We start from the raw sequence: 44,851 nt of genomic DNA, 5'->3' as shown, positions 1-44,851 counted from the left end.
AAACTCCTAAAACTATTGTTTGTGCTGTAATGCGCAAATTAGCTCATATCATCTTTGGAGTTTTAAAAAGTAAACTGCCTTTTAATGAAAATTTATCTTGCGTTTAAAGACAGTATCTACGCCGGCTGGTAATCCACCCATTTTTAACTGGAGGTAAAAGTAGAGCTATGCATGCGATGGAATATGTTAGGATTTGAATTTTTGCGTCAGGGTGCAAGTTCCTAAGCGCTAGGCCAATCAGGGTATTTTGACAATTGGTCCATTATATCCATTTGCCGCGAACAAGTCCTGAGAGATGGTCACAAAAAATTTTGGTCACTTTTTGTGACCATCTCTCAGGAACAAGTCGCGGGACGTCGAAACTTGAATTGTCAACAGACCCTGGTTATTTTATTGTTTTTTAATATTTGCTAATTAATCCTTTTCCTCATTATTTTTTAATGAGTTCGATTATCGCGCTAATCCAATCGGGATCATCGTTCATGCACGGTATTAATGTAAATTTCTTGCCACCGAGCTTTAGCCACTGCTCTCTGGTCCTGATGCCCATTTCCTCCAGAGTTTCCAGGCAGTCGGTAACAAAAGAAGGGCAGACTACAGCAAGATTTTTGATGCCTTTTGCAATTAATTCAGATAAAAGCTCATCCGTGTAGGGTTTAATCCACGGAGTTTTGCCTAGTCTGGATTGGAATGATGTGGTGTATTGGTTTTCAGTTAAATTTAATGCACTGGCTAATAAACGACTGGTTTCATGGCATTGCGCTTTATAACATCCTTGGTTAATGCTTGACACAGTTGGGCAAGCTTCCTGACAAACAGTCTTACAGCCACTTTTTTGTACTTGCCGTTCAGGAATTCCATGATAACTGAAGAGAAGAAAGTCATCTTCATCCATATGATGACTTATTACTTTGGTTTGAGCATTAATGTAGGAGGGATGCTGGAAGAAATCTCTGATGATGGTTATAGAAGGGATGACTTCCTGTTTTGCGAGAAGCCGCATGACTTCCTCAATGGATGAACCAGTTGCCGCTGATGAATATTGTGGATACAAAGGCAGAATAGTAATAGATTCACATTCTTTTAATTGATTTAGAGCATTTAAAATTGAGGGTGAGCCATAACGCATACCCAGGACGACTTTGAAATCAGCCCCCAGTTTTAATTGCAGTTGATTGGCTATTTGTTGATTGTGAATCAGCAAGGGTGATCCCTGTTCTGTCCAGATTGACTGGTAAGCATGCGCTGATTTTTTTGCTCTGAACGGTAGAATTATGAGATAGACAAGTACATAACGTAACAATACAGGTAAATCAATAACCCGCTTGTCTGTTAGAAATTCACTTAAATAGGTTTTAACTGCAGAAACATCAGTACTGTCTGGCGTGCCTAAATTAATAAGTAATAAACCTTGCTTCATTGGTATATTCTGCCCGATTGATTCAATACGGGTGATAATACATGAATATGATGGTCGCAGCAGCACAATTATTAAAATGCTGCTGCGCTAAAGTTTTAAAGAGTACTCAAATCAAGCCATTTCTTCTTCAGCTGTCTCACTCAGTGCAATAACGTTTGAAGCATGGAGGCCTCTTTCGCCGTTTTCCACATCGTAGGTGACCGTCTGACCTGGAACCAGTGTTTTGTAACCAGTACCATGAATTGATGAGAAATGAACAAAAATATCCTCACCACCACCTTCCGGAATAATAAAACCCCAACCTTTGGCATTATTAAACCATTTGACTTCGCCTCTAGCCATAAATCCTCCTTTTGCTAAAGCTTATCAATCGTCGACTGACCTTTGGGCGTCAGTTGATCAATTGCATTCGTCCATAAATGACAATTGTTTACGGCCTATTTTACAATAGGTTATTTCAACATAACTTAAAATGGGATCATTACTCAATAGGTTTATTAAAATTTATCGATGACTTATTTAAATTATGAATCTTGCTTTGCTAGAATAGGCTATTAATACGTGATGTGAGCCTTTTTTGTTTCTTATCGATGAGCGAATTCAATCTACTGGTTTTGTTTTAGGCGACTGGCCATTATCTCGAGTCTTTTTAAAGAATGAGGCTCAATTTCCCTGGTTTATTTTGGTTCCCAGAGTTGAAAACATTCAGGAAATGTATCAGTTGAACAAACAGGAACGGCTGATTCTGATGGAAGAAATGAATCAGTTGTCTGTCTTGGTTGTTGATTATTTTAAACCAGACAAATTGAATATAGGCGCTCTTGGAAATGTAGTTTCTCAGTTGCATGTACATGTCGTTGCCCGCAATGAACACGATAGTTTATGGCCCCATGGGATTTGGCAATCATCAAACAGTCCTGTGCCCTATGATAACGAGACAGCAGATGCCCTGGTATTGGTATTCAAGGATCTTATCCTTGATGCAGGGAAGAGAATAGGCTAACTTTAAATGAAGGGTATCCAATGTTTTTTTTTAATTAACCAGCTCATTCTTAATAATTCCTTAATTTGTTTATGGTATTCTGGTCTAATTGATTTTTCGTGAGGAGTTATTATGGATTTTAATAGTACTTCTAAAATGTTGGCAAAAATGCATGGGCAAAGAAAATCCGCAGATACAGACACGTTAGTTGTAACGGATAGTATCGAGCCTGTTGATGCAAACACAAATCAATTTACTGCTGCTCCTCAATTAACACCTTCTTCTAAAATGGAAGAAGTTCTTACGAAAAGTCTCAGAGCAAATCTCTCAAAAGAATACTCTCCAATGGAATAAATTCCACTTTTTATAAATGCGTTTAAGTCTAAATTATTCAAATTAGTCTGGTGCGAAAGCTATTTTTTAGGTATATACTTTTTAATAAGAGAATAGTTCTTGAGGTTAGAGTATGGCTGGGGGTTTTTCTGCAACAAGTCACTGGCGTGATTCAGCACGAAGTGCTCGTTTTTTTATTGTGGATGCTCGGGCTGCGTTTCCTATATTTTTATTTTTAATGCATATTAGAGTGTGGACCGGGATTTTGGTCTTAATCTCAGCGGTATTCTTTGGTATCGTTGAACATTATGGTTTTACCATCCCTGTTTTTTTGCGATGGCTAAGAAGTATCATGGCGGGGTCTGTTAAATCATCGCAACCATGGTGGAGATAATGGAACGAGATATCAGTAAATGTATGGGTATAATTGCCGCAGCGTTGAATGCCAAATTTTATTTAAATGATCGTTTTGTCAGTTACGATGAGGTCTTTGCAGATACTGGTTTATTACCCGCAATCGCCAAGCGGGCTGATCAATTGTGTTCTTTATGTCTGGGGTATGGATTAGGAGCAACTTTTGATGAGGCTGAGGGGGCATTATTAGGTATACGTGTTGTATTTGATGAAGTCACCCCTAATGTGTTACGTTTGCTGTGTATGACGGATGTGGTGAATGAATTAATACATGGTGGGCCAAGCCGCGATTACACTCCTCTGGATGAATTAATGTATGATTAAATGCTCTTCGCAAATAATTGTAAAGAATTCGAAAGTTATTGAGGCAGTTACAATTTTCGATAATCTGGTTTGCTAGACTAACCTTATAAAGCTATATATGTAGGAGTTACCGAATGTCAAATGCAAGCGATGGAAATTCAAGATACAGGGACAACAGGTACAGTTTTCATATCAGTACATCGGGTGAAACGGCGGGAGTACCCCCTGAATTTGTCCATCAGAGTGTCTTAAGCCCGGTTAAAGACTTATTGCAGAAAACGGCTAGAGCACTTAGCTTAAGGCCTGATGACGCTGATTACCGAAATGTTGTTGAATTACTGAACAATTGCATCAGTGGAGTCCAGAACGGATTAGACAACAAAATTGTCAATCAATCTGCATCAGTGCATCATGAACACGATGAAAATGTAAATACATCACAAACATCTTTGGGGTTTTAAATAGATAGATTACTAGGATTCCTCTCATCGATTTTCGTAAATACTGTTATACTTTAATCATAAATTTATTAACTTAGGGCGTTTTGCCCTCTCACCAAAGTATTGATGTTATGAAAGATCGACTCTCAGATGAGCAAAATGAAGTAATATTGAAAGCCTTGAATGATGCCATTGAAAAAGGGCCTTGGGATAAATCCAATTTTTTAAAAGTTGTTGGTAAAAATTTAATTGAAATTCGTGATGGATTCATCAATCAATTGGGTGCCAGCAGCCGCGCCCAACTTAAAGCAGAGTCCCATCTGGCAAATCGTATAGCCCTCAGGAGCGGACAGCAGGAAATCTATATTTCTTTATATTCTTCCGATGGTACTTCGATACAATCTTGGGAGAAGATTATTGCAAATCTTCCTAAACAAATGATCTCTCGTCCTATTTACGCTGATGAAGCTGACGTTAAAGCACTGTTAAAAACGAAAGAAAACAAACAGAATGAAGCTTACGTCGCGATATACATTAATCAATCGGATATTTTGCCTCTTTCTTCTGATAAGGCTCCTGTTGATAAACTTGGTAAAATGTTATTAAGCCTGAAAGATAAAACACTTAATCTGGATAATATCAGTCGTTTTGTTCATAGTACCGGAGTCTATAAATTTGAACGTAACCGATTGATTAAAGTATCGTAGCCCGATTTGTTTTATTGATTATTTTCATCATTTTTATTATCTCCAGAGCCTGTTGACATTTCATCTGTTGGGGGCTTTACGCCTACTTCCCGCGGGATCTATAAGGGTCTCACTAAAATGAGCCTATTTTTAATGAAACCATTTCTAGATTCCGAGCATTAAGCGCGGAACGTAGGTTAAGGGCGCAATGGTCAAAATAAATTAACCAATTGAATAATAAGATAAAATTCAAGGTATAACGATTCTGGCACCAAGTATAATGAGTTTGCAATGCTAAGACTAATGCTCAATAGCCTTAGCGAAGCAATCAAAATAGAATCTTCGCTAACATGCTGTACTCGGTTGCTTCACTTCGTTCGCAACGACGACTTATTTATTCCAAATTAAAAATTCGTTCAAAGAACCTGGTGAAAATATCGCAAATTTATCTCAGAGCAGTATATACTTGAATTAATCAACCTAATTAAAAGTTTTAACAATGGCTCAGCAGCAACAACAATCAGGTTCAGACAATGCAATGGCACCAGTATGGATTATCATACTGTTGTTTATTACTGGTTTTCTTGTTTGGAAATTTGGGCATGCATACATCGTTAGTGCTGTTTTTGAAATCAATATCTGGCAGGCTAGACTGGTTAATTTGTTCATTAATAATCAAGCCTTAACAAATCAGATATACCTGATGCAAACTATTGACCCTGCTACGGTGCATTGGGAGCAATTGATGCAGATGACGGAGAACGTGGGTAATTTTATGCGTTATCCGGTTGTCCTTGTTTTGATAGTGTTAGCCGTAGTTCTTTATAAATCGAATATAACCTTAAAGTTTCGCAGAGCTCATGATATGAAAAGTTTGAGGGCTCAGGAGCAATTCAATTGGCCAGCAATTATGCCAGTGATTAAAGAAGATTTAGTCAGTCAGGATGTGAATACAGGACCTTGGGCAATGGCTTTGACCCCAATGGAATTTGCCCGTAAATATAAGTTATTAAGAAAAGATGATGCTATATTGGATAATCCTATCCCCGGGCAGGAAATGACTGCAGGGATCAGACGCGGGGACGCAAAGCGGGTTTTTACCCTGCAATTGGGCCCATATTGGGATGGTTTTGAGCGTTGCACTCCACAAGCTTATGCCTTGGCGGCTGTTTTTATTGCCCGAATGAATCGGGACAGGGATGCAGCCAATAACATTCTTAAAGTGTTGGACGCGACTTTTGTTTCCGGGAAACCTGATTTTTCGGTTGCTAAACCCGTGATTAAAAAATACCAAAATGCTGATAATGTTCAAGAAATTATATCAAAGCATGCATACATGCTGACTGTACTCGCTTCCTTGCTTGAAGGCGCTCGAGATGATGGAGTCGTTCCCAGTTCTGAATTTCTTTGGTTAAAACCCGTGGACAGGCGATTATGGTATATGCTTAATTGTGTAGGCAGACAAACGCCTTATGCTGAAGTTGGTGGTCCATTTGCTCATTGGCGTGCTGAAAAGGAAATGGGGCGCCGCTCATTAGTCCCTATGATTGATGAAGCGATTCGAGCTTTGGAAATTGCAATTAAAGAGATTAAATTAACACCTCGTCAAATGGGAGAGTTAGAGCCATGATGCGCGGTATTGATAGTAGACATGAGTTAGATCCAACCCTTCTCTTAAGGGATACTCGAACTTTAACTCAAAGATTAGGGGATTTCTTTGCCGATCCCACCAATATATCGATATTGCTTTTTGCGCTGGCTGCCGCGGCATATTACTTTTCTGAAGTGGCAACCTTATTGATGTTAATCGGCTCCTTATGCTTCCTTTACAGTTTTACCCGAAAACAAAAATTACCCTTCCGTTTGCCGCAAATTGCGCGTGTAAAGGATTATAACGACATGAAGCCGGGTATTAATAAACCCAATATTGCACGAGGAATTGCATTTTTCGGTAATGATAGAAAAACGGGTGAAGAGCTGTGGTTTGCCAATGATGACATGAGAACACATGCTTTAATTTTCGGTTCTACTGGTAGTGGTAAAACAGAATGTTTGGTCTCTCTTGCTTACAATGCATTGGTTCAAGGTAGTGGATTCATCTATGTGGATGGTAAAGGGGATAACTCTCTTTATGCAAAAGTCTTTTCTATGGTTCGAAGTATGGGGCGTGAAGATGACTTGCTGCTAATTAACTTTATGACTGGTGCGCGCGATATTGTTGGCCCTCAGGAAAAAAGACTTTCTAATACCTTAAACCCTTTTTGTCAGGGTTCCTCAAGTATGTTGACTCAGTTGGTGGTCAGTTTGATGGGCGGATCGGGTCAGTCCTCTGATGGGGATATGTGGAAAGGTCGTGCTATCGCATTCGTTGAAGCCTTAATGCGTTTATTGGTTTATATGCGTGATGATGGCGCTATTCTTCTTGATGCAAACTCCATACGAAACTACTTCGATCTGCAACGACTGGAATCAATAGTAATTGACAAGGTATTCCCTCGAGACGATCAGGAGAGCGTTAATATTGAGCAGGTTCCCAAACTGGTAACCGACCCGTTGCGAAACTATTTGAACACCCTGCCGGGTTATAATAAAGAAAAAAAAGGAAAGCAGGTATCTCAAGTATTGGAACAGCATGGTTTTATTACCATGCAGCTGGTACGAAGCTTTTCATCATTGGCTGATACTTATGGCCATATTATTCGAACCAATTTGGCCGAAGTTGATTTTAAAGACGTTGTATTGAATCGACGAATCTTGGTCGTGTTATTACCTGCCCTGGAAAAATCTCCAGATGAATTATCAAACCTCGGTAAAATTATTGTGTCTTCATTAAAAGCCATGATGGCCGCAGGACTTGGTGAAGAGGTGGAAGGGGATTACCGCGATGTTATTTTAAGAAAACCAACCAATGCACCCACACCCTATATGTGCATTCTGGATGAGTACGGTTATTATGCGGTGCAAGGATTCGCGGTGGTACCTGCTCAGGCGCGATCTCTAGGTTTCTCTGCTATATTTGCGGGGCAGGATTTACCCGCATTCCAAAAAGCATCAAAAGAAGAGGCGGCTTCAATTGGCGCGAACACCAACATTAAAATTTGTATGAAGCTGGAAGATCCTACTGAAACCTGGGATTTCTTCACCAAAACTGCAGGCGAAGCTTATGTTACCAAAGTAGACTCATTTCAAACAAAGGATACCAGTATCGCGAATAGTTATATGGATACAAAAAGTTCTTCATTTGAAAAACGATCTCGAGTGGATTTATTGGACTTAAAAGAACAAACAGAAGGTGAAGCACATATATTCTTTAAATCCAAAATTGTACGGGCGCGAATGTTCTATGCGAATCCAAAACCAGTGAAACAATTGAAAATCAATCAATTTTTGAAGGTTGAACCTCCACCTGATGATTATTTAATGAAGTTACAAAAGCAATTGTCTTCATTCCAGCAAATATTGGATAGTGGTGATTTAAGTATCAATAAAGAGGTCGAAAATGAAGAGATTACCTTAATCAGCAAGGTATTAAGGGAATCCAATATTGAAGAGCCTATTGAACGAGGAGTGGCGGCATTAATAGCATTCCACGGCCATAACGAGCCAGAGCCCGTTGAGGATATTATTGAGGAAGAGGTTGAAGGTGCATTGACCATATTTAGCCCTCTCAGGATTAACAGTAATGCTCCACCTATTTTAGTGAGTGATAAAGCGACGTTCTCTGAATCTTTGTTGCCTATTAATGAAACAAGAAATCAAATGATGATGATAGAGCGACTTACTGGAGCTAAAGATAAGTATGCTGGTACAGTTGCGAATGAACTGATCAAAGACTTTCAATTAGCAACAAGCTATCCACCTGAAGATCGAGATGTTATTGATCCTCAGGAACTTACTGACGTTGTTAGGAGTTTGTCTTCTCGCATTGCATTGGAACGTGAAAAAGCAATTAAAAAAAGTGAGGAAGAGTTTTCCTGATGAATCAGTTATTCAATGAATCTGTCCTGGTGTAAGGTCGAAATCTCTCAAAAACATCATTCCGCATATGATGGTTTTCTTTACTCCAGGTGCTTTTAGGCACAACTACCATCTGAAAGGTATTTCGCTCTATTTTCTTCCGTTTTGAACGTATTAATTTAACTCACCAAGAGTTTATTTTATTCACGATCAATTAAAAACAACAGTTCTCTTTTGCGCAGTATAAATAATTTCTTTAAAAAAATAGCAATTTTATTAAATTCATTGTAACGTAATGATTTGTATGTTTTTATTATCGGCTAGTAGTTTAAGATAGTTAGACATAGATAACACATGAAGTCTTTTTTCAAAATTGGGGATAACGGGTGAGATCAGTGCGTACTAACTACATCATTATAATGATCCGCGTCATTGGGTTGATGGTCTTGCTTTTGCTCAGTGCTTGTCATCGCTCCCATTATGTTCCAGATGAAGATGATCCAAAGCTGCCTTGTAAAGTTCAAGGAGCCTGTGACTCTACTATCATGAAGTATTTTACCAAATTGAACAAAAGCGGTATAAAGGTAGTCACTATAGGCCAGGATTATTTAATTAGTATTCCTGCAAGCGCATTGTTTGATGATCAAACTCCTCATATAAAATGGTCTTCCTATGGTTTATTAAATGAAATATCAACGTTTCTTAAACAATTTAGAAAAGTAGCAATTACAGTAACGAGCTACAGCAGTAAATACGTATCCGTTCAAAGAGAACGGGCATTAACTATGGCACGATCCCGAGTAGTAGCAGAATATTTATGGTCTCAAGGTATTGATAGCCGTTTTATCTTTACACAAGGGTTAGGTAGTGATAAACCTATAGCTAGTTTTAACCAGGGAGGCGATAAATCACCAAATGCCCGAGTAGAAATTACGTTTCGACGTGCTGTAGTCAATTGAGGAAGTTATGAGCCGGGAAAATTGGTTATTAATACAAAGAAATAAAAACTTTAATGTTAATATTTACCGAAGTGGTCTGGTTGCCTTAATTTTTTCACTTTTGATAAGTGGTGTTATTGGTGTATTGATATTTTACCTTTACCTGCATCAGCCAGAGAGAGATTATTACGCGACCAGTGGAGTTACTCCCCCGGTCAAGCTAAAGTCGATACCGACACCAAATGAATCGTCTGTACCTTTACTGGAGCCGGATCCACCAACAGATGATGTACCAAGGATTATACCGCAATAATTAGAGGTTATTATGGCTGAAGATGCCTTAGCAGTTGTAGCATTAAGAAATCAGTTTTATAAAGATAGCCAGCGTAAAGTAATATTAGCGCTTTTGATTGCTATTGTGGTTAATTTTATATTGGGTTCGATGTTGGTTTATATTTTAACTCATCCACCCGCTCCTCGATATTTTGCAACAACAATTAATGGGCGCATTACCCCACTGTTTCCTTTGAATGAACCAAATCAATCCGATTCTGCGGTATTGCAATGGGCAAACCAGGCGGCAATTGCTGCTTTTACCTACAACTTTGTTAACTACAGAGACGAGTTGCAGGCATCCTCCGGTTTCTTTACTGCGGATGGCTGGGATCAATTTCTTAATGCTCTTCAGTCTTCAAACAATCTTGATGCAGTAAAAGCTAAGAAGTTGATTGTTTCAGCTGTTGCTACCCGTGCACCTATTATCTTGCAAAAAGGGGTATTAAATGGCAGTTATTCCTGGCGGGTACAAATGCCTATATTGGTTACATATCAGAGTGCCAGCGAATTTACACAGCAAAATAATGTGGTAACCATGTTGATTACTCGAGTATCCACTTTAAATTCCCCTCGCGGTATTGGTATATCACAGTTTGTAGTCGGACCTGCCAGTGGTGGGGTGAATTAATGATGATGAAATCAAAAATAAAATTTAAACTTAAGATTCTTGCTGCATTGGTTAGTCTGATGCCATTGGGTAGTTTTGCAGCAAACCAGGGCGATGATGCAAAACAGGCTTTACAGCAATTACGGATGTTGCAGCAAAAATTATCTCAGAATCCTGGTCAGGACAGTCAAGGTTCTAATGATTCAAGTGGAAGTGCTGCCCCATCTGCAGCTAATGCGAGTAATCAATCGCCTCCCAGTACGGTACAGACTCCTTCGCCATCGACAAATCAGTCACAGAATTCTTCAAACAGTGATACTCAGGCAATAACTCAATCAGAAACTGAAATCATTGACAATAAAGCATTCAAAGACATGACTCGGAATTTATATCCTTTAAGCCCCGAACAAATTGTTCGTTTAAAACAAATGTATCAAACAACGGAGTATGCTCAGGCATCTACTCCTGGCACTCCACCAAAGCCAACTGCCACATCGCAATTTGTTAATTTGTCGCCAGGATCTACCCCTCCGGTGATCAGGTTATCGCAAGGATTTGTTTCTTCTTTGGTTTTTCTGGATTCTACTGGCGCTCCTTGGCCGATTTCAGCATATGATTTAGGTGATCCTTCCGCATTTAACATCCAATGGGATAAGACCAGTAATACCCTAATGATTCAAGCAATGAAGTTATACAACTACGGTAATCTGGCTGTGCGCTTAAGAGGCTTGAATACGCCTGTCATGTTAACTTTGATTCCAGGACAGAAAGCCGTTGATTATCGTGTTGATTTGCGTGTACAAGGCTATGGCCCTAACGCAAAAACAATGCCTATGGAAGAGGGAATACCTCCTTCAGCCAGTGATATATTACTTCATGTTTTGGATGGTGTGCCTCCTGCTGGAAGTACTCGTTTGGTAGTTAGTGGTGGTGATGCACGTGCATGGTTATCCAATAATAAAATGTATGTTAGAACCAATCTTACGATATTGTCACCGGGCTGGTTAGCAAGTATGACCAGTGCTGATGGAACGCATGCTTATGAAATGCAAAAATCTCCGGTGTTATTAGTGTCCTGGCATGGCAAAGTCATGCAACTTAAGGTAGAAGGGTTATAAAAACATGGCAAGCAGAAAAGAAAATATCAAGTCACTGTTTTCCAATACTCGAACTCGAGTGATTATCATTTTTACATTAATCCTGTTGATTATCGCTGTCGTTATTGGTTACATGAAGCTAAGAAGTACCATTCAAGGCCCTTTATCAAAAGCTTCAGTGAGCGTGACACCTGGAATTCAATCCATTCCTGGTGTGCTTGATCCAACAGCACAATATGCCAAATTGCAAGAAGAGCAGAATATTACCCAAGCCAAACAAGCCGAAACTACGGGCGGTAGCGCCATACCAACCATTATTCGTACCCAGGCACTGGGTGAGGGTGTAGGGGTTATTGGTGCACAGGGTGGGCAAAGTGGTGTTGGTTTTACTGCTTTAGCCAGAGAGGATGATGAAGGGGCCCAACGAAGTTTGTGGATACAGGATCTGCAAAATGGTGGTTGCAGTAAGGCAGTTATTAATAAAGTAATCAATCAGGGCGCTTTATTAAACGATCTGAAGCAAGCATGCAGTTGTGTGCAACTGAAGGACAGCGGTTTTGTTCTTAAGGATCTGGAGCAAGTCTGTGAGTGTAAAGAATTAAGAGCCGCAGGATATAATGCCAGACAGCTTAAAGAAGCAGGTTACACCGCGGCGCGATTAAGAAGTTGCGGTTTTGATGCGTGTGAGTTACGAAATGCTGGATTTAGCGCTCAGGAAATGAAGGATGGTGGATATTCTGATGGCGAATTAAAAGGAGCTGGATTTTCTGATAATGAAATTGCCAAGGCCAGTGGTTTACCCGATGGAATCTCTGCTGATGACGTAAGAAAAGCAGGATGTGGTGTTGCTGCTCTAACCAAGTTACGTAAAGCAGGTGTATCCGCTTCTGCAATTCGAAAAATTACAGGGTGTAGTGCAGAACAGTTAAAAGCTGCAGGTTATACTGCCAAAGAGTTGAAGGATGCCGGTTTTAGTGCGGCGGATCTAAAGAGGGCAGGTTTCTCACCCGATGAACTGAGAGCTGCCGGGTTTACTGCACGCGATTTATTAAATGCAGGGTTTACACCAGATGAGCTTGCCAAAGCTGGTTTTACTGCCGCGGAAATAAGAGCAGCTGGTGCGGAACTACCTCCAGGAATAACACCAAATGATATAAAAAATGCTGGCTGCGATGTTGAAGTATTAAAAAAACAAAGAGCCGCTGGAGTTAGTGCTGCTTTGATCAAACAATATGCCGGGTGCAGCGCGCAGGCATTGAAGGCTGCTGGCTTTAGCGATGCAGAATTGGCAGATGCCGGGTTCACCCCGCAAGAGATTAGTTCTGCTGGCGCTCTGTCTGATGCAGATGTGAAAGCAGCAGGTTGTGATCCCGATAAGTTGAAAAAATTACTTAATGCAGGTGTTTCTGCTAAACGGATCAGAGATTTAAATGGTTGCAGCGCAGAAGCATTAAAAAAAGCTGGATTTGATGTCAAATCCTTAATGGATGCGGGATTTACACCCGCTGAATTACTTGCTGCGGGTTTTTCTCAGAAACAATTGCAAGATGCCGGCTTAAGCCCTGCGTCTATTATTGCCAGCGGTCGAACAGCTGATTGCAGTGTTGAGTCATTAAAAAAAGCCAGGGCTGCAGGTGTAAGCGCCCTTACTATTAAACAAACAATGGGATGTTCTGCAGCGGCATTAAAGGCAGCAGGGTATTCCGCAAAAGAGCTGAAGGATGCGGGATTTACTGCTGCTGAGCTTAAAGCCGCAGGTTTTAGTGCAAAAGATCTGAAGGATGCAGGATTTAGCGCCAAGGAATTACGTGATGCAGGTTTTTCAGCACAAGATCTGAAAGCCGCTGGATTCAGTGCAAAGGAGCTGAAGGATGCCGGTTTTAGTGCTGCAGAACTAAAAGCTGCAGGCTTTTCTGCTGCGCAACTTAAAGCAGCGGGATTTAGTGCAAAAGATCTGAAGGATGCCGGCTTCTCGGCTGCGGAATTGAAAAATGCAGGATTCAGCGCAAAAGAACTTAAAGACGCCGGTTTTTCAGCGTCTGATTTAAAAAATGCGGGATTCAGTGCTAAAGATTTGAAGGATGCTGGATTCTCAGCCGCTGAGCTAAAAAATGCTGGTTACAGTGCTGCAGAACTGCGAAATGCGGGCTATACAGCTGCAGAACTGAAAGATGCCGGATTTACTGCAGGTCAATTGCAAGCAGCAGGATTTTCTGCAGCAGAATCAAGCATGGCAGGTTTGCAAGAACCTAACCTGCAACAAAATCCTTCTTCGTTAACCGGTATTCCTGGTTTTCCTGGTCAGAAAACATCTGCTTCACAGGCTGCATCCAGTAGTGATCAACTGCAGGCGATTTTAAATAAACAAAATCAACAGATGGCTGAGCAAAAATACCAACAAAAAATCCAGCAACGAACTTCGGATATGCTTTCTGCGGCAAATCAATCAATACAAGGCTGGAAAACAGTTAGTACTCAGGTATACACAGCAGGAACCGAGGAAAAACCTGCTGGTGCAAGTGAAATTGCTCCTGCTGGCTCAACAAATCCTGCAGCTCAAGGACAACAGGCGCAGGCACAAAACAATGCTCCACCCCAAAAGGCTATCATTAAAACGGGTGACATAGTATTTGCTGTCATGGATACTTCAGTCAACAGTGATGAACCAGGCCCAATTTTAGCAACTATAGTTACCGGCAAATTGAAGGGCGCTAAATTGATAGGCAGTTTTAATTTACCTTCCAATGCGGATAAAATGGTGATTACCTTTAATACCATGTCCGTGCCTGGTGCGGCAAAAACAACTTCAATATCTGCATTCGCGATTGATCCCAATACAGCGAGAACAGCATTATCCAGCAGAACAGACCATCATTATTTAATGCGTTATGGTTCTTTATTTGCTTCTTCATTTATTGAAGGATTCGGTAATGCATTCCAATCAGCGAATACTACTGTAAGCATAGGCGGTACTGGTGGTGGAAATAATATCACCGTATCGAATGGTATCGGTCGATCCTCTCTTGAAAATGCCGTTATCGGTTTGGCAACAGTAGGTAAAAGCTGGGGACAGCAAGCGCAACAATTGTTTAATACCCCAACTACCGTTGAAGTATTTTCGGGAACTGGTTTGGGAATTTTATTTACACAAGATGTAACAACTATTTAACTTGATGGCAGAAGAATAATGGCAGAACATGATCAAGATAATGATGAATATCGATTTGCGGAGCTGGATTCATTTGAAAATGAATCAATGGGTGGAGCTGAACTGGGTCAAAGCGGCGACCTGTCTTCCGGGAAGGGGCAACATTCTGAGCAAAAGAATATAAAACGGAACGCTTTGATTGCTGTTGGTTTGGTTATTTTTGCTATGGTGTTGTATAAGTTCATTGGTTATATGTTCTTCTCAGGTACATCAGAACCCGTGGCAAACAAGGCCGCTGTACCGACTATAACAGAAGTGGCGACAACACAACCCGCACCAACGACAACGATTACTCCTGCCCCTGTTCAGCAAATTCAACAGGTTAAGCAAATTGACTCACAAGCGGAAAGAGAATTGACCAATAAAGTTTCTGCTCTTGAAGCATCTCAACAAAGTCTTAGATCAGAGGTGAGCGCTCTTAGTGACCAGATTGGAGCGATTAACAATAATATTAATAATTTGAATTCGCAAATTGCCAATCTCAACCAGGTGATGGGGACTTTATCAAATCAACTAGCCAAACAATCAGAGGTTATTGGTGTGTTGATTGCTCGTTCACAGCCTAAAAAAGTGAAACCAGTTGCTCATTATGTGCCTCAGAGTATTAAATATAATATTCAGGCAGTAATTCCAGGTCGCGCATGGCTAATTGGCTCAAATGGTTCTACAATTACAGTTAGAGAAGGGACAAATATTGCAGGATATGGAGTGGTTAAATTAATTGACTCACTACAGGGTCGAGTGTTAACCAGCTCCGGGCAAGTAATTAAGTTTAGTCAAGACGATAGTTGAGGCGAATATGGCAACTTGTACTGGCGGCACAGTTTCATGCTGGATCTCAAGCCAAGCTGATATTTTAACGAATCTTGCAAATTCATTAGCTCCTGTAGAACGATTACTTACAGGTGGTGCTTACCTTATTGGTTGTGCTTTTTTATTTAAGGCAATCTATAGTTTGAAGGTTTACGGTGAGGCTAGAACTATGATGTCCAATAGTGCCAGCGTCAAAGAACCAATAATGTATCTTATGGTTGGAGCGATTTTAATTTATTTTCCAACTGCATTTAAAACATTTATGCAATCAACCTTCGGATATCAAAATGTACTTCAATATGCTCCTGTAAATAGTAGTAATCAGGCGCTTGACACACTTTTTGGTAGTGGTAGCGTCGTTGGAAGACCATTAGCTATGTTAATACAGGTAGTTGGCATAATTGCATTTGTCAGAGGATGGGTATTAATTGCTCGCTCTGCATCTCAAGGGCAACCCCCAGGAGGTACTGGAAAAGGCTTAATGCATGTATTTGGTGGGATTTTAGCAATCAATATTGTAGGTACTATTAATATGATTAATAATACTTTATACGGGTAAGGTTAGACTAATTTAAAATTGGGAGAGAATAGTGAAAAGTAAAATCGTCAATAAATCAGGATATAAGTACTGGTTGATGAGTGCGGTGTGCATGGGGCTAATTGCTTTAGTCAGTCAAGAGGCCGCAGCAGGATCAATAACAATAGGAAATATGGCTTCAACTATAACTGGTTCGTTCACCAGTTTAGCTAAATTGATTACAGCAGGTTCCTACTTGGCTGGTTTAGGATTTTCTATTGGTGCCATTATGAAGTTCAAGCAACATAAAGATAATCCTACCCAAATTCCAATTGGAACACCTATCGCGCTGGTATTTATTGCGGCCGCATTATTATTCCTGCCTTCTATTCTCGGTGTGACAGGACAAACCATGTTTGGAAGTGCTGGAGAAACTGCAGGTCCTACTGGTACAGTATTTAAGTAAGTATGAAGCCTGTTTAGGATAAAGAAGCAAATTGGGTAGAGTATCGTTCTTTACCCAATTTGGATTTTTTGTCCAAATGGGTTTTTATGATTTTTGACTTAGAGTTACACATAGGTGTCTAAAAGCGATAAAATTGAAACTGTTCATGCTATGAATGGTTAAGGGCACCCTGGTTCTTAAATTCAGCTTAATGTGAGCCGAGAATATGGCGGGTAATCAAGAACGCTGCGAATTAAAATTAATTGCTACACCAGGTTCCTGGCGTTTGTATTCAGCCAGAAAAATTGATGAGCGGTTTAAATCGTATGAGCAAAAAATATTTAACAGAGATCGTTATACCTGCCAGTTTTGTGGATTTCAAGCGCGCTTATTTCAAGAAATTGTAAACCTTGATAATGATTATACAAACAACAGGTTATCTAATCTGGTAACTGCATGTTGTTTCTGCGCTCAATGTTTTTTTATTGAGTCTGTAGGTGTTGGTGGTTATGGCGGTGGGACACTCATATATCTTCCTGAATTGAGTCAGTCTGAATTAAACAGCTTATGTCATGTTTTATTTTGCGCTATTACAAATGACACGGGCTACAAATCGAGCGCACAAAATATCTACAGAAGTTTTAAATTTCGCTCCCAAATTGTTGAAGAAAAATTTGGTGAGGGAACAAGTGATCCTGCAATATTTGGGCAGTTAATGATTGATTCTGGCGTAACAAATCAAGAGATTAGCAGTCAGCTTTTGAAAAATGTGTGCTTATTACCATCACGAGCGAAATTTAGAAAACAGATAGAAAAATGGGCGGCCAGTGCATTAGAAGAAATTGCTGAATAGATATCAAAGAATCAGACGACTGAGGTTGGTGACATAAAACCAGAATGGTCGTGAAATAAATAAAAATTGGGGATAAGGGATGGCGAAATGGTCAGAATCGTTTTTTGAGGGTATAGATACCTTCTTTGCCTGGTTAAGCACTTCTCTGAAGCAGACGACTGAGTCGTATGTTGATTTGGAAACTGCAGACAGTCCAACTGTCCTGGTCAATCATGATGGTTCTTTAATTTCAATTATAAAGATTGAAGGAGTGACCGCACTGGCTGGAGCTGAAGAGTTTGATCGGTTAGTCTCTGGTTTAAATAATGCATTTCAGGCCGCCATGGGAAGGCCTGGCCATGCCCTGCAAGTCTATTTCAGTCATGACAAGCAAAATATAAAAAAGGTTATCCAGGACATTTACGAGCCTGCGGAAGCTACAGCAAAGCGGCTTGATCTGACCTTAGGAGATTTGTTTGACGAACGTGTCGATTATTTAGCGCAATACTGTGCTGAAGAGAGAGTTTATTTTGTATTGATTACCCGTCCATTTAATCTCTCCAATGATCAGTTGAAACTATCTTTTAAAGCTAAAGCTAAATTTATTAAAGACAATAAAATACCTCCATTTAAAAATACCCAGACGATTTTTGCCGCAGTACCTGAATTACGAGATACTCATGACGCCTATGTACGAGCCATCATGAATGATCTGGATGCATTACGTGTATTTGCCAAATTGCTCGATGTTCATGAGGCCGTACATGCAATTCGGATGACTGCAGATCCTGATTATACCGCAGACAATTGGCGTGCTACTTTACCGGGTGATAAGTTGCCTGTACGTGAAATAAACAGTTTTGAAGGAGACCCTTCAGATCTGTTGTGGCCCTCGCTGGCGAAACAGGTGATTCCCAGAGATGCAGAAGTTCTTGATTTAAGAACGGTTAGGGTTGGTGATAAAATTTATGCGTCTACCTATATTGATTTGTTTCCAAAAGATGTAAGACCTTTTATTACCCTATTTTCGCGGATACTACCCTCTCATGTTCCCTGGAAAATTGCTTTCTTAATTGAAAGTGAAGGCTTAAGTACGATTAAACTCAAAGGTCTTTTGTCCGCTATATTAAGTTTCAGCTCCGCCCAAAATCGGCTGATCAGTGATTCGGTCAACTTGTTAAAATACCTACAGCTCAATACTGATGAAGCGATTGTGCGCTTGAGAGTTGTTGCAACTACCTGGGCACATGAAGGAAACTTGCCTTTGCTTAGACGAAGAAGTTCGGAGTTAGTCAAAGCAATACAGGGTTGGGGCTCGACGGATGTTTCAGAGATTTGTGGGGATCCTTTTGCCGGGTTTGTTTCTACAATGCTCGCAACAACAATGAATAGCCCTGCAGTACCTACTGTTGCTCCCTTATCAAGTGTGATCTCCATGCTGCCTATAACGCGCCCGGCATCTCCCTGGAAGACTGGCGCTTTACTGTTCCGCTCTCCTGATGGTAAACCGTGGCCATTCCAACCGGGTTCTACAGAGCAGACAACCTGGATTGATTTGGTTTATGCTCGCCCTGGATCAGGTAAATCAGTATTATCCAATGCCATCAATTTGGCTCTTTGCCTCTCAGGGGGATTAACTCGATTACCTCGAATAGCTATTATTGATATTGGACCGTCAAGTAGTGGTTTGATTTCATTATTAAAAGAAGCGCTGCCAGCCTCAAAACGTCATCTGGTCGCTTATCATCGCTTGCGAATGACGCCTGAATATTCTATTAACCCATTTGATACTCAGTTGGGTTGCCGTTATCCAACCGCATTGGAACGATCCTTTTTAGTGAATTTTATTACCTTGCTCACAACACCATTAGGCGCGGTAAAACCTTATGACGGAATGCCTGATTTGGCGGGTATGGTCGTCGATGAGCTCTATAAGAGCATGGCCGATGAATTTAATCCCACTCCTTATGCTCCTGGTGTTGAGGAATTCATTGACAGTATTTTAGAGGAAATTGGGTTTGTACGTGATTCCAAATCTACCTGGTGGGAAGTTACAGACTCGTTGTATTCAGCCGGATTTGTGCATGAAGCCATGTTAGCACAACGATATGCCATGCCTTTGCTAGCCGACGCGGCATCCATTTGCCGCTCTTCGTCGATTGAGGATTTGTATGAAAAAGTGACCGCGCCAACAGGTGAATCACTCATCAACGCATTCTCAAGAATGATTTCTTCTGCCGTACGTGAATACCCCATTTTGTCACGAGTCAGCAGTTTTGATATCGGTGATGCTCGTGTTGTATCTCTTGACCTTGATGAAGTAGCCAAGAGTGGTGGTGACGCAGCAGACAGGCAGACTGCAGTGATGTACATGCTGGCACGGTATGTATTGGCGAGACATTATTACTTGACTGAAGAAAGCTTGAATAACATACCGGAACAATATAAGGAATATCATAAGCAACGAGTTCTGGAGATTAGAGAAGATCATAAGCGTATTGTCTATGATGAATTCCATCGTACCTCCAAATCAGCAGCTGTGCGCGAACAGGTCATTATCGACATGAGGGAAGGGCGTAAGTGGAAAGTTCAGATTGCTTTATTGTCACAGTCTGTAGATGACTTTGATCCAGTAATGATTGATTTCGCGACAGCTATTTATATTATGGATGCCGGCCCGTCTCAGGCGATTGAGAAAACCACTGAAATTTTTGGACTTTCTGAAACAGCAAAAGTAGCTTTACGAAACCGAGTACATGGCCCTCGTCAAGGAGGAGCTACATTCCTGGCGCAATTTGCTACCAAATCAGGAGTGAATGTTCAATTGCTGACCTTAACCCTGGGGCCAGTAGAACTCTGGGCATTCAGTACGACTGCAGAGGATGCGACTGTTAGAAATCATTTATACCGTCATTTAGGGCCTTCTGAGGCGAGAAGATTGCTTGCTGCATTGTTTCCCAATGGTTCTATCGCCAAGGAATTGGAAGCACGCTTGGCAACAATGAAGGAACAAGTCGGTTTAATTGAAGAGGACGAGCGTGACGGAGCTATTGATCAGCTTGTAACCGATATTTTGGAAGCTTATGCAAAAGATCCTAATATTAAATCGTTGCCTGTCAAAATCGGTTAATAAGGGTCTGCTGCCATTTCATCTATTTACCCCACTTCCCGCGGCCACAGTCGCGGGAATTTGGTTGAGATGTGAGTGTACATGCTGAATTTCGAATTTTCGCGGCTGTGACCGCCTAATCCGGAGACTAGAACTGGACTGGTTTTTCGACGATGTGTAGAAAATTAAGCTTGTAGTTTGCTTGTTGGCAAACAGGTTCCTGTTCTTCTCAGTTATTTACATTTGCTCACTAAAATGCACCTGCTTATACTCCAACCATTACTAGATTCTGCGCATAAAGCACGGATCGTAGTGTCAGCGCAACCAGCTAGTCCAAATTGTTTTTATAAGTTTCAATAACATAAAAAGTAGTTCCAAGTACTATAATTGCCCAAACAAACAGGTACCAGGCAGGAGCTAACTGGTTATTAAAGAGTTCAATTAATGTGAACGCAATCAAAGGCATTGTTCCCCCAAAAAGGGCTTGGCCTATGTTATAACCAGTGGAAATACCACTGGCTCGAATACTGGTTGGAAACATCTCAGCTAACATGGTTGGGACGGTTGCATTGATAGGTGCCAGTATCAATGCTAACAGGAGTTCACAATAGAGAACATGCCACCAGTTTTTACTGACCAATAATAAAAAGAATGGAAAGACATACAGTAAGAGCGCCATTAACCCAACTAAATATACAGGTTTTCTACCAATAACATCAGACAAATAACCCATAATTGGAATAAATAGTGTAAGCGACAAAAGTGCTAATAAGTTAATTAGTAAAGCATCGTGTAACTGAAATCCCTGATATTTGACTAAAAATGTAGTGACATAAGCGATGAGTAAATAATTTGACATGGCCAATATGCTGGTAAGCATCACTGCTTTAAATAATTGCATTTTATATTGGGAGAAAATAATTTTTATAGGCGCATCGTGTTTATGGTGATGCGATTTGCTTTGAAATGCAGGGGATTCGCTGCTTTTCAGGCGTAAATAAATACCAAAAATTCCCAGGACTCCACCCAGCAAATAAGTATATCTCCATCCCGCCTGCAGTAGAGCATTCCCAGTAAAGTAAGCGCTGAATACCGAAGCAATTAGAGCACCTAAAAAAATACCGAAAAAAGCGCTGCTGAGAACCAGACTTCCTGCAAGTCCACGTTTGTGTGCAAACATATGCTCGATTAAATAGGTCGTCGATCCAGGAAGTTCGCCACCTACTGCCAGACCTTGAATAAGCCTTAAAATTGAAAAAATGATGGGTGCTGCAATACCAATAGATTTATAATCTGGAACCAAAGCAATTAAGGTCGTAGACAAGGTCATGATGGACATAGAGAGGATCAGTGCTTTTCGTCTACCAAAATGATCCGCATATTGCCCTATGAGGATGCCTCCAAAAGGACGCATAATAAACCCTATAGCAAATAGGCTGAAGGTAGCAAGTAGAGAAACAAAATGAATTTCAGAAGGAAAAAAAATTTCGGCAAAAACCGGGGCAAAACTGGCGTAGAGAATGAAATCATACCACTCGAGGGTATTACCATACAAACCTGCAATAATACTGTATTGTTCTTTTTTATTCATAGTGTAAGTTCTTCTTTAGATGATTAGTTGCATTAAACCGCTTGCTTATAATGTGCAGGATTCTGATTCCTCTTATTTTTGATGACATACAACGCAGCCATATCCAGAATTGAAGAGGATGCTTTTATTTGCTGTCGCAGCTTTTTTATTAAAATTAACTGCATTGTTGCGGGCATTTAAAATACGCTGTTCCAACATTTCTTTATATGGCCATAGATTGTAGGTTTTAGACAATTTCGCGTTTTTGTAGATGATGATTCCAGTTTCTACATCTCCCGATTTAACCAGCATATCCCCCATGTTCATAAAAAAACCTTCGAAATTATGTGGGGCAATAATTGAATTCCAGCAGGCTCTTTGTTTTCCTGTATGTATTTCTTTATTCATATAAGGATGATAATCCGGATTGTTTCTATTAATTTTTGTTCTAGAACATAAATCCAGCGTTTTCCATTGCCATTGTAATCCTTCTTTATAATGCTCTGAATCGGCAGGAAGACTACTCATAGGATAGCCTGCGGTAAAATAATTAAATTGTGGCCACGCTTGAATTGCTTTTTTTAAAGTAAAGTAGCCTCTTACTTCTTCTTGTTTATCCTGATATATCTGTCCATCAATAAGCTGAGTATCCCCATAAAACCCCTGATAAATTGGGTTATGTGGATCAAGTTGAAGTGCATCAAGGAAATATTTTTTAGATAAAACAATCTCATTGGTAATTAATGGTGAGTGATCCTGAGTTCTAAAACGTTCGGTAATGTTCCATATATGGGTGAAGCCTAAATAGGCTGCTAATTGGGGGTCATCGGGATTTTCAAGATAAGCTGCGGTTAATAAATAGTTAATTCTGGGAATGTCTAGATAACGCCCATGATGTAATGAAGTCCAGAAATAGTGCTTTGCCTGAACGGCCAGTTTGGATTTGGAATCATTAGCCTTCTTGGGGGGCGTAGCCATCAGAGCAACCTGTTCACAACCACTCAGGTTAACTACTAAAATACATAACGACACCAGTATGGGTAAACGCATCCTTGTGCTCCCTTAACAGATACATCAATTGAGTGATTTATACAATGGCTTCATTCAGTGTAAAACCGTTTAAAATTCCTGGTGTGAAAGGATTCACCTGGTTATTTGTTTTGAGCAAATAACGGCCTGAATTACTGTTCACTTCAAAAAGTATTTGTAAACTCGAACTGTCTTGTTCATCAACCAGAACATTCACTTTTTCTAATAATTTAAATATTGCCCAAGAACCTTGTTCGGCAAGCTCGTAGTGATTTCCTTCGATAGAATTTAAAGCTAATTTGGCATTATTTTGTGGCCAGGTAAATTGTATAAACGATTCGCTGTTTTGAGTATCAGTTAATTTGGTAGTGCCGATTTCCAGGTTTAAACTGGCAACTACAGGATCCAGACTGATTTTCTGCAAACTAAATTCAATTTTACTTTCCTCACTATGAGCAGGGAAAAACATATTAGTAATAATATTGGCGCGGATGATTTCATCAATTGCGTCATTGGAGATAGGCATTACAAAATCATTTACTGATTTAGTTTTCCATTCGGCACTGGATACATCCAGGAAGGGTTTAATGTATTGTTCAGAAAATGTATTTAAAACACCATGTGTTGAGAAGAAACGATTAAAATCGCGTATTTGAATTTCTTCACTTTGCCTGGAATCAAACGGATAACGTTTGGCTATCGTATTTTGAAATTCTCGATAAACGGTTTGTTGCCACTGTTGATTAATGTATTGTCTGGTGTCTTTGATGAGTATAACCCAAGTGTCACCTGCCAGTTGTTTTGCCCAGGAACTCAGCGGCTCAGGTAATTGACGCGATTGCATAAAGAGAGCGCTCACCGGATCTGTAGAGTATTCATTTATAAATCGTGATTTTGTCAATGAAAATGCTGTTTTACCCCCGTCGTTTACAACGGATAATGTCGCAATAAAATGTTCTAGCTCATTAATTCTTAAGCTTAGTTCTTTAATGCTGGTCGTGCTGGTTAAGTTCAAGTCAGTGAATTTATGGGCAACAAATTGATTGAAATTGGAGGTACCGTCTTCCGACAAATCAGGTTTTGTTGCTTGTTGAACCAGGGTAATCAGTTTTTCGATCGCATCAGTTTGTTGCAAAGATTTTACAATCTGGCGGCCTTGTTGATAATCATGATAATGCAATGGCTGCGATCTTTTTATAAACGTTTGCCACCAGGTCACATAATCAAAACAATAAGCTTGTATTAACAAATTATTGAGTTGGGCCAAATCTTGGCGAGCAAGAACCCAATTCTCGGCTTGAAGTTTGCTGCTAATATTGGGAATGGCTTTTATCACTGTTGTAAAACCGGTTTTTGTAAAATAAACCGGTAACTCATTAGTTGATAAATGAAATCCTTCAATGGCAATTTTTTGCTTTGCTTCAGGGAATGATTCTTTTGCTATGGAATAATATAAATAGCTTGTAGGCAGCGCATTTAAGTAATTTCTTGCATCACTGATAATTTGAGGTTTGGTTTGCACACCACGCAGAGGTTTACTCAATGTATTCTTCAATAAGATTAACTGATTTTTGTTTGCGTTTGGCGATTGTTGCCATTGTTGTTTAAACCAGTTATAGACTTCATATTCTGAAAAATGCTCTGGCTGTCCAAGCATTAAATAAATCTTCAATGCCTTATACCGGGTAATAGGTGTATTGCTGGGGTTGGTGATGACTTGTTCCAGTTCATTCGTTAAAGAGGGAAGAAATTCACCTTCAAGTTTGAGCTTCGCATTATTATGCAGATTGACTTTTAATTGATGGACTGTAGGGAGCGATACCGAGTTTGCGGAAATACGTTCCATGCTGTCTGCTGCTTTGGTCAAGTGGTATAAAGCTTGAGGGCCATTATGTCCTTGGCTGTTTAAAGTATCATAAGCCAATAATTCTTTACTGGTTTGATCCAATAAATGAGCCGTTTTGTAGTGATTGTAACTTAACACCAATAAACTGATCACAGCAATACTTGATGCTATGGCGATTATTGGTTTTTGAGAAACGGTCCTGATTTGAGGGGCTTGACTGCATTGTTCCTGGATGGATTTCAATGCTCCTTCAACAAAATAGGCTCTGAAGTTGGTTGCTTGCGGGAAGGTATCCTGAACAATCAATGCATATTCGTGCTGAATTTTTTTGTTTAATCGATCGATACTGACGCCGCCTTGTTCCGCGCTCGTAAAATAAAGTGAATGCAGATGGAACAGTTTAGGAGACACTCCCTGGATCAAGGCTTGAATTGGTGCACGTAAGCTGGATAACTGAAGCGGGAACTCACGAATTAAACTTCGTTTAATTGTTGAACGTACGGGGTGCATCTTGGCGATGACCTGGTGACTGATTTGTTCAATTAATTGGTTAAATTGTTGTGAGTACAGTTCAATTTTTTTGCGAGTCTGGTTAATACAATCCAAAGAAAAGCCTAAGGGTTTTGATAATTCAGTGGCATGATCCATTTGATAAAATTCAGTGAATCCTGCCAATGTATCCATTTTAGTAAATATGAATGCCAACTCAACTTGATAGCCCAGGTTTGTGCCCAGCCGTTCCAATAATTGTAAATGGGATTTACGTTTTTCCGTAAAAGCGATGGGTTCAGCAATTAATAAATCATTGACGTCAACGCATAAAATGAATCCTGTAATTTTAAGGTAGCGGTTGCATCGATTGAGCTGTTTTAAGGTATTTTGTAATAGTGTTTTGCTGTTTGTGAGCCAACTTTCACTCAGTTCAACGATAATACCCTGCTGGTTAAAGTATATTTTTGCATTCTGTTCGCTGAATACTGGCATTATTTCCATCGCACTTTGTTTTAAGAGTGCTGATTTTCCCTGTTCGTTGTTCCCTGTGATAACAATGAAGGAAAGTTGATTGCTTTGAGGTTTTAACTGAGCCAGTATTTTTTTTATAGCATCACATAATGCGCGTAAAGAATTATCCATTAGTCATCCAGCATTGCAAGTTGGGTGTGTCCAAACAACAGAGTCTTCGCTTTATTTTCCAATACGATGTGGCTGGTCAATAATGCAAGGGCTACAAAACTTACAGCGATAATAGTGGTTATCATCGAGGCTTTATAGCTTTTCTTAATGGTTTTGGGTATGGGATTTTCATTAAATAACCGATGCGGTTTATTGAACCGGTATTGTTGAATGATTTGATACAAATCTTCAATCGTGTTATCCAACATTTGTCGCCCATCAGCTCTTAGATGATATTCACCTTCAAATCCGACAATCAGGCAAAAATAAACCAATTCGATTAAATCAAGAAATTGATTCGGTCGATCTTTGATGTAATTCAGAATTTCAAAAAAACGCTGTTGTGGTTGAGCTCCATCGCTTGTTAAGGGGGTAAATGATTTAAATTCAGCCGCCTGATTATATATTCTTAAATAACTTTTACCCAGAATTTCATCAATTGTAGCGGATAATAAATAATGAGCGATGCTGATGAGATCCTGTGGATACTTGGATGCGTCGAGTTTGCTGTGAAAGGCACGTAATTCATGCTCTATATTTTCTCTTATATTCTCTATTGGCGGAAGGCTAGGGCTTAAACAAAGCCGTTCGAGTAAGGATAAAAGTGGTCCTGCAGCTGCAACTAAGGAATTACTGGAAAACGGTGCGATAAAAAGCTTGGAGCGATAGTATCCCTGCGGAACAAGTGTGGGTCCCGAAATTGCAAGACGGCTGACAAGTGAGGCCGGATAATGCTCAGCTGTCATGAGTTTGCTCCAAAAGAGTTTTGGCAATGCATTGGAGTTCCTGTGATACTGCTCGTTAAATAACGAAGTCACGTAATAATGTCAGCAAAGCTTTGGGTACTCTGGATACCCTTCTTTTTGCAGGCATTAAGATCTTCTCAATTACTTGTGAAGACCGTTTTACAAGAAATTCATTGCTGCAATTGCAAAAGCTTCAGTTAAAAATAAGATGATACGTTATATACTGCTATATGTTCAAGTTAGTCAAGCCCACTTTTCACGGCTGTCCCATTAAAAATGTGACGTCTTTCCGAGCGTAGCGAGGAATCTCCTGCAAATTGGCACAATCTGAATTAATGCATTAATTATCATTACCTTTTAAACTCTTTTTTTACAAGGAATTTAATGATGTCATCAGAAGATGTATCTGGATTTTTATATCATTTCGACACGCTAAACAAATTTAAGGATATGAGCAATAGGCGCCTGCAGAAAAAGGCTGGCTCGCGAGACTCAACTCTTGATATGGTTTTAATGGCCGCATTTTAATGGGATCGTGCTACCTTGCAGGAGATTCCTCGCTACGCTCGGAAAGACGTCATATTTTTAATGAGACAGCCGTGGCCCACTTTTCAGATATTGCAGCAGTTGGGCTTAATCAATCAAATGAACAGAGTTAATCATCACGAATTGGGCAAACAGGTGTTAAACTTTAAATTTCCATGGCGTTGAACGTGAAATCGAACAGCGGTACATCGCTGTTTGCACGTCATGAAACACGTCAATATCAACAGCTCCTAATGTTTAAAATGGCGCGTACCAGTAAATACCATAGCAATACCGTGGTCTTCTGCGCACTTAATAATCTGAGCATCTCGGATGGAGCCTCCTGGCTGGATGATCGCGGCAATTCCTGCCTGTGCAGCAATCTCAATGGTATCTGAAAAAGGTATAAATGCATCTGAAGCCATAACACTGCCTTTAGTACTAAAGCCCATTTGTTGTGCTTGCCATACTCCGATTCGTGCACTCATTACCCTGCTTGTTTGTCCTCCTCCAATGCCAATGGTCGCTCCGTCTTTGGCATACACTATGGCGTTGGATTTGACATGTTTTGCTGCCAGCCAGGCAAACAATAAATCGTTCATTTGTTGTTCTGTAGTTTTATTGGCAGTTACTGTTTTAAGTTCACACTGAACCATTGAGATTGAATCGTGTTCCTGAACAAGCAAACCTCCATCCACTTTTTTCATGTTCAATCTGAACTCATTGTCTACCCGCCAGTCGCCTGTTGCAAGAAGGCGAATATTTTCCTTGGTTGAGAGAAGGTTCTTTGCGTCCTTACTCACTTCAGGAGCAATAATTACTTCGACAAATTGTTGATCCATAATGGCTTTGGCTGTCTCAGCATCCAGCACTCGATTAAAAGCGATTATGCCCCCATAAGCTGACAACGGGTCGCATTGAAACGCTCTTAAATAGGCCTTTAAAGAGGAATCACCCAATGCAATACCGCAGGGGTTAGCATGCTTGACTATAACGCAAATCGGTTTATCCATTGGAAATGATTTGACGCAATCAAGTGCAGCATCTGCATCGAGAATATTATTATAAGACAATTGCTTACCCTGAATCAGAGTTGCAGCTCCTAATGATCCGGGTGTAACGTTTCTATCAGCATAAAATATTGCTTGTTGATGGGGATTCTCTCCATAACGAAGTTCACTTGCTTTTTTAAATTGACAGGTAAGGACGTCGGGAAACCCGCTTGGGGTACACTGTTCATCCAAAGTCGTTAAATAATTTGTAATTGCCGCATCGTAGGCTGCAGTGTGAGCAAATGCTTTCTTGGCTAGAGTGAATCCCCACTGTGCTGGAGCTTTTTTTGCTCTTAGGAACTGTATCAGCTCAGCGTAGTCATCGGGAGAAACAATTACATAGGTATGAGCATGATTTTTGGCTGCAGCTCGAACCATGGTTGGGCCACCGATATCAATATGTTCAATCGCATTATTAAAATCGCAATCCGGCCGGCTTATGATTTGTTCAAAGGGGTATAAATTGACTATCAGCAAGTCGATGGGCTTAATATTGAGTTGTTCCAGCACCTTTTTATCCTGTTCACCTCGGGCAAGCAATCCGGCATGAATAGCTGGGTGAAGGGTTTTTACCCGGCCATCCATTATTTCGGGAAACCCGGTACAATCACTTACTTCCGTAATCGGTATGCCTTGTTCTCGTAACACTGCAGCGGTATTGCCTGTCGCAATTATTTCGATTTTTTGCTGATGTAACACTTTGGCAAGCTCTGTGATTCCTTGTTTATCAGAAACACTGATCAATGCTCTTTTGGGCTGAAATGCTGTCAGAACCTGCTGTTTGGTCATTTTAAAGTACCCTTACTGAATCTGTATTACTTGCGCGCAAAAACCAATAAAGCCCATCCATCCAGATGATTCGTTTTGGTATGGGTGAACGAATCTTTATATGATTCTATGAGTGAGTCGGCTTGTTCTGCCAAAATCCCTGATACTACCAACTCAGCTCCTTGATTGAGCAGTTGATAAAATCGGTCTTTAAGAGACATTAGTGGCGCTAATAGAATGTTCGCAATAATCAAATCGACAGGATCTTGCAGCGCTTCAGGAAAACCGATAGAGAGCTGTTGTTCAGTAATGTGATTTGTCAATGCATTATTTTGCGTGGCTTGCAAAGCTTGATTGTCTATATCAACAGCAACCACATGTTGAGCCCCAAGCTTTACGGCGGCCAATGAAAGAATGCCAGAACCACATCCATAATCGATGAGTGATTTGTTGTGAAGATCTGCTTGCTCCAGCCAGGTTAAACAAAGAGCAGTGGTTGGATGAGTGCCCGTTCCAAATGCTAAACCGGGATCCAGCATTAGATTGACTGCATCAGGGGCGGGTGGTGTCATCCAGGTGGGGCAAATCCACAAGCGGCGACCAAATTGTTGCGGCTTAAAATCATCCATCCAGGCTCGTTCCCAGTCTTTTTCGGCCAGTACTTCAATACTGCACTCCAGGAGCGGGCGACTCAGGGACAGGGCGTGTTTCGCCTCTTGAGCATGCTCTGCCTGAGCATAGAGGGCTTGAATAATCACTTCAGGCCATAATGGAGTAGTACCTGGTTCAGGTTCTAGCACAGGATTGTCATTTTTATCAGTGAGCATAATGGATAACGCTTCCATTTCTTCCAGTTCCTCACTGATTTGTTCGATTTCTTCGCTTGGACAATGTTCTATTTTTAATTGATACCACACCATATTAATCCTTCAGCATTTTTTCTAAATAGTGGATATTAGTCCCACCATCTATAAATGATTTGTCATGCAGAATACGCTGATGTAATTCAATATTGGTTTTTATCCCGTCAATGATGATTTCATCAAGAGCATTTCTCATCCTGCCGATAGCCTCTGCTCGCGATTCACCATAACTGATAAGTTTGCCTATCATGGAATCATAATTAGGGGGTACGGTATAACTGCTGTAGATGTGTGAGTCAAAACGTACTCCAGGGCCTCCAGGCTGATGCAACAATTTAATGGTTCCAGGAGATGGCATAAAGGTTTTAGGGTCTTCGGCATTTATTCTGCATTCGATAGCATGGCCTCGGAATTTGATGTCTTCTTGATTGAGGGTAAGCGGTATATCACTGGCGATTTTGATCTGTTCCTTGATTAAATCGATTCCGGTAATCATTTCAGTGACCGGATGCTCTACCTGAATACGTGTATTCATCTCAATGAAGTAAAAACAACCGTCCTGGTATAAGAATTCAAAAGTTCCTGCCCCACGGTATTGAAGATCTTTACAGGCTTTGATAACTGAGTCACCTACTTTTTTTCTTAATTCTGCTGTAATGCCAGGTGCTGGAGCCTCTTCAATAACCTTTTGGTGCCGTCTTTGCATGGAGCAATCGCGTTCACCCAAGTGAATGGCATGTCCTTTTCCATCTCCAAGTACCTGGAACTCTACATGCCTTGGATTTTCAAGGAATTTTTCCATATAGACTATGGGATTGTTAAACGCGGCTTTAGCCTCGCTTCGGGTGAGAGCTATGGCATTTAATAAATTAGACTCGCTGTGAACAACTCGCATTCCACGGCCACCGCCACCGCCTGCTGCTTTAATAATTACGGGATAACCAATGTTCCGACCTATTTCGAGATTGAGATTATCATCATCGCTCAAGGGGCCATCAGAACCCGGGACACAGGGAACGCCTGCTTTTTTCATGGCGGCAATAGCAGATACTTTATCGCCCATCAAGCGAATCGTATCGCCTCTTGGTCCAATAAATCGAAAACCGCTTTGTTCTACTATATCGGCAAAATCAGCATTTTCAGATAGAAAACCATATCCCGGATGAATAGCTACCGCATCAGTAATTTCAGCAGCAGAGATTATGGCAGGGATGTTCAGATAACTTTTTTGTGCAGGAGCAGGGCCGATACAAACGGTTTCATCAGCAAGGCGGACATGCAACAAATCTTTATCAACGTCTGAATGTACCGCGACAGTTTGAATGCCAAGCTCTTTACAAGCACGTAATATACGAAGTGCAATTTCACCTCTATTCGCAATAACTATTTTACTGAGCATAGACACTTCTCACTATTCTATAATAAACAAGGCCTGATCGTATTCAACGGGTTCCCCGTTTTTCACTAATATTTCTACGATTTTACCTGCTCGATCTGCTTCAATTTCATTGAACATTTTCATGGCTTCAACGATACATAAAGTATCACCGACTTTGACGGATTGGCCCAAAGTTACAAAAGGGGGCGTTTCTGGTGATGGAGAGGTGTACATGGTTCCTACCATAGGTGAGCGAATCTTATGCCCTGATGAGACCGGTGCTGCAGATTTGCTTTCATGATGATGTGCTGATGGGGCTGTTGGAGCTTGGGCAGGTGCATTCTGTTGCTGCACAGGAGGTGCAACATAGTGAACCTGGGGAGACTCCATGGTCACACTGCTGTGGCGACTGAGTCTTAATGATTCCTCACCCTCTTTAATTTCAATTTCCGAAATGCCTGTTTCTTCCAGCAATTCGATTAATTTTCTGATTTTGCGTATATCCATTATTTGATCTCTCTACTGTAATTCTTGAATAATTGCTTTTAATGCTAATAAATAACCTTGCGCCCCAAGACCGCTGATAATACCTACTGCTATATCAGAAAAATAGGAATGATGACGAAAGGTTTCACGAGTGTAAATATTGCTGATGTGAACTTCTATAAACGGTATGGCAACCGCACTAAGCGCATCGCGTAATGCCACACTGGTATGGGTAAATGCTGCAGGATTTATAATTATATAGTTAATTTTGTCACTGCTTGCCTGATGAATTGCATCAATCAATGCACCTTCGGTATTGCTTTGGTAGCAAGTTAACTGAATGCCTGCATTGTTTGCTTCATTGAGCAAATCAGCATTGATTTGACTTAATGAAGTAGCACCGTAAATCGATGGTTCTCGAGTACCTAAAAGGTTTAGGTTGGGGCCATGTAGAACAAGAATTTTTTTCATTAGACTTCAGTCTAGTCCGAGTTTGGCAGATTTTGCCCTATCTTGGAGAATTTGTCTATATATCTTCGAGGATATCGGCAAGATCTCCGCATGTTAGCTTCAATATTAAAAGTAGGGTAGTTACTGCAAATGAACTCTCCTGGTTATTGGATTTATATGAGTTAAGTATTTACGAGGTGTCCTGTTGCCTGGTTTATGTTATTGTTTTTTCATAGACTTATATTTGAGATAACTTTATGGTTAAGACTTATATAACAGACGTTACTCTTCGTGATGCCCATCAATGTTTGATTGCTACACGGATGCGTACTGAGGATATGTTGCCTGTTTGCCGCAAGATGGATCAGGTTGGTTATTGGGCTATGGAAGTATGGGGTGGGGCAACTTTTGATTCGTGTTTGCGCTTTTTAAAGGAAGATCCATGGGAGCGTTTGCGTTTACTGCGTAATGCTCTACCCAATACACAATTATCCATGCTATTGAGAGGTCAAAATTTGTTGGGTTATCGCCATTATGCTGATGATGTGGTTAAGGCGTTTATCCAATCTGCTGCACATAACGGTGTTGATGTCTTTCGTATTTTTGATGCGCTTAATGATCCTCGAAATTTAAGAGTTGCAATTGATGAAGTTAAATTGCTGAAGAAGCATGCGCAGGGAACTATTTGTTATACCACCAGCCCTGTCCATACGCTCAAAAATTTTGTTGATCTGGGGCGATCACTTGCAGAAATGGGCTGTGACAGCATTGCCATAAAGGATATGGCGGGTTTGTTGACCCCATCCGCAACAGTAGAGCTATTTAATGCTTTATCGGAAACGACCCATTTGCCTGTGCATTTGCACAGTCATGCAACCTCTGGATTGGCTACGACCTGTCATTATGAAGCGGTAGTAGCAGGATGTCATCATATTGATACCGCCATTTCTTCCTTTTCCGGAGGAGCATCTCATCCTCCTACAGAAGCACTGGTTGCAGCATTTGCAGGAACTGAGTATGACACTGGACTTGATCTGAATCTTTTATTGGAAATTGATGATTATTTTAAGAAAGTTCGCAAAAAATATGCTCAGTTTGAAAGCGAAGCCAGAGATATCGATCCTCGCGTTCAACTCTATCAGGTTCCAGGTGGTATGATCTCCAATTTATACAGTCAGCTTAAAGAACAAAATGCGCTGGATAAAATTGATGCGGTTCATTTGGAAATCCCGAAAGTACGTAAGGACTTGGGGTATCCCCCTTTGGTAACACCAACTTCTCAGGTCGTTGGAACCCAGGCCGTCATTAATGTTCTCACTGGGGAACGCTATAAAACGATTACCAATGAGGTGAAATTGTATTGTCAGGGTAAATACGGCATGGCTCCTGGAAAAATTAGTCCAGCCTTACGCAAAAAAGCCATTGGGAATACTGATGTTATTGATGTGCGGCCTGCTGACCTGCTGCCTAATGAATTAGTTCAATTACGCAAAGAAATTGCTGAACTGGCACTAAGTGATGAAGACGTATTGATTTACGCCATGTTCCCAGAGATTGGTCGTCAATTTTTGGAACAACGTAAAAATAATGTGTTAGTTCCGGAGCCTTTATTACCTGAATCAGGTTCTACAGACAAAAAAGCATTATCTGAATTTGATATCGCCTTTCATGGTGAAAGTTATCATGTAAAGGTTGCTGGGTTTGGAACAGCAGAACAGGGGCAACAATCCTGCTTTTTATGGGTTGATGGAGTTCCTGAAGAAGTTGTTGTTCAACGCGCTGAGTTTGAGGACATCGCTATCCCATCGGCTAAAACCCGATTAGGCCCAAATGACATCACTGTAGCCATCCCTGGTACCATTGTTGCGGTACACGTCAGCGCAGGCGATCTGGTGAAACGTGGACAACCCGTATTGGTAATTGAAGCAATGAAAATGGAAACCGAGATTCAAGCTACTCGGGATGGGGAGATTTTGGAAGTATTATGTTATAAGGGTGATAAAGTGACGCCCGAGCAGGTTCTTATAAAAATGAAATGAATCAGGATGATTTGTTATAACGCAAGCACTCTGTCTTTGAAGAATGCGGCAGCATTTCATTTTATTCGTTCTTCAAATCCCCGCCAAACTGTATACAAATCGTCTTGTATGCTTTAATTTTGAATTATTTTGTCACCCCATAAATATTAATTTCCAAAATGTTAAAACTATGCTAGCTTTGAAGCGTTTGGAGAGATGTTTTTACATTTTGAAAAAAACTAAGTTGGCTTATTGCCTGTTGTAATTAAAATATTAGTGTTTTATTTCAATAAGTTAATTAAAGCAGGCTTGTATTGAATGAGCCTAATAACTCATTCGGTATAAGTCAATTTTGGATCATCCTTGATTTGGAAGTTTTAACGAAGCACAAGCTTCCAAAGTATCCTGTTTCAGCGGTACTTTGGCGATATAACTGAAAAATTATGGGGTTATATAACAACATGGGCGCTCCAGGAAGAGTTGTCACATGCGAATCAAGTTTAAGGAGTTAGAATCAATGCACCCAAATTATTATCTGTCACCTCTGGCTGTTGCTTTAGCTTTAGGTATTGCTTCACCAGTAAAAGCAGCAGAACCTATGCCTCTGCAAAAATCTTCTATTGCTGAGCTTAAGCAAAAATTTCAATTATCCACGCCTGGTGCTTTAAAAGGCTCTGCGGTTGCTACTGATAGTTTACAATTTATAAAACAACATACAGATAACAATAAAGTTACTCACGTTCGCATGCAACAACACTATGCTGGTTTCCCTGTTTTTGGTGGTTACGCCATTATGCACAGCACTCATTCAGCCAAGATGTTAGCCACTGCTAAAGCGGATGTTCAAATGAATGGCGTGGTTTATCAAGGTTTGCAGGCGGAACTCGGTCAGCCAAAAGATTCTTTTGTTAAAAACTCTAAAGCAGCATTACTCCAATTCAAAAATAAATACGCTAATAAGCGGGTAAGCGAAGAACACGTTACCCCTATGGTTTATATTGACGACAAACATAATGCACACTGGGCTTATAAGGTGAGTGTGTTTGTAAGTCATGACGATAGAATTCCTGAGCGTCCAACAGCAATTCTTGATGCTGAAACCAACAAGCCTTTTGTTCAATGGGATGATGTTAAGACTGAAATGTCTTCTGTGAGCGGAATTGGCTTTGGTGGTAATCGTAAAATTGGTGAGTACCAGTTTGGTAAAGATTTGCCTTTATTAGAAATAAGCCGTGATAACACTGTTGAAATGTGTTTTATGGAAAATACCAATGTTAAAGTAGTGGACATGGGCCATAAATACTACTCAACCAACAAACCAATGCAGTTCTCCTGCAAATCCGCTCCATCCGACCAATCCAATATTTTTTATACCGGATATTCAGCAGATGGCTACGATAGAGATAATGGTGCTGCTTCTCCAACAAATGATGCTTTATATGCAGGATATGTAATCAAGCACATGTATCATGATTGGTATGGTATTGAAGCATTAACCAAATCAGATGGTTCTCCAATGCAATTGGTTATGCGGGTTCATTACGGTTATGGCTATGAAAATGCCTACTGGGATGGAAAACAAATGACCTTTGGTGATGGTGATACGATGATGTACCCATTGGTTTCACTTGGCGTCGGTGCGCATGAAATCAGTCATGGTTTTACTGAACAACATTCTGGATTGGAATATTTCGGTCAGTCAGGCGGTATGAACGAGGCCTTTTCTGATATGGCAGCTCAGGCAGCAGAATACTATTCTGTAGGTAAGAGCAGCTGGCAAATTGGCCCTGAAATCATGAAAGAAGACAGTGGTTATGATGCATTACGCTATATGGACAAACCAAGTCGTGATGGTCGGTCTATTGACGTTGCTGATGATTATTATGGTGGTCTGGACGTGCATTACTCCAGCGGTGTGTTTAATCACTTGTTCTACATACTGGCCAATCAACCTGAATGGAATATTCGTAAAGCTTTTGACGTGATGGTAAAAGCAAATATGGATTATTGGACACCTTATTCAACATTCGATGAAGGTGGTTGTGGTATGTTAAGTGCAGCCAAAGACCTTGGTTACAATTTAGATGATATTAAAAAATCATTGAGTGAAGTGACAATCAACTATCAATCATGCTTTACTGAAGTTAATTAATTACTCCATTCTATAAAATTCAGCCAGAAGCGTTCCTACGGCTTCTGGCTTTTCCATATGTATATGATGTCCTCCATCCAGATGCTCAATTTTTAAATGTTTAACTGCCTTAATTCGTTTCTGCATCTGAGCTGAATCAAACGAAAATCCTTTGCTTGCCCAAATTAAGCAGGTCTTTACCTTGATGTTTTTCAGGCAGGAAAGAATTTGTTGTTCCGTCATGCGTAGCGGCGAGGGATCCAATAATCGTCGGTCATGTCGCCAATAATAAATTCCCTTATCTTCTTTTACCCCACGCTCACATAGAGATTTTGCTATATCTAATGACACGTAGCCCTTTAGAGCTCGTGCCAATGCGGCTCTATCAAATTCTGGATACCCCTTTATTTTTTTTGTTTCTTTTTGAGTAAGAGATTCCAGATATTTCGATAATTGCTTGCATGCAGATTCTTCAGGTGAAGAAAAAGGGCCTAATCCCTCAATCAAGCTTAATGATAAGAACCGATCAGGAGCCACACCAGCAACGAGACTTCCAAGGCATGCGCCCATTGAGTGACCTAATAAATGAACTTTATTCAGATTTAGAGAGTCCAGGATCTGAATTATCGTGAAGATTCCATCAATAAAATGGTAATTGCTGCTTATGGGAAGGTGAGACGAATGCCCATGACCAGGAAGATCGACTGCAATAAAATAATAATCATGATGAAGGTATTGCGCCAACTTATCGAAGCTATTGGCATTATCCAACCAACCATGAAGCGCAATAACTGGTGGATTTTCAGGATTCCCCCAGACTTTACACGCTATAGTTAATCCTGGGATGCTGAGTTCAAGTGAGTTCATGTGCCATCTTAATTGTTTATTTTATTTATAGCATATAACCTCATGGGTAGTGATGTAAATCCAGCCATTTCTCTACAGTAAATGGTACTAATACTTTATTCTGAGCGCTATAATTGTAAGAACACGTTATTTTTATTGTCAGGTTGATGTTATGCTTGGATTATAAACCTAAGGGTATAGCTAAAATGCAACAAGGTGAAACCGACATTTCGCTGATAACTTACAATATTCATAAGGGGTTTGGAGTTGGTGCCGTACGTTTTTTGCTTCCGGAAATGAGGGAGGCGATTACAGGCTTAAATCCAGATTTTGTTTTTTTGCAAGAGGTTCAGGGAAAACATCGACGACGCGAAAGGCGAATTAATTCCTGGCCTGATACCCCTCAATTTGAATACATCGCTGAAAACATATGGCCTCACTATATTTATGCAAAAAATGCAGTATATCAATCAGGTCATCATGGAAATGCCATTTTAAGTAAATATCCTTTTGAGCGCTTTGAAAGTATTAACCTTTCAACCATCAATAGAGCCTCCAGAGGGATATTGCATACTCAATTGAATATTGGAAGTGTTACGCTTCATTTATTGTGTATTCATTTAGGGTTATTTAAAGCAGAGCGTGCTGAACAATGTAAGGCCTTGATGCAGCGTATTGAGGATATGGTTCCCCACGATGAGCCATTATTGATGGCAGGGGACTTTAATGATTGGCGTACGATCATTTCTAAAACATTGGCTGAGGATTTAGGCATAGAGGAGGCTTTTGTGACAGTAGAAGGGCAGCATGCTCGTTCCTTTCCAGCCATTAAGCCCGCATTATGTGTTGATCGAGTGTATTTTAGGGGCATGAAAGTAAAAGAAGTTGCCTGTTTGCAGGGGAAGCCCTGGCGGATGTTGTCTGATCATTTGCCACTTTATGCGCGTTTTGAGTTACTTTCAAAATCCTGATACCGCTTTTGTTGTGTTTTAAAGGTAGTTTGGGCGTCTCGCCCAAACTACCTTGAGTGAGTTTACTCCATATCGCTTTGATACTCTCCGAGGCACGCCATGCTGTTCAAACGGGCTCTTTTGAGTAATGCTTCCTGAGCAGTGGCTGTATTTTCCTTTTTTCCAGCCCACGCCTTCAAACAATCCTCCTGTAAGGCTCTACCAAAAGAAAAGCTCAATAACCAAGGTTGATGGCCAATGGTATTCATTGCATTTAAGTTCGCTGTTGCCTGTTGGGGAGTCTGGCCGCCAGATAAGAAGTTAATGGTTGGCACAGATGCTGGAACATTATTGCGAAATACATTGATTGTAAAATCGGCTACTTCATCGGGATCACTAAATGGTTTTGTTTCTTTACCACAAGTAACCATACTGGGTTTTAAAATAATAAGTTCTAATTCAACCTGATGGATGAATAATGCATGGAATAATTCATGTAATACCATCTCACACACTTCTGCGCAATGCTCAATGCTGTGATTTCCGTCCATTAATACTTCAGGTTCAACTATTGGAACGATACCCACGGCTTGACAGGCTGCTGCGTAACGAGCGAGATTTTCAGCACCGGATTTTATCGCGGTTAAACTGGGTGTATGCTCGGATATGGTATAAACATTTCGCCACTTGGCAAATTTGGCGCCCAAGGCTTTGTATTCAACCAATCGATCGGTTAAACCATCCAGACCTTGTGTCACTTTTTCTTGTTCCGTGTTTGGCAAATCAACCAGTCCTTTATCTACCTTAATTCCGGGAACTATTCCTTTTTGGGCAAATAACTCGGCTATAGGAGTACCTGCATCATCCTTTTGATGAAAGGTCTCTTCAAACAGGATTACTCCATTGATGTATTGTTCCAAATCAGGAGTCGTCGCCAGCAACAAACGATAATCTCTACGGTTTTGTTCGGTATTCTCTGTGTTAATTGAAGCAAAACGTTTCCCTATAGTACTGTTACTCTCATCAGCAGCTAATATACCTTTACCATCCTGTAGCATTTGTTCCATCGTATTGGACAGTTCTTCATAATTCATAATGTATTATTCTCCTCGATTACGGATTGTTGCCATTTCTTTTGATTGGAAATGGCATTAAGACATAGCATTTTAGCGTGAAATGTATTTCTCACGGATAATGTGCTGCATTGCAAAACCATGATCTTTTAAATAATTAAAAGCATCATCGATCATACCTGGATTTCCACATAAATAAACAACATCCTGAGCTGGATTTAAATTAAGTTCGGGAAATGCATGTTGCACATAACCCTTAAATTCATTCTCTTGTAGCTCATGTTGCTCTATGCGACTTAAATAGGGTCTAAAAGTTGCTTGAGGATAGGACTTGGCAAAATTGCGAAATTCATCGGCATAAAGTATTTCCTCTCTTCGTTGAACACCTTGCAAGATAACGACTTGCAGATTCGGGTTATTGTCCAGACGTTGACTTAACTCTTTAAGCATGGCCCGGTATGGAGTAGTTCCAGTGCTGGTTGCTACTAAAATGTATCGACCAGGCAGTTCGTCTTTAAATATAAGCCGGCCAAAAGGGCCATTTATATTGATGGTGTCACCTTTTTTTAAATTAAATAATAATTCAGTGCCAGGACCTCCTTCAAAATATCCGGCTGCAAATTCAATACGGTTATCCTGTCCAGGGGCGTTAGCAATACTGTAACTGCGTTTTAAATTTTTACCATCGCGCTCAAAGTGAATCGTAATAAACTGACCCGGTAAGTAAGAAAAGGGCGGGGTTAAATCACATTTAAAAATAAAATGTTTTACTTTAGGAGAAATCATAAATGATTCCTCAAGGGTAATAGGAAATGTAGTTACTTGCATGACGTGTATCAACTTTTAATATAAAGTGCTTAATATAGGGGAAAAATTATGCATTGCAAGAGCTAAGAACATATAATTAACATATGACTACAGTAGATTTAATTACAATATTGGGCAATTTTAGCCAATCTCTCTATCCTGTGCAGCGATTAATCACCGGGGGAGCTTATCTATTGGGTATTTTATTTGTAATGAAAGCAATTGGAAAATTTAAAAAAATTGGCGATCACAGGGCCCAATCTTCCTCTCAGGAAAAAATGTATACTCCCTTGATGTATCTGGCTTTTGGAGCCGCTTTAATCTACATTCCTACAGTCATTCATACTATGGCCAATACGGCTTTCGGGGTTGGTAATGTATTAACCTATTCTCCGCCTCCGACCCCCAATATTTACAGCTCAATGGGTTTGATCATTCGTACTGCAGGGGTAATATGGTTTATCAGAGGTTGTGTACTGATAATTCATGCCAGCGAGCCAGGGACTCAGGAAGGGCCAAAAGGATTGGCTTTTATTATTGCAGGAATATTTGCCATGAACTTTGATAATACCATTGCCATGATCAATTATTTATTGGAAAAATTTCTTACCTGGACTTTAGCGCTAAAAGCCAGCCAAGGCTATTAGATCCGGGTTCTCTATTCATCTCATCTGGCTTAAATAGCGTAATTTATCGGTTGCCCTGTATAGAGGATTACTCTTCTTCTCCACAGATCTTCAGGTTATTTGCTTTGGCAAAATCCATGATCGATTGATATACCTGAGGGCTTGATTCTTTTAATTTGGGATCAAGTAAAACGCAATTATACCCTTCGCTGTTTACGCTGGGCTGTAAGAGTGGTGAATAATAGATACGACTGTTTTTAAAGCTCGCCATTGACCCGCTCATCCGTTCAGCCCAGTCACGCGGACGAAATGTTTTTCCTTGGGAGGTCACTCCTTCAATAATAATAGTTTTCTTTTTTCGATCGGCCATAAATCTATGCATTATAAATACAGTATGTTAAGTATAACATCATCGCGTTCATGGCGCGTGAAAATTTATCAATTTTGTCGTATTTTATTTTCATTAACGGCTTAAAAATGGTTTTCAATAGTAGTTTTTGCTCCATTTATGATAGCATGTCCATGATTTTGATATTAATGAGGTTTGATTGCGAATGAAAAAAGAACATCATTCTGGGATTTATTTGTTGCCAAATATATTAACCACTGCCAGTTTATTTGCAGCATTTTATTCTCTGGTCTCCTCAATGAAGGGGCAATATGAAGCGGCGGTTATTGCGATGTTTGTTGGAATGATAGCTGATGGCCTTGATGGACGCATCGCACGTCTTACGAATACCCAAACAGAGTTTGGGGCGCAATACGACAGTTTATCTGATATGGTGACCTTCGGTGTGGCGCCTTCTTTGCTGCTTTATAATTTAACTTTGAGCCAGCTTGGCAAGTTTGGGTGGCTTGTTGCTTTTGTATACACTGCTGCTGTCGCATTACGCCTCGCTCGGTTTAACACTCAGCTGGAAACGGCAGACAAGCGTTATTTTCAGGGACTTCCCTGTCCTCCTGCCGCAGCAGTGATGGCTTCTTTTGCCTGGATTTGTTTTCAAAATGAGTGGCAGAATTTATTCATCTCCATTTTAACTGCTGTATTTGCTCTATCTGCTTCTGTGCTTATGGTGAGTAACTTGCGATATTACAGTTTTAAAGAAGTGGATTTTAAGGGTAAAGTTCCATTTTTATATGTATTGGTTTTGGTTATCCTTTTTGTAGCTATTGCTTTGAATCCGTCCATAGTGTTGTTCGGAGGTTTTATTATTTATGCTTTATCAGGACCTGTCTTAACTTTAATATACGTACAAAAAAAGAGAAAGCAACGACGAGAGGGTAGTAAATAACTGGCCAGCAGTGGTCCAGTTATTCGCCTTCGCCAAAATAGTTATTGATTAGCTGGACTAAAGCATCATTCATGGCGGACTCATCAGGTCCGTCTATTTCAAGTGTTAACTCACTGCCTTTATTGGCGGCGAGCATCATCACACCCATTATGCTTTTTCCATTAACGGTTTGCGAATCTTTGGTTACATCAATATGGCTTTGAAATCTTGCCGCAGTTGAGACAAATTTCGCAGAAGCCCTGGCGTGTAAACCCAATTTATTAATAATGGTAATTTTAGTCTTTATCATAGCGTCTACAATGTATCATGACTCAGGCGTCAGGTATAGATTAGACTCATTAAAAACACAGTTCTCAGGAAGAAACAGGTGATATTTGCATGTTTGAAGTGAAACAGGCACATCATCGCTTCTCTAAATTGCGATGATGTGCCTTGGGAATATTAAAACTTACTCTCTATGATCTCTAAGACCCAGTATTTTTTCTTTGTGTTTCACCAGTTGTCGATTCAATTTGTCAACAAGAGTATCAATTGCTGCGTACATGTCTTCAGATTCAGAACTTGCATGCACTTCACCTTTTGTTACTAAAATAGTGGCTTCTGCAATTTGTCTCAGTTTTTCGACATCAAATACTACATTGATTGCAGTGATGTGTTCAAAATGACGCTCAAGCCGTTCAAATTTTTCTTCGGTGAATGCTCTGAGTGCAGGAGTAACATCCAATCGATGTCCAGTGATGTTGATTTGCATAAGGCTCTCCTTCAGTTGAATAATTAATTAACTACGAATTACTTTTCGTTCATTAGATGGGGCTATCCCCATGGCTTCGCGATATTTTGCAACAGTCCTTCTTGCGACTTGAATGCCTTGCTCAGCAATTAATTCAGCGATTTTACTATCACTTAACGGTTTTTTCCTATTCTCTGCCAAAATTAATTTTTTAATGATGGCACGTATTGCTGTTGAAGAACACTCTCCTCCAGCATCGGTGTTTACATGGCTGGAGAAAAAGTACTTGAGTTCGAACACGCCTCGGGGGGTATGCATAAATTTTTGAGTTGTCACTCGGGATATTGTTGATTCATGCATATCCAGGGCTGCCGCTACATCATTCAGGATTAGAGGCTTCATCGCCTCGTCACCAAACTCCAGAAATCCTTTTTGGTACTCTACGATACAGGTAGCAACTTTGAGCAGAGTTTCCTGACGGCTTTGGATGCTTTTTAAAAACCAGCGGGCTTCTTGTAAATTATTTTTTAAATATTGGTTATCACTACTGTTATCCGCTCTTTGAATTAATGCGGCATATTGATTATTGATACTCAAATGAGGCAAAACGGTTTGATTGAGAATAACCTTCCACTGGTTGTCTGCTTTTTTGACTATCAAGTCGGGAATAATGTATTCAGTAATATCCTGATGGATTAAATTGCCAGGTTTAGGATTCAATCTGTGGATAATCTGTAGAATTTCATCAATAATTTTTTCATTGATTTGATATTTTTTCATCAATTGTCTGTAATTATGCTGGCCAAGCAGATCGATGTCTTCCAGCAGAATTTTTTTCGCAATTGTTAAATAGCCTGTATCTAATGGCAGTTGTTCCAGTTGAATCAATAGTGTTTCTGACAAACCGGTTGAGGCGCAACCCACGGGATCAAAAAGTTGAATTCTGTGTCTCACCGCTTCAATTTCATCCAGATCCAGAGGAAAATCGTCACTATTCAAGCTTGCATGGATGTCATTAATGGACATAGAGAGGAACCCGTCGTCATTAATCGCATCAATGATGGTTGTTGCTATCACTCGGTCAATATCGCTCATAGGCGAGAGGTCAAGTTGCCAGCGCAAATGATCCTGTAAATTGGTTGTAGTACAATGCAAGTTGTCAAAATTATAATCGTTGTCATCAAAATTATTGCGTTTGCTTAAATTGTTATAGAGTTGAGACCATTGAAAATCAGTAAATTCATCATTATTTTGTTGTTCAGAAGCATTTTGGCGAGGTTCTTCCTTTTCTTCAACAGGAGTTGCTTCCAACATGGGATTTGATTCAACGACCAGTTGAATTTCCTGTTGTAAATCTATTGTTGATAATTGTAACAGTCTTATTGCTTGCTGTAGCTGTGGTGTTAGCGTGAGATGTTGGCCAATACTAAGTTGTAATGACGGTTTCATGCAAATCCTCTTTGTTTTCACTGCTATTAACTATCAGTTTAAACGATCCGTAAGGATTATCCAGTGTTTGCCGTGCTTAATTTGAAGATTACCAGGCTTAATTATTTGATTTCATTAACTAAATGAACAGATTAATAATTAAATGTTACAGATTGGATTTATTTTAATTAATGAAGAAAGAAGAGTGCCCCATAAGATATGGGGCTAAAGCAATTATTTTACTTTTTTCTCTTTAAAGAGCACGTGCTTGCGTACTTTAGGATCGTACATCATCAGTTCCATCTTTTCAGGATGGTTACGTGGATTCTTCGTTGTTGTTTTATAGTATCCAGTTCCTGCTGTGGATTCCATTTTGACTTTTACAGTAACAGCTGCCATGGCTTATCCCCTTGAGTTATACTTTCTCGCCTTTAGCTCTGATTTGATCCAGAACTGCTTTAATACCTAATTTGTCAATAATACGCATACCTTTAGTACTCAGTTTTAATGAGACAAATCGATTTTCTTCTTCAACCCAGAACTTGTGGTTCTGTATGTTGGGCAGAAAGCGTCTTTTAGTTTTATTGTTAGCGTGCGACACTTTGTTACCAGTCATGGGTCGCTTGC

At 40.2% G+C, this 44,851-nt stretch carries 44 protein-coding genes (1 of these 44 only partly in view); 24 read left to right on the top strand and 20 right to left on the bottom strand.

What is annotated here, in order from left to right; all coding sequences use genetic code 11:
• Positions 1-430: 430 nt before the first annotated feature.
• Positions 431-1,420 carry a ferrochelatase gene (gene hemH, locus ELY21_RS03220; protein ID WP_127106806.1) on the bottom strand — a complete coding sequence of 330 codons (990 nt, stop codon included), beginning with the start codon at positions 1,418-1,420 and terminating at the stop codon, positions 431-433.
• A 111-nt stretch (positions 1,421-1,531) separates the two neighbouring features.
• Positions 1,532-1,762, bottom strand: a complete 231-nt coding sequence (locus tag ELY21_RS03215; protein ID WP_028383642.1) for a cold-shock protein — start codon at positions 1,760-1,762, stop codon at positions 1,532-1,534.
• Positions 1,763-1,997: 235 nt separating this feature from the next.
• Between ELY21_RS03215 and ELY21_RS03210 the strand changes: the two genes are divergently transcribed.
• From ELY21_RS03210 to ELY21_RS03125, 18 genes are all read left to right on the top strand, one after another.
• On the top strand, positions 1,998-2,423 hold the full coding sequence (locus ELY21_RS03210) for an HIT domain-containing protein (RefSeq protein WP_127106804.1): 426 nt from the start codon (positions 1,998-2,000) through the stop codon (positions 2,421-2,423).
• Positions 2,424-2,534: 111 nt separating this feature from the next.
• Positions 2,535-2,756 carry a hypothetical protein gene (locus ELY21_RS03205; RefSeq protein ID WP_127106802.1) on the top strand — a complete coding sequence of 74 codons (222 nt, stop codon included), beginning with the start codon at positions 2,535-2,537 and terminating at the stop codon, positions 2,754-2,756.
• 112 nt (positions 2,757-2,868) lie between these two features.
• Positions 2,869-3,129 (top strand): IcmT/TraK family protein, encoded by a 261-nt coding sequence (gene icmT / locus ELY21_RS03200; RefSeq protein WP_028383645.1) that lies wholly within the window; start codon positions 2,869-2,871, stop codon positions 3,127-3,129.
• The gene (locus ELY21_RS03195; protein ID WP_028383646.1) at positions 3,129-3,473 is read left to right on the top strand and encodes a type IV secretion IcmS family protein; all 345 of its coding nucleotides are present in this window, start codon (positions 3,129-3,131) and stop codon (positions 3,471-3,473) included. Before icmT ends, ELY21_RS03195 begins: the two co-directional genes overlap by 1 nt.
• Positions 3,474-3,586: 113 nt before the next feature.
• Positions 3,587-3,913, top strand: coding sequence for a hypothetical protein (locus ELY21_RS03190; RefSeq protein ID WP_127106800.1), 327 nt, complete (start codon positions 3,587-3,589; stop codon positions 3,911-3,913).
• 110 nt (positions 3,914-4,023) lie between these two features.
• Positions 4,024-4,599 carry a Dot/Icm secretion system protein IcmQ gene (gene icmQ, locus ELY21_RS03185; RefSeq protein WP_127106798.1) on the top strand — a complete coding sequence of 192 codons (576 nt, stop codon included), beginning with the start codon at positions 4,024-4,026 and terminating at the stop codon, positions 4,597-4,599.
• A 478-nt stretch (positions 4,600-5,077) separates the two neighbouring features.
• Positions 5,078-6,208 (top strand): type IVB secretion system coupling complex protein DotM/IcmP, encoded by a 1,131-nt coding sequence (gene icmP / locus ELY21_RS03180; protein WP_127106797.1) that lies wholly within the window; start codon positions 5,078-5,080, stop codon positions 6,206-6,208.
• Positions 6,205-8,556, top strand: a complete 2,352-nt coding sequence (locus ELY21_RS03175) for a TraM recognition domain-containing protein (protein WP_127106795.1) — start codon at positions 6,205-6,207, stop codon at positions 8,554-8,556. Before icmP ends, ELY21_RS03175 begins: the two co-directional genes overlap by 4 nt.
• Before the next feature lie 365 nt (positions 8,557-8,921).
• Positions 8,922-9,494 (top strand): type IVB secretion system protein IcmN/DotK, encoded by a 573-nt coding sequence (icmN, locus tag ELY21_RS03170; RefSeq protein WP_127106793.1) that lies wholly within the window; start codon positions 8,922-8,924, stop codon positions 9,492-9,494.
• Between the two features lie 7 nt (positions 9,495-9,501).
• Positions 9,502-9,786, top strand: coding sequence for a type IVB secretion system protein IcmM/DotJ (icmM, locus tag ELY21_RS03165; RefSeq protein ID WP_028383652.1), 285 nt, complete (start codon positions 9,502-9,504; stop codon positions 9,784-9,786).
• Between the two features lie 12 nt (positions 9,787-9,798).
• Positions 9,799-10,437 (top strand): type IVB secretion system apparatus protein IcmL/DotI, encoded by a 639-nt coding sequence (locus ELY21_RS03160; protein WP_028383653.1) that lies wholly within the window; start codon positions 9,799-9,801, stop codon positions 10,435-10,437.
• A gap of 59 nt (positions 10,438-10,496) precedes the next feature.
• On the top strand, positions 10,497-11,534 hold the full coding sequence (gene icmK, locus ELY21_RS03155) for a DotH/IcmK family type IV secretion protein (protein WP_233588650.1): 1,038 nt from the start codon (positions 10,497-10,499) through the stop codon (positions 11,532-11,534).
• Positions 11,535-11,538: 4 nt separating this feature from the next.
• A complete protein-coding gene (gene dotG, locus ELY21_RS03150) occupies positions 11,539-14,682 on the top strand; it encodes a type IVB secretion system protein DotG/IcmE (RefSeq protein ID WP_127106791.1) in 3,144 nt (1,047 codons plus the stop codon).
• Positions 14,683-14,697: 15 nt separating this feature from the next.
• Entirely contained in the window at positions 14,698-15,513 is an 816-nt protein-coding gene (gene icmG, locus ELY21_RS03145) for a type IVB secretion system protein IcmG/DotF (protein WP_199741625.1), read from the top strand.
• A gap of 7 nt (positions 15,514-15,520) precedes the next feature.
• Entirely contained in the window at positions 15,521-16,093 is a 573-nt protein-coding gene (locus ELY21_RS03140) for a hypothetical protein (protein WP_028383657.1), read from the top strand.
• A 76-nt stretch (positions 16,094-16,169) separates the two neighbouring features.
• Positions 16,170-16,517 carry a hypothetical protein gene (locus tag ELY21_RS03135; RefSeq protein WP_051190594.1) on the top strand — a complete coding sequence of 116 codons (348 nt, stop codon included), beginning with the start codon at positions 16,170-16,172 and terminating at the stop codon, positions 16,515-16,517.
• 205 nt (positions 16,518-16,722) lie between these two features.
• Positions 16,723-17,349, top strand: coding sequence for a type IVB secretion system protein IcmJDotN (gene icmJ, locus ELY21_RS03130; RefSeq protein WP_127106787.1), 627 nt, complete (start codon positions 16,723-16,725; stop codon positions 17,347-17,349).
• Between the two features lie 79 nt (positions 17,350-17,428).
• On the top strand, positions 17,429-20,458 hold the full coding sequence (locus ELY21_RS03125) for a type IV secretion protein IcmB (protein WP_127106785.1): 3,030 nt from the start codon (positions 17,429-17,431) through the stop codon (positions 20,456-20,458).
• 307 nt (positions 20,459-20,765) lie between these two features.
• Here ELY21_RS03125 and ELY21_RS03120 read toward each other — a convergent pair whose 3' ends face one another.
• The 4 genes from ELY21_RS03120 to icmH form a co-directional block, all read right to left on the bottom strand.
• On the bottom strand, positions 20,766-22,028 hold the full coding sequence (locus ELY21_RS03120) for an MFS transporter (protein ID WP_127106783.1): 1,263 nt from the start codon (positions 22,026-22,028) through the stop codon (positions 20,766-20,768).
• 72 nt (positions 22,029-22,100) lie between these two features.
• Positions 22,101-23,057 (bottom strand): hypothetical protein, encoded by a 957-nt coding sequence (locus tag ELY21_RS03115; protein WP_127106781.1) that lies wholly within the window; start codon positions 23,055-23,057, stop codon positions 22,101-22,103.
• A gap of 37 nt (positions 23,058-23,094) precedes the next feature.
• The gene (gene icmF, locus ELY21_RS03110; RefSeq protein ID WP_127106779.1) at positions 23,095-26,016 is read right to left on the bottom strand and encodes a type IVB secretion system protein IcmF; all 2,922 of its coding nucleotides are present in this window, start codon (positions 26,014-26,016) and stop codon (positions 23,095-23,097) included.
• Positions 26,016-26,801, bottom strand: a complete 786-nt coding sequence (gene icmH, locus ELY21_RS03105) for a type IVB secretion system protein IcmH/DotU (RefSeq protein WP_028383664.1) — start codon at positions 26,799-26,801, stop codon at positions 26,016-26,018. The genes icmF and icmH overlap by 1 nt, the downstream gene beginning before the upstream one ends.
• Before the next feature lie 384 nt (positions 26,802-27,185).
• Here icmH and ELY21_RS15550 point away from each other — a divergent pair, with 384 nt between their 5' ends.
• Complete coding sequence (locus ELY21_RS15550) at positions 27,186-27,329, top strand: hypothetical protein (protein WP_158618503.1); 144 nt, start codon at positions 27,186-27,188, stop codon at positions 27,327-27,329.
• A gap of 248 nt (positions 27,330-27,577) precedes the next feature.
• On the opposite strand, the gene purH is transcribed toward ELY21_RS15550, so the two are convergent.
• Genes purH through aroQ form a run of 5 tightly spaced genes read right to left on the bottom strand, consistent with a single transcriptional unit; the run spans position 27,578 to position 32,344 of the window.
• On the bottom strand, positions 27,578-29,167 hold the full coding sequence (gene purH / locus ELY21_RS03100; RefSeq protein ID WP_127106778.1) for a bifunctional phosphoribosylaminoimidazolecarboxamide formyltransferase/IMP cyclohydrolase: 1,590 nt from the start codon (positions 29,165-29,167) through the stop codon (positions 27,578-27,580).
• A 26-nt stretch (positions 29,168-29,193) separates the two neighbouring features.
• Entirely contained in the window at positions 29,194-30,063 is an 870-nt protein-coding gene (gene prmA / locus ELY21_RS03095) for a 50S ribosomal protein L11 methyltransferase (RefSeq protein WP_127106828.1), read from the bottom strand.
• Positions 30,064-30,067: 4 nt separating this feature from the next.
• A complete protein-coding gene (accC, locus tag ELY21_RS03090) occupies positions 30,068-31,408 on the bottom strand; it encodes an acetyl-CoA carboxylase biotin carboxylase subunit (protein ID WP_028383667.1) in 1,341 nt (446 codons plus the stop codon).
• Positions 31,409-31,420: 12 nt separating this feature from the next.
• Positions 31,421-31,894: an acetyl-CoA carboxylase biotin carboxyl carrier protein gene (accB, locus tag ELY21_RS03085; protein WP_127106776.1), complete on the bottom strand. Its 474-nt coding sequence runs from the start codon at positions 31,892-31,894 to the stop codon at positions 31,421-31,423.
• A gap of 12 nt (positions 31,895-31,906) precedes the next feature.
• Positions 31,907-32,344, bottom strand: coding sequence for a type II 3-dehydroquinate dehydratase (gene aroQ / locus ELY21_RS03080; protein WP_127106774.1), 438 nt, complete (start codon positions 32,342-32,344; stop codon positions 31,907-31,909).
• 236 nt (positions 32,345-32,580) lie between these two features.
• Here aroQ and oadA point away from each other — a divergent pair, with 236 nt between their 5' ends.
• Together oadA and proA are read left to right on the top strand one after the other, a co-directional pair.
• The gene (oadA, locus tag ELY21_RS03075) at positions 32,581-34,362 is read left to right on the top strand and encodes a sodium-extruding oxaloacetate decarboxylase subunit alpha (protein WP_127106772.1); all 1,782 of its coding nucleotides are present in this window, start codon (positions 32,581-32,583) and stop codon (positions 34,360-34,362) included.
• A 496-nt stretch (positions 34,363-34,858) separates the two neighbouring features.
• The gene (proA, locus tag ELY21_RS03070; RefSeq protein WP_127106770.1) at positions 34,859-36,493 is read left to right on the top strand and encodes a zinc metalloprotease ProA; all 1,635 of its coding nucleotides are present in this window, start codon (positions 34,859-34,861) and stop codon (positions 36,491-36,493) included.
• Here the strand turns inward: proA and ELY21_RS03065 are convergent, their stop codons facing one another.
• Positions 36,494-37,339: an alpha/beta fold hydrolase gene (locus tag ELY21_RS03065; protein ID WP_127106768.1), complete on the bottom strand. Its 846-nt coding sequence runs from the start codon at positions 37,337-37,339 to the stop codon at positions 36,494-36,496.
• A gap of 185 nt (positions 37,340-37,524) precedes the next feature.
• Here ELY21_RS03065 and ELY21_RS03060 point away from each other — a divergent pair, with 185 nt between their 5' ends.
• Positions 37,525-38,289 (top strand): endonuclease/exonuclease/phosphatase family protein, encoded by a 765-nt coding sequence (locus tag ELY21_RS03060; RefSeq protein ID WP_028383673.1) that lies wholly within the window; start codon positions 37,525-37,527, stop codon positions 38,287-38,289.
• A gap of 62 nt (positions 38,290-38,351) precedes the next feature.
• Here the strand turns inward: ELY21_RS03060 and ELY21_RS03055 are convergent, their stop codons facing one another.
• On the bottom strand, positions 38,352-39,362 hold the full coding sequence (locus ELY21_RS03055; protein ID WP_127106766.1) for a class I fructose-bisphosphate aldolase: 1,011 nt from the start codon (positions 39,360-39,362) through the stop codon (positions 38,352-38,354).
• Between the two features lie 72 nt (positions 39,363-39,434).
• On the bottom strand, positions 39,435-40,169 hold the full coding sequence (locus ELY21_RS03050) for a ferredoxin--NADP reductase (RefSeq protein ID WP_199741622.1): 735 nt from the start codon (positions 40,167-40,169) through the stop codon (positions 39,435-39,437).
• A gap of 83 nt (positions 40,170-40,252) precedes the next feature.
• On the opposite strand from ELY21_RS03050, the gene ELY21_RS03045 reads away from it, so the two are divergent.
• Positions 40,253-40,795 (top strand): type IV secretion protein IcmC, encoded by a 543-nt coding sequence (locus tag ELY21_RS03045; RefSeq protein WP_127106762.1) that lies wholly within the window; start codon positions 40,253-40,255, stop codon positions 40,793-40,795.
• A 67-nt stretch (positions 40,796-40,862) separates the two neighbouring features.
• Here ELY21_RS03045 and ELY21_RS03040 read toward each other — a convergent pair whose 3' ends face one another.
• Entirely contained in the window at positions 40,863-41,144 is a 282-nt protein-coding gene (locus ELY21_RS03040; RefSeq protein ID WP_199741621.1) for a DUF3579 domain-containing protein, read from the bottom strand.
• Positions 41,145-41,328: 184 nt separating this feature from the next.
• On the opposite strand from ELY21_RS03040, the gene pssA reads away from it, so the two are divergent.
• Positions 41,329-42,066, top strand: coding sequence for a CDP-diacylglycerol--serine O-phosphatidyltransferase (gene pssA, locus ELY21_RS03035; RefSeq protein ID WP_199741620.1), 738 nt, complete (start codon positions 41,329-41,331; stop codon positions 42,064-42,066).
• A gap of 19 nt (positions 42,067-42,085) precedes the next feature.
• Here the strand turns inward: pssA and ELY21_RS03030 are convergent, their stop codons facing one another.
• From ELY21_RS03030 to rpmB, 5 genes are all read right to left on the bottom strand, one after another.
• Positions 42,086-42,355: an HPr family phosphocarrier protein gene (locus ELY21_RS03030; protein ID WP_028383679.1), complete on the bottom strand. Its 270-nt coding sequence runs from the start codon at positions 42,353-42,355 to the stop codon at positions 42,086-42,088.
• Positions 42,356-42,514: 159 nt separating this feature from the next.
• Positions 42,515-42,817, bottom strand: a complete 303-nt coding sequence (gene hpf, locus ELY21_RS03025; RefSeq protein ID WP_028383680.1) for a ribosome hibernation-promoting factor, HPF/YfiA family — start codon at positions 42,815-42,817, stop codon at positions 42,515-42,517.
• Positions 42,818-42,844: 27 nt separating this feature from the next.
• The gene (locus ELY21_RS03020; RefSeq protein ID WP_127106756.1) at positions 42,845-44,245 is read right to left on the bottom strand and encodes an RNA polymerase factor sigma-54; all 1,401 of its coding nucleotides are present in this window, start codon (positions 44,243-44,245) and stop codon (positions 42,845-42,847) included.
• A 213-nt stretch (positions 44,246-44,458) separates the two neighbouring features.
• Positions 44,459-44,623, bottom strand: a complete 165-nt coding sequence (gene rpmG, locus ELY21_RS03015; RefSeq protein ID WP_006872450.1) for a 50S ribosomal protein L33 — start codon at positions 44,621-44,623, stop codon at positions 44,459-44,461.
• Positions 44,624-44,639: 16 nt separating this feature from the next.
• Positions 44,640-44,851 carry the 3' portion of a 50S ribosomal protein L28 gene (rpmB, locus tag ELY21_RS03010; RefSeq protein WP_028383682.1) on the bottom strand. 25 nt of this gene lie beyond the right edge of the window, so 212 of the gene's 237 nt are visible here — the last part of the coding sequence; its start codon lies off the right edge, out of view; its stop codon occupies positions 44,640-44,642.

The sequence above is a fragment of the Legionella sp. km535 genome (assembly GCF_003990085.1).
Classification (GTDB): Bacteria; Pseudomonadota; Gammaproteobacteria; order Legionellales; family Legionellaceae; genus Legionella; species Legionella moravica.
This window is presented reverse-complemented; position numbering and strand designations above follow the sequence as displayed.

Coding starts and splice junctions, on each gene's coding strand:
- ELY21_RS03030 (WP_028383679.1), bottom strand. CDS start 42,355: ATGATAAAGACTAAAATTACCATTATTAATAAATTGGGTTTACACGCC.
- oadA (WP_127106772.1), top strand. CDS start 32,581: ATGGTTAAGACTTATATAACAGACGTTACTCTTCGTGATGCCCATCAA.
- ELY21_RS03050 (WP_199741622.1), bottom strand. CDS start 40,169: ATGCAAGTAACTACATTTCCTATTACCCTTGAGGAATCATTTATGATT.
- ELY21_RS03205 (WP_127106802.1), top strand. CDS start 2,535: ATGGATTTTAATAGTACTTCTAAAATGTTGGCAAAAATGCATGGGCAA.
- ELY21_RS03115 (WP_127106781.1), bottom strand. CDS start 23,057: ATGCGTTTACCCATACTGGTGTCGTTATGTATTTTAGTAGTTAACCTG.
- proA (WP_127106770.1), top strand. CDS start 34,859: ATGCACCCAAATTATTATCTGTCACCTCTGGCTGTTGCTTTAGCTTTA.
- accB (WP_127106776.1), bottom strand. CDS start 31,894: ATGGATATACGCAAAATCAGAAAATTAATCGAATTGCTGGAAGAAACA.
- icmQ (WP_127106798.1), top strand. CDS start 4,024: ATGAAAGATCGACTCTCAGATGAGCAAAATGAAGTAATATTGAAAGCC.
- ELY21_RS15550 (WP_158618503.1), top strand. CDS start 27,186: ATGATGTCATCAGAAGATGTATCTGGATTTTTATATCATTTCGACACG.
- ELY21_RS03120 (WP_127106783.1), bottom strand. CDS start 22,028: ATGAATAAAAAAGAACAATACAGTATTATTGCAGGTTTGTATGGTAAT.
- ELY21_RS03190 (WP_127106800.1), top strand. CDS start 3,587: ATGTCAAATGCAAGCGATGGAAATTCAAGATACAGGGACAACAGGTAC.
- aroQ (WP_127106774.1), bottom strand. CDS start 32,344: ATGAAAAAAATTCTTGTTCTACATGGCCCCAACCTAAACCTTTTAGGT.
- ELY21_RS03040 (WP_199741621.1), bottom strand. CDS start 41,144: ATGGCCGATCGAAAAAAGAAAACTATTATTATTGAAGGAGTGACCTCC.
- icmK (WP_233588650.1), top strand. CDS start 10,497: ATGCCATTGGGTAGTTTTGCAGCAAACCAGGGCGATGATGCAAAACAG.
- icmJ (WP_127106787.1), top strand. CDS start 16,723: ATGGCGGGTAATCAAGAACGCTGCGAATTAAAATTAATTGCTACACCA.
- accC (WP_028383667.1), bottom strand. CDS start 31,408: ATGCTCAGTAAAATAGTTATTGCGAATAGAGGTGAAATTGCACTTCGT.
- ELY21_RS03055 (WP_127106766.1), bottom strand. CDS start 39,362: ATGAATTATGAAGAACTGTCCAATACGATGGAACAAATGCTACAGGAT.
- ELY21_RS03065 (WP_127106768.1), bottom strand. CDS start 37,339: ATGAACTCACTTGAACTCAGCATCCCAGGATTAACTATAGCGTGTAAA.
- pssA (WP_199741620.1), top strand. CDS start 41,329: ATGAAAAAAGAACATCATTCTGGGATTTATTTGTTGCCAAATATATTA.
- icmP (WP_127106797.1), top strand. CDS start 5,078: ATGGCTCAGCAGCAACAACAATCAGGTTCAGACAATGCAATGGCACCA.
- hpf (WP_028383680.1), bottom strand. CDS start 42,817: ATGCAAATCAACATCACTGGACATCGATTGGATGTTACTCCTGCACTC.
- rpmG (WP_006872450.1), bottom strand. CDS start 44,623: ATGGCAGCTGTTACTGTAAAAGTCAAAATGGAATCCACAGCAGGAACT.
- icmH (WP_028383664.1), bottom strand. CDS start 26,801: ATGACAGCTGAGCATTATCCGGCCTCACTTGTCAGCCGTCTTGCAATT.
- ELY21_RS03135 (WP_051190594.1), top strand. CDS start 16,170: ATGAGTGCGGTGTGCATGGGGCTAATTGCTTTAGTCAGTCAAGAGGCC.
- hemH (WP_127106806.1), bottom strand. CDS start 1,420: ATGAAGCAAGGTTTATTACTTATTAATTTAGGCACGCCAGACAGTACT.
- ELY21_RS03175 (WP_127106795.1), top strand. CDS start 6,205: ATGATGCGCGGTATTGATAGTAGACATGAGTTAGATCCAACCCTTCTC.
- icmF (WP_127106779.1), bottom strand. CDS start 26,016: ATGGATAATTCTTTACGCGCATTATGTGATGCTATAAAAAAAATACTG.
- dotG (WP_127106791.1), top strand. CDS start 11,539: ATGGCAAGCAGAAAAGAAAATATCAAGTCACTGTTTTCCAATACTCGA.
- icmT (WP_028383645.1), top strand. CDS start 2,869: ATGGCTGGGGGTTTTTCTGCAACAAGTCACTGGCGTGATTCAGCACGA.
- ELY21_RS03045 (WP_127106762.1), top strand. CDS start 40,253: ATGACTACAGTAGATTTAATTACAATATTGGGCAATTTTAGCCAATCT.
- ELY21_RS03125 (WP_127106785.1), top strand. CDS start 17,429: ATGGCGAAATGGTCAGAATCGTTTTTTGAGGGTATAGATACCTTCTTT.
- ELY21_RS03140 (WP_028383657.1), top strand. CDS start 15,521: ATGGCAACTTGTACTGGCGGCACAGTTTCATGCTGGATCTCAAGCCAA.
- ELY21_RS03160 (WP_028383653.1), top strand. CDS start 9,799: ATGGCTGAAGATGCCTTAGCAGTTGTAGCATTAAGAAATCAGTTTTAT.
- ELY21_RS03195 (WP_028383646.1), top strand. CDS start 3,129: ATGGAACGAGATATCAGTAAATGTATGGGTATAATTGCCGCAGCGTTG.
- ELY21_RS03215 (WP_028383642.1), bottom strand. CDS start 1,762: ATGGCTAGAGGCGAAGTCAAATGGTTTAATAATGCCAAAGGTTGGGGT.
- icmM (WP_028383652.1), top strand. CDS start 9,502: ATGAGCCGGGAAAATTGGTTATTAATACAAAGAAATAAAAACTTTAAT.
- ELY21_RS03020 (WP_127106756.1), bottom strand. CDS start 44,245: ATGAAACCGTCATTACAACTTAGTATTGGCCAACATCTCACGCTAACA.
- ELY21_RS03060 (WP_028383673.1), top strand. CDS start 37,525: ATGCAACAAGGTGAAACCGACATTTCGCTGATAACTTACAATATTCAT.
- purH (WP_127106778.1), bottom strand. CDS start 29,167: ATGACCAAACAGCAGGTTCTGACAGCATTTCAGCCCAAAAGAGCATTG.